This is a genomic window from Mycoplasmopsis cricetuli ATCC 35279, from assembly GCF_000526955.1.
Classification (GTDB): Bacteria; Bacillota_I; Bacilli_A; order Mycoplasmatales; family Metamycoplasmataceae; genus Mycoplasmopsis; species Mycoplasmopsis cricetuli.
This window is the reverse complement of record NZ_JAHB01000002.1, coordinates 1-57,671: the sequence shown is the minus strand read 5'-3', so window position 1 is coordinate 57,671 and position 57,671 is coordinate 1. Positions and strand designations below refer to the sequence as shown.

Annotated in this window: 36 protein-coding genes, 1 rRNA gene and 1 other RNA gene (1 of these 38 running past the window's edge); 10 read left to right on the top strand and 28 right to left on the bottom strand. The window is 24.8% G+C overall.

Annotation, left to right across the window (positions count from 1 at the left end; translation table 4 throughout):
- The 5 genes in view from U744_RS0101140 to U744_RS0101120 are tightly spaced (at most 12 nt apart) and all read right to left on the bottom strand, a layout consistent with a single transcriptional unit that may run on beyond the window.
- A protein-coding gene (locus U744_RS0101140) for an ABC transporter ATP-binding protein (RefSeq protein WP_025755281.1) crosses the window boundary here: on the bottom strand, nt 1-666 show its 5' portion. 582 nt of this gene lie to the left of the window's left edge; the window shows 666 of its 1,248 coding nt (coding positions 1-666); its start codon is at nt 664-666; its stop codon lies off the left edge, out of view.
- A gap of 9 nt (nt 667-675) precedes the next feature.
- Nucleotides 676-1,716, bottom strand: coding sequence for an ABC transporter permease (locus U744_RS0101135; RefSeq protein ID WP_025755280.1), 1,041 nt, complete (start codon nt 1,714-1,716; stop codon nt 676-678).
- Complete coding sequence (locus U744_RS0101130; protein ID WP_025755279.1) at nt 1,716-2,774, bottom strand: ABC transporter permease; 1,059 nt, start codon at nt 2,772-2,774, stop codon at nt 1,716-1,718. Before U744_RS0101130 ends, U744_RS0101135 begins: the two co-directional genes overlap by 1 nt.
- A 3-nt stretch (nt 2,775-2,777) precedes the next feature.
- Nucleotides 2,778-6,215, bottom strand: coding sequence for a periplasmic substrate-binding domain-containing protein (locus U744_RS0101125; protein WP_025755278.1), 3,438 nt, complete (start codon nt 6,213-6,215; stop codon nt 2,778-2,780).
- 12 nt (nt 6,216-6,227) lie between these two features.
- Nucleotides 6,228-11,663, bottom strand: coding sequence for a PDxFFG protein (locus U744_RS0101120; protein WP_025755277.1), 5,436 nt, complete (start codon nt 11,661-11,663; stop codon nt 6,228-6,230).
- Between the two features lie 169 nt (nt 11,664-11,832).
- Between U744_RS0101120 and U744_RS0101115 the strand changes: the two genes are divergently transcribed.
- On the top strand, nt 11,833-12,996 hold the full coding sequence (locus tag U744_RS0101115; protein ID WP_025755276.1) for a hypothetical protein: 1,164 nt from the start codon (nt 11,833-11,835) through the stop codon (nt 12,994-12,996).
- Nucleotides 12,997-13,296: 300 nt separating this feature from the next.
- Here U744_RS0101115 and tsf read toward each other — a convergent pair whose 3' ends face one another.
- From tsf to treB, 5 genes are all read right to left on the bottom strand, one after another.
- Entirely contained in the window at nt 13,297-14,181 is an 885-nt protein-coding gene (tsf, locus tag U744_RS0101105) for a translation elongation factor Ts (protein WP_025755275.1), read from the bottom strand.
- Nucleotides 14,182-14,211: 30 nt separating this feature from the next.
- On the bottom strand, nt 14,212-15,072 hold the full coding sequence (rpsB, locus tag U744_RS0101100) for a 30S ribosomal protein S2 (RefSeq protein WP_025755274.1): 861 nt from the start codon (nt 15,070-15,072) through the stop codon (nt 14,212-14,214).
- Between the two features lie 334 nt (nt 15,073-15,406).
- Entirely contained in the window at nt 15,407-15,631 is a 225-nt protein-coding gene (locus U744_RS0101095) for a hypothetical protein (protein ID WP_025755273.1), read from the bottom strand.
- Nucleotides 15,612-17,270: an alpha,alpha-phosphotrehalase gene (locus U744_RS0101090; RefSeq protein ID WP_025755272.1), complete on the bottom strand. Its 1,659-nt coding sequence runs from the start codon at nt 17,268-17,270 to the stop codon at nt 15,612-15,614. Before U744_RS0101090 ends, U744_RS0101095 begins: the two co-directional genes overlap by 20 nt.
- 2 nt (nt 17,271-17,272) lie before the next feature.
- On the bottom strand, nt 17,273-18,787 hold the full coding sequence (treB, locus tag U744_RS0101085) for a PTS trehalose transporter subunit IIBC (protein WP_025755271.1): 1,515 nt from the start codon (nt 18,785-18,787) through the stop codon (nt 17,273-17,275).
- A gap of 431 nt (nt 18,788-19,218) precedes the next feature.
- Between treB and metK the strand changes: the two genes are divergently transcribed.
- The gene (gene metK / locus U744_RS0101075; RefSeq protein ID WP_025755270.1) at nt 19,219-20,388 is read left to right on the top strand and encodes a methionine adenosyltransferase; all 1,170 of its coding nucleotides are present in this window, start codon (nt 19,219-19,221) and stop codon (nt 20,386-20,388) included.
- 45 nt (nt 20,389-20,433) lie between these two features.
- On the opposite strand, the gene U744_RS0101070 is transcribed toward metK, so the two are convergent.
- From U744_RS0101070 to U744_RS0101035, 8 genes are all read right to left on the bottom strand, one after another.
- Nucleotides 20,434-32,802: an SGNH/GDSL hydrolase family protein gene (locus tag U744_RS0101070; RefSeq protein WP_025755269.1), complete on the bottom strand. Its 12,369-nt coding sequence runs from the start codon at nt 32,800-32,802 to the stop codon at nt 20,434-20,436.
- A 261-nt stretch (nt 32,803-33,063) separates the two neighbouring features.
- Nucleotides 33,064-33,434: a transfer-messenger RNA gene (ssrA, locus tag U744_RS04575) on the bottom strand.
- 1 nt (nt 33,435) lies between these two features.
- Entirely contained in the window at nt 33,436-33,876 is a 441-nt protein-coding gene (gene smpB / locus U744_RS0101065; protein ID WP_025755268.1) for an SsrA-binding protein, read from the bottom strand.
- Between the two features lie 63 nt (nt 33,877-33,939).
- Nucleotides 33,940-34,908 carry a recombinase RecA gene (gene recA / locus U744_RS0101060; RefSeq protein WP_036431658.1) on the bottom strand — a complete coding sequence of 323 codons (969 nt, stop codon included), beginning with the start codon at nt 34,906-34,908 and terminating at the stop codon, nt 33,940-33,942.
- 165 nt (nt 34,909-35,073) lie between these two features.
- Nucleotides 35,074-35,340 (bottom strand): 30S ribosomal protein S15, encoded by a 267-nt coding sequence (gene rpsO, locus U744_RS0101050; RefSeq protein ID WP_025755266.1) that lies wholly within the window; start codon nt 35,338-35,340, stop codon nt 35,074-35,076.
- Between the two features lie 91 nt (nt 35,341-35,431).
- Nucleotides 35,432-36,268 (bottom strand): FAD synthase, encoded by an 837-nt coding sequence (locus U744_RS0101045; RefSeq protein WP_025755265.1) that lies wholly within the window; start codon nt 36,266-36,268, stop codon nt 35,432-35,434.
- A gap of 1 nt (nt 36,269) precedes the next feature.
- Nucleotides 36,270-37,082, bottom strand: coding sequence for a YcsE-related riboflavin metabolism phosphatase (locus U744_RS0101040; protein WP_025755264.1), 813 nt, complete (start codon nt 37,080-37,082; stop codon nt 36,270-36,272).
- Complete coding sequence (locus tag U744_RS0101035) at nt 37,057-37,917, bottom strand: hypothetical protein (RefSeq protein ID WP_025755263.1); 861 nt, start codon at nt 37,915-37,917, stop codon at nt 37,057-37,059. Before U744_RS0101035 ends, U744_RS0101040 begins: the two co-directional genes overlap by 26 nt.
- A 125-nt stretch (nt 37,918-38,042) precedes the next feature.
- Here U744_RS0101035 and gmk point away from each other — a divergent pair, with 125 nt between their 5' ends.
- The 5 genes from gmk to U744_RS0101010 are packed head-to-tail and all read left to right on the top strand — an operon-like array spanning nt 38,043 to nt 41,875.
- Nucleotides 38,043-38,651 carry a guanylate kinase gene (gene gmk / locus U744_RS0101030; RefSeq protein WP_036431654.1) on the top strand — a complete coding sequence of 203 codons (609 nt, stop codon included), beginning with the start codon at nt 38,043-38,045 and terminating at the stop codon, nt 38,649-38,651.
- Nucleotides 38,635-39,393: a PP2C family protein-serine/threonine phosphatase gene (locus tag U744_RS0101025; protein ID WP_051449487.1), complete on the top strand. Its 759-nt coding sequence runs from the start codon at nt 38,635-38,637 to the stop codon at nt 39,391-39,393. Before gmk ends, U744_RS0101025 begins: the two co-directional genes overlap by 17 nt.
- Nucleotides 39,386-40,369: a serine/threonine-protein kinase gene (locus tag U744_RS0101020; RefSeq protein ID WP_025755260.1), complete on the top strand. Its 984-nt coding sequence runs from the start codon at nt 39,386-39,388 to the stop codon at nt 40,367-40,369. Before U744_RS0101025 ends, U744_RS0101020 begins: the two co-directional genes overlap by 8 nt.
- A 4-nt stretch (nt 40,370-40,373) precedes the next feature.
- Entirely contained in the window at nt 40,374-41,210 is an 837-nt protein-coding gene (gene rsgA, locus U744_RS0101015) for a ribosome small subunit-dependent GTPase A (RefSeq protein ID WP_025755259.1), read from the top strand.
- 2 nt (nt 41,211-41,212) lie between these two features.
- On the top strand, nt 41,213-41,875 hold the full coding sequence (locus tag U744_RS0101010) for a ribulose-phosphate 3-epimerase (RefSeq protein ID WP_025755258.1): 663 nt from the start codon (nt 41,213-41,215) through the stop codon (nt 41,873-41,875).
- 33 nt (nt 41,876-41,908) lie between these two features.
- On the opposite strand, the gene U744_RS0101005 is transcribed toward U744_RS0101010, so the two are convergent.
- On the bottom strand, nt 41,909-44,026 hold the full coding sequence (locus tag U744_RS0101005) for an ATP-dependent Clp protease ATP-binding subunit (protein WP_025755257.1): 2,118 nt from the start codon (nt 44,024-44,026) through the stop codon (nt 41,909-41,911).
- Nucleotides 44,027-44,244: 218 nt separating this feature from the next.
- Here U744_RS0101005 and U744_RS0100995 point away from each other — a divergent pair, with 218 nt between their 5' ends.
- The 3 genes from U744_RS0100995 (at nt 44,245) to U744_RS0100985 (ending at nt 46,055) form a co-directional block, all read left to right on the top strand.
- A complete protein-coding gene (locus U744_RS0100995) occupies nt 44,245-44,532 on the top strand; it encodes a hypothetical protein (protein WP_025755255.1) in 288 nt (95 codons plus the stop codon).
- A gap of 48 nt (nt 44,533-44,580) precedes the next feature.
- Complete coding sequence (msrA, locus tag U744_RS04895; RefSeq protein WP_408634308.1) at nt 44,581-45,528, top strand: peptide-methionine (S)-S-oxide reductase MsrA; 948 nt, start codon at nt 44,581-44,583, stop codon at nt 45,526-45,528.
- 110 nt (nt 45,529-45,638) lie between these two features.
- Entirely contained in the window at nt 45,639-46,055 is a 417-nt protein-coding gene (locus tag U744_RS0100985) for a hypothetical protein (protein WP_025755253.1), read from the top strand.
- Nucleotides 46,056-46,073: 18 nt separating this feature from the next.
- Here the strand turns inward: U744_RS0100985 and U744_RS0100980 are convergent, their stop codons facing one another.
- From U744_RS0100980 to U744_RS0100940, 9 genes are all read right to left on the bottom strand, one after another.
- Entirely contained in the window at nt 46,074-47,084 is a 1,011-nt protein-coding gene (locus U744_RS0100980; protein WP_025755252.1) for a sugar ABC transporter substrate-binding protein, read from the bottom strand.
- 2 nt (nt 47,085-47,086) lie between these two features.
- Nucleotides 47,087-48,820, bottom strand: coding sequence for an ABC transporter permease subunit (locus U744_RS04485; RefSeq protein ID WP_025755251.1), 1,734 nt, complete (start codon nt 48,818-48,820; stop codon nt 47,087-47,089).
- A complete protein-coding gene (locus U744_RS0100970) occupies nt 48,813-50,321 on the bottom strand; it encodes a sugar ABC transporter ATP-binding protein (RefSeq protein WP_025755250.1) in 1,509 nt (502 codons plus the stop codon). The genes U744_RS04485 and U744_RS0100970 overlap by 8 nt, the downstream gene beginning before the upstream one ends.
- On the bottom strand, nt 50,321-50,722 hold the full coding sequence (rbsD, locus tag U744_RS0100965) for a D-ribose pyranase (RefSeq protein ID WP_025755249.1): 402 nt from the start codon (nt 50,720-50,722) through the stop codon (nt 50,321-50,323). The genes U744_RS0100970 and rbsD overlap by 1 nt, the downstream gene beginning before the upstream one ends.
- On the bottom strand, nt 50,709-51,632 hold the full coding sequence (locus U744_RS0100960) for a ribokinase (protein WP_025755248.1): 924 nt from the start codon (nt 51,630-51,632) through the stop codon (nt 50,709-50,711). The genes rbsD and U744_RS0100960 overlap by 14 nt, the downstream gene beginning before the upstream one ends.
- A 97-nt stretch (nt 51,633-51,729) precedes the next feature.
- Complete coding sequence (locus U744_RS0100955; RefSeq protein ID WP_025755247.1) at nt 51,730-52,536, bottom strand: MurR/RpiR family transcriptional regulator; 807 nt, start codon at nt 52,534-52,536, stop codon at nt 51,730-51,732.
- A 325-nt stretch (nt 52,537-52,861) separates the two neighbouring features.
- Complete coding sequence (locus tag U744_RS04855; RefSeq protein ID WP_025755246.1) at nt 52,862-53,998, bottom strand: beta-N-acetylglucosaminidase domain-containing protein; 1,137 nt, start codon at nt 53,996-53,998, stop codon at nt 52,862-52,864.
- Nucleotides 53,944-55,035: a beta-N-acetylglucosaminidase domain-containing protein gene (locus tag U744_RS04850; protein ID WP_025755245.1), complete on the bottom strand. Its 1,092-nt coding sequence runs from the start codon at nt 55,033-55,035 to the stop codon at nt 53,944-53,946. Before U744_RS04850 ends, U744_RS04855 begins: the two co-directional genes overlap by 55 nt.
- 251 nt (nt 55,036-55,286) lie before the next feature.
- Nucleotides 55,287-57,671: ribosomal RNA gene (locus tag U744_RS0100940) — 23S ribosomal RNA — on the bottom strand; the annotation flags it as partial.

Sequence of the window (57,671 nt, the reverse complement as noted above, 5' to 3'; positions counted from 1 at the left end):
TTTCATTACTGCTTCAGGATCTGAAATTTTAGTTTTTCTTAAAAAATTAACTGCACGTTCATAAGCTTCTTTTTTAGTTTTAACAATTTTATTAATTAACATCCCTTCCATAATCTGAGGTCCAACTTTCATAGTTGGATTTAAAGTGGACATTGGATTTTGAAACACAGCTGAAACAACTCTACCACGATAACGGGAATTTTCTCAATCTCGAAATGTAAAATTTTCAACATGATTGTTATATAACTTAATTTGTCCTGAATCAATGACGGCATTTTCTCCAGTAAGTCCATATAAAAGTGATGTAAGCACACTTTTACCTGAACCAGATTCACCAATTATTGAATGTACTTTTCCTTCATAAATTTCAATTGAAGGACCACGCAAAACTTTATTTTTTTCGCCAGGACGTGCTGGATTGGTAAAACTTAAATGAATATCATTAATTTCAGCTGAAATTCTTAATTTAGTGCCATCTGAAAATTCTTTGTATTTAACATTTTTATAAAAATTTTCTCAATCAAATTTAAAAAATTTATTTTGTTTAAAAGTTTTAAATGGATGAATAATTTTATTGAAATGTTTTTTAACTGAATTTAAACTAGAAGTTAAATGTTGATGGTATTTTGATTTATTAGTTTGAGAATCTTTTTTTTCAAATTTCATATCTAACTCCTATCTTTGTCTTCTTAATGAATCTTGAACACTAGCACCAATTAACTGAACACTAGTTGTAATTAAAATCAATGTAGATGAAGGAATAAACACATAACGCGCATAACTTGGGAATGATTTTTGTCCTTCAGAAATTAAATTTCCTAAAGTTGCAGTATTTTCAATGTTAAGTCCAATAAATGCAAGTGAAGTTTCAGCTAAAATAACACCTGGAATAGTAAACACTAATTGAGTGATTAAAATTGGTAAAATAACTGGAACATAATTTTTAAGAATTTTTATAGTTGGAGTTCCTAGAACTCTTGATGCATCAACTCATTCAAAATTTTTTGCTCTTTTTACTTGAGCTCTAATTTGATTGGCCATTCCTATTCATGAAGTAAATGATAATGAAAAAACAATAACTCAAAAACTCGGACTAACAACAATGGTCATTAAAATTAAAATTAAAATAGTTGGGATCACTGAAATAATTTTAATCAATCATGTCATTACTCTATCAAAACGTTCAAATTGACCCATCATAATTCCAATTGCAACTCCAATAAGAACCTCAATAAAAGTAGTGCAAACTGCAAGAGCAATTGAATAACGAAGTCCTCATCAAAGACGAGCTCATAAATCACGTCCTTGTTCATCAGTTCCAAAAAAATGATAAACTCCATTTGAATCAGTTTGATTTAATTGTAAATATTTGTTACTAATATTGATCTCGTTTGGATTTTGTGTAAAAAAAGGAATAAATAAAGCAAGTGCTATTAAAATTATTAAAATTCAAAATCCAAATACACCACCAGTGTTTTTCGCAAAACGATTAGCAAATTCTTTAAATGGCTTAATTTCGTTTCCTAAATGTTGAGTTGAAGCAAAATCAAATGTTTTTCCAATCATTTTTCAAGCTTGATAATTAAGAGGTTGTAAAATTGGATTTGGAGCTAAATCTTTTGTTTCATTATTGCTTGAACCAAGTTCTTGATTTTGACGTAATTTAGCAATTTTGGATGCAGTAGCCTTTTTTACTTTATCAAAAAATTTAGCCATTATTTACCTCTCCTTCTAATTCTTGGGTCAATTGCTTCATATAAAATATCACGAGTTGCATATGATAAAATAGTTAACATTGCAAAAATGATAATTAAAAATAAAATAACATTGTAATCTTTACTTTGAATTGCTTGTAGCAAAGTTGCTCCTGAACCAGAAATTAAGAAAATTTGTTCAATAAAAATGCTTCCTAAAAATGATCCAAAAATAACAGCGGGGAAAAAAGTTGCAATTGGAAATAAAGATGGTTTAAGTGCATGCTTTCAGACAAAACGATTTTTAGTTAGTCCTTTAAGATAAGCAAATTTAGCATGTACTGAATTTAATTCTCGATTCAATTCTGTTCGTATGTATTTGATATATACAATAATACTTCCAAGTGAAAGAGCAAATCCAGGTAAAATATAACTAACAATATTTTTTGAATCAAAAATATATGGAATTCCAATTGAGCGTCCAATAAACACAAGTAAAAGTGCAAAAATAATTGATGGCACTGATGAAAAAATTGATACTAAAACAGTTGAAACATTATCAATTAGTTTTCCTGGATTTTTTCCAACTCAAATTCCAAGTGGAATTCCAATTGAAATAGTTAGAAAAACACTAAAAATTCCAATAGTAAATGATTTTAAAAATCTCTGTCCAATTCAATCAGATATTGGAGTACCTGGAAAAAGTGATAAAGAAATTCCAAAATCTAGTCTAAACAATCCAGCCATATATTTTAAGTACCGTTGAAACAATGGTAAGTCAAGACCATATTTACTTTCAATTACTTTTCTTGCGGTCTCATCAAGTCCTGCTGTTAAAGAATTGGAGCCAGGAATGGCATTAATAAGTAAAAATGTTATGCTAGTAACAATAAAACCTATGATAAAAAATTCTACAACAATTCTAAGAATTCTAAAAATACCTTGTAAAAGAGGAGAATCAATTTTGGTTAATTTTTGAAATATAGTTAAATCAGTTAATCTTTTACTTGAAAAATTAACTTCATTTGAACTAACATGTAAAACTTTTTGTGTTTTTAAATCTTGTAGTTTCTCTTTCATAAACTATATTCCTCTCTGTCTTGGTAATCCTGGTTTAGGTGGATTAGTTACATCATAAGCATATTGCAATGAAAATCTAAATAAACTTGCTACTCCACCAATTTTAGTAATTTCTCAGTTGGTATCAACTTCCATAAGGGGAATAACTGGAGCTGCATCTCTTACAATTTTTTCATATAAAGTTATCAATAAATAGATTTTTTTAGTGTCATTTCATCCATTTGCAAATTCTTCATCGGTAAAATTACCTGAAAAAAATCTATCAAGCCTTTTTGAATAATCAGAAAGTGACTCTACATTTGTTTGATTAGTTTTTGAATTTACTTTATCATAAGTGATATAACTTAATTCAAAAAACTTTCTTCAATAATTTAACTCTCTTAAATGAAAATCAAATAAAATAGATTTTTCTTTGTTAGAATCTCCATTTTTGTGTAATGCACTTCATGCGATTTTTTTCATTTGATTAATATCTGAAAGATTTAATATGCTTTCAACTAATTGTTTTTTATAATCTTTTGATAAGTTATTCAAACTATTAATCACTAAATTAAAATAAGTTCTTGCTTCAACTTCAAAAGCAAATGGAGAAGTAATTACATCAAGTCTTAAAGCTGTATTTTTTGTTAAAAGAGCTAATTTATCAAATGTGTTTAATTGATATTCTTGACCAGTATATGGATTAAAAGGTTTAATGTGTTCATTTAAAACAATATCTTGAGTTTGAAGTTGTCCATTTGAGTCATTAAATTGAGTTTTAAAGGTAAAATTATTAATTAAATTATTACTTGTAGATTGTTTTAAGTAAAAATAAACATATTCATCAAATAAACGCTTAATTCTTGAAATTTTTAAATTAGTTTTTTCTTTTTTAATTAGAATGTACTCAAATAAATTGGCTAAAAAATTTTTGCTTTCAATTAACTCGGTAATTAAATTATTTGAATTTTGTTCTTTTAATGCATCATTAATTGCAGTTTCTAAATCTTTATATATCTTATTAAAAACAAATGGAATTTCTAAATCTTGTTTAATTTTTACAATCTCTTCCTTGATTAAATTATTTTGATTCATAATTTTATTTAAAAAATCAATGTAGTCTTTTAGAACTAGTTCACGGGTTATGTTAATTTCAGGATTACTTTTTTGCAATTGATTTAAAAATAAATCTGAAGCATAATTTGAATAAGTTCATGAACCAACTGGATTGTTTTTAAATCCAATTTGTTTTTTAACTAATGAATCAATTTCATCATTTTTGAAAAATGAAGCTATGTAATCATGAGCTGAATTTCCACCAATACGATCAAAATTTTGATAAATAATGTCATAGTTTCCTTCTTCTGCAAAAGCTGCAAAAGTATTTTCGGGTAAACTTTTAACTTCAATTTCAACAAAACCATTTGAACTTTTTTTAATAATTTCTTGTAAATAAAGTCCAGCTTTTCTTTGTTCATCAGAAGAGTTATTTAAAAATTTTAAACTAACTGATTTTAATTTTGGATGCTTTGCTTTAAATCGTTCTAAATAAAATTTGGCAGTATCTTTATCAAAAGCTAAATCACTACGATTGGTATTTTCAAATTTGTATGATTTTGATAAATGAACAGCAAAATTATAATTTTGTAAAGGAAATTGTTTATCATTTTCAGTTTTAGTTTTAGCACTATCAAAAAAGTTTTCTAAAGGAATTCCTTCTTCAGTTCGATATTGTCCAAATGAAGTTCAAGTATTAACTGGAAATGAAAAATCTCAGCCAACTACTTTTAACAAATCCTCTCGATTTATTGAATAATAAATAAAGTTTCTTAAATCCTGATCTTGAACATAGCTATTAGCTGCTTTTTCATTATCCAAGTTAAAAGCATAAGCAATGGTTCCATATCCAGAATTTTTATTTAATTGTTCTTTATAAACTGGGTCTGATCAGTAAGCGATAATTCTATTTGCTGGTATATATGTTTGTGAAATATACCCATCTTCATAAAAAGCAGAATTAATTGTTTTATCAGTTGAAAAATAAATTTTAATTTTTTCTGATATGGTATTTGAAGCATCATAATAATCTTTATTTTTGGTCAATAAAATAAATCCATTAGGTCCAAGTACAACATCTTCATTTGGATCGTTAATTTTAAAAGCTCCGGTAGTTAAAAATTCTGATGGTTTTGAACCATATTTATCAATTCCTCCAGCTTCAGTTTCAATATACCTTCTATTAACTGGATATAAACTATCAACAATTTGTGAGAGTAAAAAACCAAGACCAGGTGTTTTGTTTGAATCAAAAATTAGAGTAAAACCATATTTATCTTTTGAAATAGTGTTAATTTCAGGTTCTAATTTTTCAGTAAAACTTTGATATGGATTAGCATACTGGTTTTTTACTAATGTAATAGTTATTTCCTGATTTTGTTCATTTAAATATTTAAATTCTTGAGTTTCAGCATTAATATCAAAACTAGGATTTAAATTTAAATTATTTGCAATTAAGCTATTATCATAATCTAAAAAAAGTTGCCCAGTATAAAAACCTACTTTAAGTGCAGCTTGTTTAATTTTTTCAACTTCCAATTTATCAATTGGTTCTTTTTGTTTATTAAAAACCTCAGATTTTCATGGATTATCATTTGGATCTTGAATTCAATTATTTGTTTTTACATCTTTAATATATCTACGTCTACCTCATGGATTGCTATATTGTTTGTTAAATTTTTTACTGTACTCTTTTTGTGCATCCACAAATTCTTCAGCACCACGAATTCCTCATTTAATTATTTGATCTAATTTTTGAGATGCTGTATTAATATCAAGAATGTATTCAATATAATCACGTAAATCTTGAGCTGAAACAACATCACCATTTGATCAAAGATTATCTCCTTCATTTGTAAAACCAGTAACACTAAGATATTTATTTGGATTTTTTGGACTAGAAATAAAATACATTGATGAACTTTTTGTAACATCAGAGCCAGTTGGTTTTCCTAGTCCTCCTAAAGTCCCAAAATCACTAAGTGGATAAAAACTTCCATTTAAATTTCCATATCCATCATTTTGCTTAAAATTTTCAACATTTTCTTTAAAAATTTGATCAAAATTATCACTAGCGGATCTCCCTGAATCTACTTTAGCAAAATTAAAGCTATTAACTTTTATAACTGATTTTAAAGTGTCAGTTGGACCAGATTTAACAAAAGCTTCAACAAGTGAAGGTATAATACGATCCATTGATTTAAAACGAACATAATTTAAATTATTAATTGGTTCAGTTACTAGTCCAAAATCATATTTTTTTTGAATACTAGTGTTTGCTGGAATATTAGTGCTTGCGTTTGTTCTTGTTTTTGTCTCACAACTTGCACTAATTACACTAATAGGTAATAGTAAAACTGGACTTGAAAATAGTAATGTTTTTTTTATAAATAATTTTCTTTTCATAAATCCTCTTTTTTATCCTGTTACATTAAATTGGTAATCAATTAAAATCACAGGTTTGTCTTCATTAGTTTTTGAAGCATTTATTTTAATTGGAGACTGTTGTGGATCTTTTCCATTTTCAGCTAATTGTGGTTTATCACCAAGTGTAAACAATGTATGCCCATGTTTATCATTAATAGTTTTTCTGTTTTCATCAACAAATTCAATAGTATATTCATGAGTAGGCTTTAACAATGTATTTCTATATTTTGCCATTAATGCATAATCACTAATTCATGAAACAAATCCTTCTTGTTCTAATGTTATTTTAGAATTTGGATCAAGCTGATTTTTTAAATAGAAAATATTATTGGTTTTATTGATGTTAACTGGAAGGAATTTTTCTTCTTTTGTTTTTAAATCAATAAATTTAAGTTCTTTAATTTTATTTGCATATTCTTTTGGAACAAAACCATACATTGCAACTGCATCTAATTTTTCATTTCTATAAATTCCTGAAATAGTTCTACTTCCAACTCCATAATTATAAAGTTGTGAAACAAAATAAGCTCTTGGATGATTGGTAATTTTTTCTCCATTAAAATCAAGTAAACGAATTTTTTCATCAATTCGAGCTTCTCCAGTTATTGGATCATATAAATTCATACCAATATGTTCTTTTTGTCATCTATCTTTAAAGTATCCATTTGATTTGGTATTAAATACTCCAAGATATGATGAATTTAATGTATTAGTTGCAAAACTTGTTTGTTTTAAATCTAAGTTAAATTCTTTTAAAAGATCTATTAGTTTATTTTGTCTTTCATTTATTAATTCAATTTTTTTTGAATTTAAATCTGCTAATTTTTTAGCATACTCTTCCTGAGTTAAATTTAAATCTTCTAGTTTTTTAGCTTTAAATTCACTAACTTCATTATCTATTTTTTCAAGTTTTTCAAAATATTCACCACTAATTTCACTACGTTTTTGATAATATTTATCAGAATCCTTAGTCATAAATGATAAATAAAGTGTTGAATCATTAATACTTTTAAGATTGTTAATTTTATTTAATCAAATTCCAAGCTTTGTTGCATCAACAATATAATCAAGACCAGTATTTGCTTCATTTACATTATTTAAATATGATGGTAAATTTCCTAAATTTTTAGTTTCAGGAATATAAGTAGTTTGAACAAAATCTCTAGTTAAAGTTTCTGAGATATTAAAAATATAATCAGTGAATTTATCATTTAAAAGTGGTTCAGTTCTAGTAAGAAAATAAGATAAAGCATCAGAAGTAGGTTCTCCGTTTGTAAACTCACCTGTGTAAACTTGTGAATATGTCTCAATATTTGAACCATTAAAAACAAAGATCTTTCCAAAAAGTAATTGTAAATCATTAAATCTTAAATTTTTAAAAGCTTTATTTTTGTCATCTTCACTACCATTTTTAAAAGTTACAATTTTTTCAATTATTTCTTTAATGTTTACAATAATATCTTCAATGGTAAATTTTTCTTCAGAAGTTTTAAGCGAAATATCCTCAACATAGTTATCATAAAATGAATTATTTGCAAGATCAACACCATAGTCTTTAGAAAAAATAGCTGAGTTTTTTTCAAGATCATAAACTACATTAAAATCTTTGACCATTAAAAATAAATCAGATTTTAAAAATCTTTTAATAATTTCATTTGCAAGATTTTGTTCACTTGCAATAATATTTGCAAGTTCTTTATTATCCTTTTCTTCTTTTAAAAGTACCTCTTTAAATTTTTCTAAACTAAATTTGGTCTTAACATAATCTAAATCTCAATTATAAAAAACATTTGTACCATTTAATATTTTTGTTGCTTTAGAATAATCAATTGAACCAAATTCAATCATTTTTTCAAGATTATCAAAAACAGGTGATATTTTACTTGAATTATTAAATTTAACTTCAACTGCTACATTATCAGAAAAAGCCTGATTTAATTTTGTTTGATTTAATGTTAAATATGATGTTGAAAATAAATTATATCCAACTTTATAATTCGGAAATTCTTTTGGAGATTCTAGATTTTTAAAAAAATCTGGAATTTCAACTACTTTATTATTTTCATCAATTACAAAAAAGTAAACTCCTGAATCATTAATTTTTGAATTTTTAAATGGATTAAAAGTAAAACCAAAACCATTTCTTAAAGGTACAACAGGTGAATTTTGGAATTTAGCTTCAACTGGTTTTGAAGATTCTGAATTAAAAAATGAAGAAACTTGATCATTAAATTGTGATTGTCATGCATCAGCTTTAAAACCTCTTCTGCTTTTTGTAAATGGAATAACATAAGAACTTGTGATTTTATTTTCAGTTGTAAATGCTAAAGTTTTTCCATAGTATCTAGTTTCAGAACGTATTCCAAAGTATGAGGGGTTTTGAACAGAACCTAAAGAACCAAATTGAGTTGAATTGAAAAATAATAAATTATTAAAATTCTTCAAATCATTTGATACCACATAATAGTAGTTTGATTTTCTTAGGGCATTAGGATTTCTAGAAAAATATTCATTAAATGGCACTCCATTTAAATTAGAAGCTCCTAACATAAATTCATTTTCATCTTCACGATAAATTAATGACTCATATAAATCAACAAATGGTAAAGTAGCATTATTAAGAGTTTTTCAATTAAATTTTCTTTTTCCATCAACCGAACTTGATTGATTGTTTCAACCTGATTCTGTAAAGCTAAATTTATATAAACTAAGAATGCTATTTGAAATATTTTCGGCTTTTTTATTTACATAAGCTAATTCTTGAGCTGTAAGAGGAGTATTTAATTCAACATTAATAACAGGTGAACCATCTTTATTGAAAATATTAATTTTTGTAATAACAATTTGACCATTTTCATTTTGCGCTGTTTCAAATACTGAAACTTTAGGTGTGCTAGATTTTGGATCAAGTTTAATTGGGTTACCCATACCATCTTTTAGTTGTTCTAATAATTCATTTAAAGTAACTGTTTTAAATTCTTTATTTTCATTATTTTTAAAAATAACTTTTCCAGTTCCATTTATAAATGGATTTAAAGTTCCTGAAGCATAATCAAAAGAATTGGCAATGTATAAATCTCCAACATCCACTTTTCTTAATTTGGCTGCTTCTTTTAACCCTTCATCAGTTTGAATGAATCTTCTTCTTTCATTTTTAACAGTGTTAAGAACATTTTTTGAATGTGATCCTCAAATATCTTCGTATGATTCTCATTCAACACCTGAACCATCATTTTTATTATAACCAAACTGAGTAAAAGTACCAACATCAGTTAAATTTCCTAAAGCATCAGTTCTTCTTACTTCAAGTCCAGTACGAGCCTTTAAGTAATTAACAAGAGCTGTATATGAATAAAAAGAACTATCAGTAGCTCCAGCTCTAACATTTAATCCACCAACTAAAACAGCATTATTTGGTGAGTCAAGAGCTTGAGATTTTTCTAAAGTATAATGATGTCCATATTCATGAGCTCCAACATATTTTAGAAAATCAGTTGAAATTCCTTCATAATTTTCTATACTTGAAGAAAGTAATAATGGCAATCCAATTCGATCATCTGGAGTTAAACCATAATATTCTCCATCAGCAATTTTGTATTGATAAACTCCATTTTCATCAATAGTTTTTTCAATGTGTGGTCCAATTTGTTTTTTAATTAAGTATGGATACTTGTCAGTTACTGTTTCAATTAAACCATCATAAGCATCAATAAAAATTTGATATTTTCTAGTATCAAGACCTGTTAATTTATTTCCTTTTTCATCTTTAGCAGTAAGTGATTCTGGAGTTGCTGAAAGAGTTGTTGGAACACCTGCGCCTAAATAACCTAATGCATGTTTAAATGATCTAAAACGTTTTCCAAATTCAACTTTTTTTGCAATATTTTCATTAAGATCTTTAATATCAAATGTAAAAGTAATTTTATCATCTAAATTAATATCTTTTTTAGCTGTAACAAATAAAGTTTTGTCCTTTACTTGAAATTTATCAATTGTATATTTAATTAAATTTTTTGAATCAAAATTTTTAATACTATCTTGAGCTTCAATTTTATTTTGATAAAATGTTTGTATTTTATCTTCACTGTATAAATAAATATCACGATTTAAATATTCATTAATATCATAAAAATCAAGGAAATTTAAAATACTTTCTTTAACTAACTTTTCTAAAAACAATTCAGAATAACGTTGTCCAGCATTAGAAGTAGAATCATAAAGATTGATTCTATATGAATTGTTTTCACCTTTGAGCATTAAAAGTAAATTTGTTGCTTTTTTGTTTTGTTCACCTAAAGTAGTAACATCAGAAATAGTAAAAGTTTGTAAATCACTATATTTATAATCTTTAAAAGAATTTCCAAATGATTTAATTAATTTTTTAAATTCTTCTTCTTTTATATTTTCAGGGAAAATTAAATTTTTTGCTAATGAAGTATTATTAATTACTTGATCTGTACCTGGTGTTATATGTGTTTGAGTCATTAAAAGTTTTTCATGCAATGCCATTGAATCAATAGTATATTTTTCAATTTCAGGTTTATATTTTGGATCGATAATTGCTTTAACTTTTTTTCCTTGGAGTTTAATTGGAAAAGCGATATTTTTAAATGGTCTTAATTGTCCATAGTGATATTTTTTTTCTCCAGGCACCTTTGCGTGATCAAATGAACTTAGATTTTTTAAAATACTAATTTGATCAATATTATTTAAAAAATAATCAGCTTTATCCTTTGAAACATTTTGTTGAAAAAGTTTATAAGTTAATGAATCTGGAGCGTTTCCTTCTCCTCTAATAGAACTAAAAATTGGCATTGAACCAAAAAAGGCGTCAGGAAAAAATTTAATTTCACTAGATTCTTTATGCAATGTTGAATGACTACCTAAAGTAATAGCATTACCATTTCTTTCAACTCCAGGAACAATTCTAAAACTACTTAAAGTTAAAAGATCTGGTCCTCATGCCACATTGCTAATAAATCATTTAGTAAATTCAAGAAAATGTTCAGGTTTAACAGCTAAAACATACTCATTATAAAAACTAAATGAACCATAAGTAATTTCTTGAATAAAACTTTCTGAATAGCGATCATAATATGCCTTAAAAAAATCATCAAATGACATCTTATTTTCAGGTTCATTAACAAATCAATATTCAGATGCATCATCACTCATTTGAGCAACAGTTTGTTTTTTTAAAGGATCAACAATTTTAATAATTGGCTTGAGTTTTCCTTCAACTGTAAAAATTGCACTAAAATCATTCTTAAGTTCTTCTGGTTTAACGCTAGAATGAATTCCTAATACCTCATCTGAATTATTAGCATATGCTATCATACTTCCAATGGTAATACCTGAACCAATTAATATTGTTCCTATTGCTAAAGCAGATTTTTGTAATAGTGATAATTTTAATTTCTTTTTCATGTTAAATAATCACCTTTCTTTTGTGTTTTTAGCGGTCAATTAAAATATTTATTTTAATTGTACCATTTTTATGTTTTAAAATAATTAAAGATAATCTATCTTTATAATTATTTTTTACTTAAAAAATTTTTTTTAAGTAATTTTTATATTTTTTTATTACTTTGTTGTTATGAAAAAATTACATTGAAATTTGAAAAAAAATCTATTTTATGGATTTATTTTTATATGTCTAACAAGTGCAGTTGGTTCTGTTGTTTTTTTATATTTTAATAAAAAATCTAATATGACACTAAAACCTAATTTACCTGAAAAACCTGAATTTTCTCCTAAATTCAAAAATGATTCAAATGAATTTTTTCAATTAAAAAATCAAATAATAGTTTTTGAAAAATTTGTAAAAAATGAATTAAAAAATGTGCAAGAAATTCAAATTTATTATGACAAAAATAACATTCAAACAGTTGTATCAAATTTATTTTATAATAATGAAATTTTTAAAACAATTGGAAGTAATAAATTACTAAATTATTACTTTTGAGAGAAAGTTTTAAATTATAATTTTAATATCTTAAGTAGTTTTAATGATCAAGAAATTGAACAAGCAAAAATTATTATAAAATCTTATCAAATTCAATTTAACTATTTTTTAAATTGATATTCTAAAAAATTAATTTTTTTTAATAAATATTTTAAAAATCTTCATTTTCAAAATTTAATTGATAAATTTAATGAAATTAACAAAATTTTTCAAATAAATGATTTTAATTTTTGAAAATCATTAAACTTACAGCAAAATGAGCAATGATATTTAAATTTTTGAGAAACACTGTTAAAAATAAAATATTTGGATATTTTTGAAATACACACTCATAAAAGTTTTTTAAATTTTATTAATTTTAAAAAAGATAATTTATTAACAATGAATAATTTTATTAAAAAAAATAATCTAGAACTTATAAAAATTAATTTTGATAATTTATCTAATGAAAATTTAATATATTTAAAAAATACCTTAACTAAAATTGATAATTTAAAAGCAAATTTTGAAAAAAATATAAAAAATTTTTTACAAAATCAAATTAGTTATATGCAATTAATTTTTCAAATTGATACTTTTAATTCACAAATTAACTTTTTAGATAAAATTCAAAAAGATGAATTTAATTTTTTAAAAAATCTTGGCATTTCAAATCAAAAACAAGAAAAAATTACTATTTTAATTAATGATTTAAAAAATGAAATTATTAATAATAAAAATATTTTTTTAAATAAAAACAAATATTTATTTAAAAAATATGAGCAACATTTACAAAAATATAAATTTTCATGGTAGTTTTTTGCATTTTTATAATCTATAAATTAAATGTTTTTAATTTGTTTTTCAATATTTAAAATATTTTCTCTTTATTTAATCTATTGTATTTAACAACTGCTAAATTTTAATATTTAGGACCATCCTTGTTATTTAACTTTTGACATAAAACACTTAATAATACACCTATATTAAAAACTAAAATGGATAAAATGGTTACTTTTTTAATCATTATTTTCCTTTTTAAAAATTTTTAAATAAAAAACACACAAACAAAACTCTTTTTAAAAGAATTGTTTATGTGCTTCAAACTTATTTTTACTATCCTAGCTTTGCAGCTGCTGCAACTTCTTCGGCAAAATTGGAAGTGGCTTTTTCTATCCCTTCTCCTACTTCAAATCTAATTGCCTTAACAAGAGTTAACTTATTGTTTGCAAGATATTTTTCTACTGATACTCCATCATCCATTACAAAAGGCTGGTATGATAGAACAAATTCAGACAGTTGTTTATTGAATCAACCTTCCTGAATTTTTTCTTGAATATTTAAAGGTTTTGAATCAAAACCTGCAGGTTTTTCAAAATTATTTTTAATTTCCTGAACTCTTTCAGATGGAATATCTGAAAGAAGAGTATATTCTGGATTCATAGCTGAAACATGCATTGCCACATTTCTAGCTACATCAGCATTTTCACCATTTACAACTACAATAGCTGCAACTTGGTTGTTTGTGTGTACATAAACTCCTAGAGTTTCATTATTTTTAGCCTCAATTGAAACAAAACGTCTTAAAGAAATTTTTTCTCCAATAACTGCTGTTGCTTCAGTTAAAGCTTCTTCAATTGTTTGTCCATTATTTAGCCTATAAGATAATGCTTCATCTAAATTTTTAATATTGCTATTAAAAATAGTTGGTGTAATTTCATTAATTAATTTAATAAATTTATCATTTTTAACTACAAAATCAGTTTCTGAGTTAATTTCAACTAAAATGGCCTTCTTGCCATTTGACATTGCAGTAACAACACCTTCAGCTGCAATGCGGCCAGCTTTTTTAGCTGCCTTCACAATTCCATTTTCTTTTAACCAATCAATAGCTGCATTAATATCGTAATTTGTAGCTTCTAAAGCTTTCTTAACATCAACTAAAGCAGAATTAGTTCTTGCTCTTAATTCTTTAATTTTTTCTAATTTTGAATCAGCCATAATTTGTTTTCCTTTGTTTAATTAAATATTTTAATTATTGTTGTTGTTAGTTTGAATTGTGGTTTGGTTTTGAACAATTTCTGTTCTTTTTGATTGAAATTCTGGTAAAATAATCTTTTCATCTGGTTGATATGCAAATAATTGCTCTTTACCTTGAGCTTTTGCAATAGCATCAGCTAAAATTGTAATTAAAAGTGTAATTGATTTTGCTGAATCATCATTAGCTGGGATTCCAAAATCCACACTTTCTGGATCAGCATTCGAATCAAGAAGTGAAATAACCTTAATTTTTTTGCTTCTTGCTTCTTTTACAGCAATTGCATCATCAATTGGATCTGCAACAATCATAATCTCAGGAAGTCTTTTCATATTCTTAATTCCATCAAGATTTTTATGTAATTTTTCAAGTTCTTTTTCAAAAACCAATGCTTCTTTTTTGGTATATCCTTTAAATCCATTAGCTTTCTTTTCTTCTAATTCATTCATTCTTCTTACACGCGACATGATTGTACGATTGTTGGTTAATGTTCCACCAAGTCATCTTTCTGATACATAATGTGCCCCAACTCTTAATGCAGCTTCTTTAATTACATTTTTTGCTTGTTTTTTTGTTCCAACAAAAATAAATGTAGCATTTTTTGTAACTGCTTTATTAATAAGTGAATATGCAAATTCCAAATATTTTTGAGTTTTGGTTAAATCAATAATATGAGATCCTTTATTTTTCTTATTAGGAACAAGAAAATCTTTCATTTTTGGATTTCAATCTTTTGCTTTGTGGCCAAAATAAGCACCAGCTTCTAGTAATTTATCTTTTGAAACAATTGGAGTTATTGATTTGAGTGGTTTTTCAACTACTTTTTTAGTTTTTACTTCTTTATTACTTTCCATTTTTTCCTTTAGTTTGTTTTGCGATTAATAACTTTTTCTAACACCTAGCACTCAAATTATCAGAGCACACCCAAGTGAATCCAAAGTTACCCAAATAAAATTAAATTTTAATGTTTTAATGTTATATTAAATATAAAACCTAATATTTATTTTAACACAAAAAAACAAAAAAATTTTTTTTATCTTAATATTTTAAATAATTTTTTAATACTTATATATTAAAATATCTAATATATCTAAATTAAAATATCTAATATATCTAAATTAAAATATCTAATATATCTAAAAAATAAAAATTCCTATACATTAAAAAGTTAAGATAATTGAAAATTAACTATTTGTTTATTTTTTTAAATCCCATACGTAATAAATTATATGTAATAGCAAGATATATTAAATACAAAATAATAAGTGAACTAAAAAATAAAGCTACATTAGTTAAAGCAGAGTATTTTCTAAATTCTGTAAGTGATAAAATTAAACTTGGTATAAAACTAAAAATAAATGCAAAAATAAAGTGAACTTTAGGGTATTTATTTTTAAAAAATCTTCTTTTCATAACTTAATACAACAAAATTTAATGGTTCTAAAATTTTAAAATCAAATTTTTTGTTTTGATAATTGCTAAATTTAATTTTATAGTTAAAATTCAAATTTAAAAAGCTGCTTATTTTTTGGTTTTGTTGAGATAAATTAAATAAAAATAATAATTTGTTTTGCTTAAATTTACGAGTAAAAACAAATAAATTATTTGAAGATTGTATAAATTTAATATCACCATTAGTTAATACTGAATTGTTTTTTCTTAATAAAATTATTTTTTGATAAAAACTAAATACAGAATTAGGATCATTTATTTGAGATTCCAAATTTATTTTAGAATAATTTTTATTCACTTTAATTCAAGGAATATGTTTAGAAAAACCTGCGTAAACTTGATTGTTTCATTGAAAAGGAGTTCGAGAATTATCTCTGCTTATTTTTGATAGTATTTTTAAAACTGTTTTTTCTGACTGTTTTTTAATTTGAAAATGATAAAAATTAGTAGATTCAACATCTTGATATTTTTTAATATTTTGAAAATCTCCATTGGTCATTCCAATTTCTTCTCCTTGAAAAACATAAGGAACACCAACTAATGAAAATATTAAACCTGCAAATAATGTTGATGATTGATATCAATATTTTTTAACATTTCCAAAACGCGAATTAATTCTTGGTTGATCATGATTGTTTAAAAACAATGCCATGGTACTATTATTTGCCAAAAAATGTTCTTGTCAATTAATTAAAATATTTTTAAATTCTTTTTTACTTCATCTTTTAAGATTTCATTTTTGTTCATTTTTGTAATCAACTTTTAAATGATGAAAATTAAAAACCATTGATAGTTCATCTAAATTTGAATTAGAATATTGCAAAGCATTTTTAATACTAGTTGATGAAAGTTCACCCACAGTAATTGAATTTGATAATTTTCCAAATGTATTTTGATTTAATTGCTTAATAAAATTGTGCACTTCAGGTCCATCAGTATAGAATTCTCTTCCATCACTTTGTTCTAAATTGCAATCAATAAATTGTTTTGGTTTTGAAATTAAATTAATAACATCAAAACGAAAACATTCAATTCCTAAATTGATTCAATAATTAACAATTTTAAAAATTTCACTTTTTACTTTAGGGTTGTTTCAATTTAAATCAGCCTGAGTTTTATCAAATAAAGCCAAATTTCATTTGTCAATTTCAGGATTATATTTTCATGCTGGGCCTCCAAATTTAGATTTTCAATTTGTTGGAGGATTATTGTTTATATTGTCTTTGAAAAAATAAAATTCTTGGTATTTTTTATTACCTTTTAAGGCTTTTTGAAATCACTTGTGATAAATTGAACTATGATTTAACACCATATCTAACATAATTTGAATATTGTGCTGTTTAGCTATTGCAATTAATTCTTTAAGATCATCTAAAGTGCCAAAAAGTGGATCAATTTCATAATAATCACTAATATCATAAAAATTATCATAACGAGGTGATTTAAAAATTGGTGTTATTCATAATACATCAACACCAAGTTTTACAAAATAATCAATTTTTGAAATAATTCCTTTTAAATCTCCAAAACCGTCATTGTTACTATCTTTGAATGATTGCGGATAAATTTGATAAATTATTTTATTTTTTAAATTTAACATAATTAAATTGGTTTTTTAGTAATTTCTTTGTTAAATAATTTAATTTTTGACAAAAAATAAGTAAATAGACCTGCAAGAACAATTGTAGCAATTGCAGCAACTGCAAATCATAAAAATCCAGTTCCAGGAAGAGTATAAACTCCACTAACTTTTGATTGTGTTTGAATTGATAAAATTCCAAACACTCCTCCTGAGCCAATTCCATTTGAGGTTACTCCAAAAATAGTTAAAAGCAAAGCTCCAACACTAGAAGCTAAAATAGCTCCGATAAATGGAAATATTTTTTTTAAGTTAATTCCATACATTGCTGGTTCTGTTACTCCAAGTCAACATGAAATAAAAGCTGGAAGCCCAAGCTCTTTTGTTTTTTTATCTTTATTGTTCATAATCACAAAAGCAAGTACTGCTGCTCCTTGAGAAATATTTGAAATAGCTAAAATAGGAAATACAAAACTTCCATTTAGTTGTGCTGTATTTTGAATCATTAAAGCATTAAGTCCATGATGTAACCCCGTTACTACAAGTGGAGCATAAATTAATCCAAATATTGGAGCGAAAATATATTTAGCAATTGAATTGGTGAGTCCTCATTTAACTGCTTCACTAATTCCATATCCAATAATATAACCAAATGGTCCAATAATTAGCATTGCAAGTGAATAACTAATCAAAATAGTTACAAGTGGAACTAGAATTTGTTTTATAAGATTTGGTGTAAATTTATTTAAATAACGCTCAATAAGAGCACCAACAAAAGCAACCCCCAATGCTGGAATCACTTGAGCTGTGTATCCAATTTTAAATGGATAAATTCAATTTCCAAATTTGAAAGTATCATTTTTAGTAATTCAGTTAAAAATTCACAAACTATTTTCAGCTGAGTTACCACTTAAAAGATACAGATTTGGTAATTCAACAAGCAAAGTTAGTCCAACAATAATTCCTAAAATTGGTGAGGATCCCATTTTTTTAAAAACAGAATAACAAATTCCAACTGGTAAATATCAAAAGATAGCTGCAGCTGGAATTCATAAAAATGAGTTTAATCCATTAAAAAAAGAAATATTATTAGCAATAACATATCCATTTCAGTTGGTTTCTAAAATATTTCTAAATCCTAAAATTAAACCTCCAGCAACAAGAGCTGGAATAATTGGAATAAAAATTTCTGAAAAATGAGTAAATATCTTTTCATATCATTTTAGATTTTGCATTGAGTTTTTTTTCAATTGCATTTTATCTTTAACTTGAATTGATTCGAAACTAGGATGTTGCTTTAAAATATTAAAATATTCAGCTACATCAGTTCCAATAATAATATGGAATTGACCTTGAGTGAAAAAAGTGCCTTTAACTTTAGATAATGATTCCAAATTGGGGATATTAACAAGTTTGTTATCTTTAAGAACCAAACGAAATCTACTAATGCAATGTGTTGCAGATTTAATATTTTCAAATCCACCAATGTTTTCTATAATAACATCAACAATTTCTTTGTTAGTTAATTTTTTTTCCATTGTTTTCCTTTCATTTTATAAAAAATGCAATTTTTCAAAAAGTTAAATTGCCCCTGAATTATAAAAAAAAAAAAAAAAAAAAAAAAAAAAAAAAAAAAAAAAAAAAAAAAAAAAAAAAAAAAAAAAAAAAAAAAAGCAAGTTTGTGGAATAAACTTTCATACTTCATAGTAATTTACTAATTTAAGAACACAACAAGTAATTTAATTGAAATTTTTTTGTACTAATTATTTTATTTTATACTTCATTTATGCTATAATAATTTTCGAAAATTAGCATACAGAAAATGGTAGCTTGACGGCTGTGACCATTGCCAACCTACTTAAATTAGGTGGATAGTTAGGGAAATAATCCAACATGCTTATTCTTATTATATTTCCTAATATCTTAGCTAATTTTAATAATAAAAATAATTAGAAAGCGAGATATTCATATGAAAAAATTATTTACAAGTGAATCAGTAGGTCGAGGTCATCCAGATAAGATTTGCGATCAAATTTCTGATGCAATTTTAGATTCATATTTAACATTTGATCCAAATGCTAAAGTAGCAATTGAAACATTGGCTTCTGGAAATATGATTGTCATTGCTGGTGAAGTAAAAACTCAAAATGATTCAATTCATTTAGATACAATTGATATTGCTAAAAATATTTTAAGTGAGCTTGGTTATTATTCTTATAAAACCAGTATTGTTGTTGATATTAAAGAACAGTCAAATGATATCAGTCAAGGAGTTGAACTTGGTAAAACAAATGGGGAAAAACTAGGAGCTGGTGATCAAGGAATTATGTTTGGTTATGCTACCAATGAAACTCCCCAATTTATGCCACTTGCTATTGTATTAGCTCATGAAATTGTTAAAACTGCTGATAAATTAAGAGAAACTGGTGAATTTAAATATGCTAAAGCTGACATGAAATCACAAGTAACTTTAGATTACACTAATCCTGAAAATATTTTTATTGATACAATTTTATTTAGCATTCAACATTCACCTGAATATAAAAAAGATATTTTTGAACAATTTATCAAAGATAAAATAATTCAAACTGTTGTAAATAAATATAATTTATCCTTTCCTCAAAAATTACTAATCAACCCAACTGGTAATTTTGTTATTGGAGGCCCAGCTAGTGATACAGGATTAACTGGAAGAAAAATAATTGTAGACACTTATGGAGGAGCATCAAGACATGGTGGTGGAGCTTTTTCGGGAAAAGATCCAACTAAAGTAGATCGCTCTGCAGCTTATGCAGCTCGATGAATTGCAAAAAATATTGTAGCAGCTAAATTAGCTGATAAAATAGAAATTCAAATTGCTTATTCTATTGGAATTGCTGAACCTGTTTCAATAATGGTTGAAACATTTAATACAAATAAAATTCCAAATGCATTAATTGAAGAAATTATTGAAAATATTTTTGATTTAACTCCCAAAGGAATTATTGATGCTCTAGAATTAAGAAGACCAATTTATTCTAAAACTTCATATTATGGTCATTTTGGACGAACTGATTTTGAATTTAGCTGAGAAAAACTCAGCAAAGTTAATGAGATTTTAGATTATGTAAAGAAACACAACATAAAAATAAAATTTTAAAATAAAAACTTCAAACTAATTAACATTTGAAGTTTTTTTATTTTTTTATTTAATTCTATCTGAAGCCCCTAAATATCCTTTTTGAAGACTTTCTAAAAGAACTCTTGTTTTAGTTTTTGCTGAATGTCTATCTTTAGGAGCACTTGTTCTATAATAAATATAAGCTAAAACTTGATCATCATAATAATTATAATTATAAGTATTTGAACTTTGATTACCTGTTACAAAGGTATCCAAACTTGAATAGCCCTTTCAACTAGAATATGTACCTATAACTGTCATGTTTCTAGAATATTTATTAACTAAAAAAGGTTTAAAAATTTTAGAATTAAAATACTGTTTTCATGATTCATTTAATCCTCTTTGCACATAAGCTTGAACTGAATCATATGTAGCATTTCAATAAACATTAATTGGGAAATCTTTAACTCCACTTAAATCATATAAAATTCATAGAATAAGAGTGTTTAAACGATATAAGGCCTTATAAGCAGGATTTGATTTAAAGTGTGTTGTGTTTCAATTTCCTTTTACTGCTTGTTTAAACATTTGTGAATAAATAGGTGAAATTATACTTTTGATTAATTCTGTAATTTCATCTTTTAAACCAAATATACTTGAATCAAATTTAACAGTTGGATTAAGTTTTTGATTTCAATAATAATCTGCTGGATTTTGTCCACCATTAGGACTAACTTGTTTTCCGGTTAAATTTAATGATAACATTTCATCTAGCAATTTATAAATTCCAGTAACCTTATTTAAAGATGAACTTTCAAATAATTGATTAATAAATTTTACATAATTATCTGAACCAATTTGAGCTGAAATTGAGCTAAAAAATCCTTTGCTTTGAAAAATTTTAGAAGTTAAAATATTTACTCGATCATCACTTAATAAAGGAGATAAAGCTGCTGCAAAAATTGCTTTATTAAGCGCTTTTTCCGGATGAGTTACTCTAGTAAAGTCAATTTCCTTGATATTTTTAAATAAGTTATTTAAAATAGTGTCAAATTCATTATTTTTGGAAAGTACAATACCTTTTAAAGCGCCTTGAGCTACTCTATACATCAATTCTAAATCTGATTTAGTATTTAATTCAAAACCACTATTTATTAAGGTTTGATGTAAAATAGCCCCAACTCCTTTTCCTAATGAAGGTTTATTCATAGCAGCATCTTTAAATCAAATTGATAATTTTGACTTAATTTCATGTTCATTTGTATTTTTAAAAAGATAATTAATTGCAGCTGATCAACTATTAAGTTTTTTGTACTCATTACCATTATCAATGAAATTGTTAACAACAATTTTTATAATATCTTTAATTTCACTTGCACTAACAATATCAACAATCATTTCTTCAATAGTTGCACCATCATATTCAACAATTGTTTTTCCAATGCCCAGTTTTTGTAAAATGATTTTAAGTTTTTCTTTGTTGTTTGTAAATGCATTCAAAATAGAAGAGATACTATCTTTAAACACTTGTTTGTTATTTGCAATTAATTCATCAGAAATAATTTTTTTTGCAAACAGATATTCAGTAGGTGATATTTTTTCAAAAAGCATTGGCATTATTTTTTGAGCAATATTTCAAATATTAACATTTGGATCTTTAAATAAATCAACAATTACATCAAGCACTTGATCTAAAACACCAATTCGATCAGTAAAGTTAAATAAGTCACTTGAAAGTAATTCAATTAGTTTATTAATATTTGAATCATTTGAAATTCCAAGATATTCAAAGAATTTAGTTAATGCTTTTTTGATTGCAGTTTGTGATTCAGTTGATGAGAAAATTTCTTTTAATAATTCTTTTAATTCATTTTTAAAAGTTTGAGCATTAGCTTCAACATTAAAATATGCTCTAAACAATCCTAAAACTTCAGTTGAATTTTGTAAGATATTTGGATTATCAATTATATAATCTATAAAATTTTTAGTGATATTAATGGTATGTTCAGAATTAATTGCTTTATTTGCAACATCAATTAAAACACTTTTACTAAATAAATTATTTTCAATTCAAGCTTGTGAATCTGGACTGATTTTGTTTCAAATCACTTCGCCTAAATTTATTTTAGTTTTAACAGTTTTTAAAACATTTAAAATAAATTGTTTTAAATCTTTTTTATTATTATTAATCAATTCTGAATTTCCTAAAATTTTAAAGATTTTTAAAATATTAGTTTCTAAATTAGTTTCATTAAAAATGCTGCTAAATTGTTTTGTAATTGTATCAAATAGTAAATTAAAGTTACCTTTATAGCCTTCTTTGCTCAAAATATCAATTATTTGATCAAGAAGCGCTTCTTTAAAATTAAATTCTTGTTCAAATTTATCAATTATAACTAAAAGTTGTTCAAAAAGTTGAGTTGGATTATCAATATTTTCTAAAATAGATTTTCATGAACTCTTTTGAATAGCATTAGTTGCAATTTTGGCTGCAAAAGTTTTCAGAGTATTATTTTTTAATACATCAGATGCAGTTGTGATTATGTTAGTTTTTAATTGATTTGTAAAAGTGCTATTGCTAAAAATATTTTTTACAAAATCATTGTAATCTGCTGAATTATTTGCAATTGTTTTGGCATTATCTAAAATACCTTCAATAGATTGATTTACTGTTGTTGCAAATGAATTAATTCCAAATAATGTTGAGATAGCTTGTGCTGTTTCATTTGCACTAACACCTAACTGAGTTAATTTGGATTCTAATTTTAAATCTGTAATTATTTTTTCAACTTTATCAGAACGATTTCCAAAAGTAAAAACAAGTGCTTTAACAAATTCTTTATAGTTTTGTTTTTCTTTTGTTAAATAATCAGACTCAAGTAATGATTTAATTAATTCAAAATGATTGTTTTTAATAATTTCAAGAATTTTATTTGGAACTAAACTAATAAACTCATCAATTGAATCACTAGTTTTTAAAACTTCAAAAATTTTGTTGTAAATAGATTCATAAATATTTGCTTTTTTAAGCAGCGGTATTAAATTCTTTAAAGTTGTACTCATAAACATTTTTTTATCAACATTATTTAAAATAACATTGTATTCTAATAATTTTTCATTAAAAATTTTAGTTATTGAATTAACAATTGCCTCCTCATTGATTAACTTTTCAATCAATGAAGAGAAATTTGTTTTTAAAACATCTAAATTATTTTCAGTTTTTAAAACAGATCAAATTAATTTTTTAACATCATTAACATCAATTAATCAATTTGTGTTATTGATTAAATTTGGAATTAATTGAGAAAAAATATTATTAATTTCTTGATATTTAAAAACATTTGTGATTAATTGAGTCAAATCCTGTTTTGCAATATATTTAAAAAGATTATTTTGTAAGTCTATTTTATCAATTTCATGATTGATAAAATTTGCTATAACTCCTTGTTTATTTAATCCATTAACTAATTGAACTAAAGTTTTAATTAATCCATTTTTGTTTGTATTAACAAAATCCAAAGCAAGTATTTTATCAGCAAATTCTTTTGGATTATTTGTAATTTTATCTTTTAGTAGTTCTTTTAATTTTTCTCCAATTTGTTTTAAATTTTCAATTGGATTTTGTTTAAATTCTTCTTTTTTAAGAACATCAAAAATAAGATCAATTGCTGGATTTAATATATCTATGGTATTGATAAAATCATTGATATTGTTTGCAAAAGTGGTAATAAATAAATTAATTTCAGTATCTTCTACATCTACTTCATAATTTTTTAAAGTTGTTTTAATAAAACTTAATAAGATATCCTTAACTTCTTGAGTGTTAAGTAATTGTTTTATCAATTCTTGAATATTTGTCTTTAAAGTATCTAAATCAATTACTTCAAGAACTTTTTGAGCAATATCCTTGTAGGATGTTACTGCATTAAATTTAGTAATATTTTCAACAATAGTTTTAAATGATTTACTTAAAATTTCCTTAAAGTTTTGATTTGAATGAACAAACTTAATCAAATTTGTAAATGAATCAATTGGAATATATTTTTCTAATTGATTGGTATTTTCAGTGCCAATTAAATTAATGACTAAATTAGCAAATTCATCAGATGGAATGTTACTAATTACATTATTGATAATTGTTAAAATATCATCTTTATTTTTAGTAAACAAATTAGAAGTTGAAAGATTTCTCACAAGTGTTGCAATTTTTGTTTCTGTATCATTTGATAGTTCATCTTTAATTGCACTAAAAATCGAACTTACAAGTGAAGAAATACCATTAAAATTAACACCATTTTCTTTTAGATAATTAACAAAAGCACTAAAAACAATATTGTTGATGCCAAGCTCTGAATCAAAAATATCATAAACACTTAAAATTCCATCAACTAAACTATTTTTATCAGTAACACCAGTAAAAATTTTCTCTAAATCAGGTTCATTTAAAAAATTAGTAATAATATTTGATAATGTTTGTCTAGTTATTGAATCTTTTAAAATAAGATTTAAAATTGCAATAGCATCAGGTTTAATTGAAGAAATAAAATTAGAGTTTGAAACAATAATTTTTATTAAATCATCATATGAATTTGCTGCTTTAAATTCATCAATATTATCAATTAAAAACTCAATTATATTCTTAGATAGTTTTTTTATTTCATCAGATTTTAAAACTTTTAAAATTAGTGTATTAACATTTTCTTCTGTTGTTTTAATTGAATTTGCAATTTTTTCTAATGGAATTAACTTAACAATTTTTTCAACATTTTCATCAATATAATATTTATCAAATAAAAACTTAATAATTGATTTTAATTCATTTTTATTTGATGTACTTCAAAGTTCTGAATTAAGTATAGCCTTAATTGATTTAAAATCACTTAAATTTAATTTATTAATAAAATCTTTTGTTAAAGATTTAAATAAATCAGTGAAATTATCATATTTTTTAATTTCTACAGCTAAAGTATCAATTAACAATGAAAAAACACTTTGAGATGGATCTTTATCATTAAAATTAATAATTAAATTTTGCAATCCTAATGCTAAATTATCACTAACATCAGTTGTGTATCCTTGATCTTTCAATCATTTATCTAACCCTTTTTGAATTAACTTAAAAGTTGAATTGTGATTTATTATTTTAATAAATAAATTGTTTAATTCATTTTTATTAATAGTTAAAATATCTGAATTTTTAAGAATGTGATATAGTAATGCTTCTTTGTCATTAATTTTATCTTTTAATTGAGAAGCATTTTCAACAAGATAATCAATTAATGTATTTGTAATTGGTTCTAAGTTATCAATAGTTAAAAGTGATTTAGTTACATCTTTTAATCCTTGTTTATCAAAATACTCAAGCACATTTGTATTTAAATTATCAATAGCACTTTCTATTAATTTATATCCTGAGCCATTTTCAATTAATTTTCTTAAAGCGAATTTAGTTATGATTTTAATAAAATTTTTATTATTAACTCATATTTTTGATGTAATTATTTTGTCAATAAATTCAATATTATTTTCTTTAAATTTAGTCTTGATTGATTCTAAAATTGGATCTAAAATTTTTTCAAATTCATTTAAAGGATTATCTGAAGTGCCAATTTTTGAAAGTGATAAAGTAAAATTATCAATAATTGAATCGTAAACACCTAAATCTTTAACTAATTGAATAATATTATCAACTACATCTGAAATAAATTGTTCTCTACCTTCATTTGAAAGTTCAGGATATTCCAACTGAACAATTTTTTCAATAAGTGCTTTAATGATGATTTTAATTCTATCATCTGAATTAATTAAATCAATCAATGATTTAATTGCTTTTTTTCCTTTGGTTGAAAAATCAAATTGTTTGACAATTGCTTTAATTAAATCATTGTAATTATTAATCTTTTCAAATTCATGTGTGCTGTTCATAAAATTATTTATTCCATCAAGAATAAATTCTTTTAAATCTTGATTTTTTAAAATTTCATAAATTAAATATTTTTGATCATCAATTGAAATATATTCATTAATTTTATCTTGAATATTTTTAGGAATAAAGTTTCAAATTTTATCAATAACACTGCTATCAGTTGATAGTTTATTGTAAATATTTTCAATGATTTTATTAAGTTTATCACTATTATCTTTAATTAAATGAGTGTTAATTAATTTAATTAATTTAATAATATTATTTTCAGCATTTTCGCCTTTAAATAAAGAGGAAATTCTATCTAAAATTTTTGGAGTTAAATCTGATAACCTCACAGCTAAATCATCATTAGCAAAATCTAATATACCTTCAAATACTTTATTAATAAGATTAAAATTATCATTTAGTTCATTAGTTAACTTGAAAAATTTAGTAAATAATTGCTCAGATTGATTTACATTTTCTAAAATTCAAGAAAAATCACTATCTTTAATTGCTTTATTTGTAATATGACCAAGTAATTTTTGAATAGTTTCATTTGCTAAAAATGATTTTAATAAAGTAGTGATTTCATTTTTAATTGAACTAATAAAATTGCTATTTTTTAAAATTTTATATGCAAATTCTTCATATGAATTAGCTTGTGATAAATTAGTGGCATTTTGAATAATAAATGAAGTTATTTTTTTTATTAAATTTATAGCATTATCTGTTTTTAATGTATTTTTAAATAAAGCATTTAAATTATCTATATCTGTTGTTTCTAAATTATAAATTTTCAAAATTTCACTTAAATTAAATTGATCAATTAATTTATCAAGTAGATCTTTTTTAGCTAATTGTTCAACAAAACTAGTTAAAATTTTCTCAAAAATCTCACTATCTTGATTAAATAATTCACTAGTTAAAAGATATTTTAAAATATTAAAATCATTAAAATCAAATGAATTTGTAAGAACTTCAGGAAGTTTTTTAATAAATTTATCTAAATCTTTTTCGCTAATAATTAAAGAAATTACATTGTCAATAATTTTATCTGTTAAATTTAAATTTTCTAAATAAGGTACAAGTGAATTAATTAAATGTGATCCGACTGTTTTTATATCTTGTTCTTCAAATGTAAATCCTTGATCTTGTGTAAATTTATAAAGAGCTTTCCCTGCTGTATTGTACAATTTGTCATTTTCAAATAATTTATAAAAAATTTCTTTTAATGGTTCTTTTAATTTTTCAATATATGAATTAAAATTATCAAGATTTAAAATTGAATTAACAAAATCCTTAGCACTATTTAAATGATTAATTCAATCTTGATTATCAATTAGTAAGTCAAAAGTATCAAATAAAATTGCTTTAAAATTTTCATTATCAGTTAATTCAATTAATAAATCAGTAATTTCATTGGCATCAACATAATTTGATGTTGGCTCTTCTAATAAAATTGTTGAAATATTAGAATTAATAATATTTGCCAAAATTCCAGATTTTTGTAATACATTATAAACAACTTTTATCAAATCTTTTAATGCTTGTTTATTATCTTTAATTCAAGATAAATTAAAAATCTTCTCTAAAAAATCCTTTGGATTATTTTTGATTTTATCAGTTAATGTTTTAAATAATTGGTCAGGAATTGTTTGCAAAACAGAGAAAGGATCAACACTAGTTGAAGCTTCATTTAACTTAACAAACAAAGCATCAACAATAGGGCCAAACAAATCTAAAGTGTCAATAGTTTCCTTTATGTTATTTGAAATATCTTCGATAAATTTTTGGTTATGATTAAGTGTTGGATCTAATTCAAGTTTTTTATATAAATTAATAAAAATATTTTTAATTAATATTTTAAATTCATCAAGTTCTAAAAGTGAATTGATCAATTCTTTTGTTGGATTTTTAATTTGATCAAAATTAATTGCATTAATTAATTTTCCTAAAAGATCATTAAATGATTTTGCATTTTTTAGTTGATCAACATTATCAACAACATCATAAAAAATTGATTTTAAAATAGTTTTGGTATTATCTAATTTAACTATTAAATTAACAAAATTTTCAAATTGATTAGTATCAAATGATAAATCAATAATTTCTTTAGTTTCTCCTGATAAAAATTTATACAATAATTTTCCAATATTTAATGTTTCTAATTTATCAACAATATTGCTAAATAAATTTTTAAAGTAATCTTTATTATCATTTATTAAATTTGAATTGGTAAATTCATTAATTAATTCAATTATTTTTTGATCACCTAAGTGTGAAAAATCAAAGGTTAATTCAATAGAATTTTGAAATGCTTTAAATATTGAATCAAATAAATTATCTAGTCCTTTAACATAAATATTATCTAAAAAACTATTACTAAAATTTTCTATAAATTGATTGATTAATTCATTTGAACTAAATAAAGTAAACAATTGTGAAACAACTTTATTTGTTTGATCTTCAGTTAAATTTTTATCCAATTTAGCTTTAACTAAATATTTGTGTAATGAAGTACTAGAAACTTGAATAACAACTTTGTTATTCATAATTGACTTAATTAAACCAATAAAATTTGGTTTTAATTGTTGAATGTAATCTTTTTCAATAATTGCTTTATTTAACAGATCCGCATAACTAGTTGAATTTGATAATTCATCAGTCTGATCAATTAAACTAACTAAAATTGTTTTAATTATATTAATAAAATCATCATTACTAATAATTTCCTTAATAAATTCTTTTGCTTCTTGGTCTTCAATTTTTAAAGGTTTAAGTAAATTAATAAGTTTTAAATCATCAATTAAAAGGTCCTTTTGTTTGCTTTGTTGAATTTGATTAATTAAACTTAAAAGGATTTCTTTTAAATTTTCTCTATCATTTGTAAATAAATTTGTTTTTAAAAGTAAATTTACAACTTCTGAACTCTCTTTGATGTTTAAATTATCAACTAATTGTTTTTCAAAAGTTTTTATAAAATCACTAAAAGTATTTATATTTTCTAGAGTTCCAAATAATGATTTTAAAATATTTTCTTTAATAATTGGATTTTTTCACAATTCTTTCAATGAAATTTGAATTGATGGAATAATGGCTTTAAGTTTATCATTATCAAGTGTAATTTCATATTTTTGTAAAATATAATTAATTGATTTAAGTGTAGTTTTTTCTAAATTGATATTATTTAAAATTTCAATAATTAAATTGTCAATTAATGGTTTAAAGGTAGTTTTAAATTCTGGATCATTAACAAGATAAATTCCAAGTTGATCAAAATTATTTATAGATGAATCTCATTTTGTTTTAGTGATAGCAAAAATTAAAACATGTTCAATTAAATTGCTAGTTGAATCTAAATTTAAGAAAACTTTAATATTATTTTTAATTTCAGTTAAATCCAAATAATTTTCAATTAATTCTGGTGCTAAAAATTGTTTGATTAATTTTGAAATTAAATCATCTGCCAAATCCTGTTTAATTAAATGTCTATAAAGTCTATGAATTAACTTTGCAAAAACTTCTTTATTTTCACTATTTTTTAAAAATTGAAGATCAAAAATACCTTTAATAAAATTAAATGGATCATTGGTTGCTTTTTTAATGATTGTATCAATTAAAATGATTGGTACTTCTTTTAATTTTTCAAAAGAGTTTTCACTTTGTTGAGCTTCTTTTAATTTACTAAAAACAGCATCTATTAATTGATCATTAATTCCTATGTAATTGACTAAATCTTTAAAACTAGATGCAAAATCATTAATAAACATTGCATTTTTACTATCAAGTGGATCTAAAGTAACATTTTTAAATAGTTCGCTAAGAGCATCAACTAAAATTGGTTGAATTTCGGTTGAATTTACAATTGAATTTAAAATATCTTGAACTTTTGTTTTAATTGAATCTAAATCGATTGAATTTAGAACTTTTTTAATTAAATCTTCTCAAGTATTGAAACTAGAATAATCTTTAGAATTATTAACAATATTTTCAATTACTTCAATAATTGTTTCTTTTGTTTTATCAAGTTTTAAAACAAAATCAAGAAGTTTTTCAAAATTATTAATACCAATAGTTAAATTAATTTGATTTGTAGTTGTACTATTTAAAGTATTAACAATTAAATTTGAAATTTTGATATTGTCTGAATTTAAAATATTTTTAATTAATTGTAAAATAAAATTTTTATTTTTTTGCAAAACATTTGAATCGAAAATTAATTTAGCAATATCAATTAATTTTTCATTACTATTGTCAAAATTTAAAAAATCATAAAAAGAATTTTGAAATGATTTAAAAAATGAATCCTTAATATTTTCATTTGAATTAATAGATAAATTATTAAAAATTCCAGTAATAAAATGTCTTAAAATACCTTTTTCAATTAATGACTTCTTAGTTAAATCTATAACATCATTAGTGAAATTATTGGTTGATTCAAAAGTAATGTTAGTATCTAATTTATTTTCTTTTAAAATTTCATAAAGAATATTTGAAACAATATTTTTAATTTCAGGATTTTCCAATAAATTAGCAATAATATTTGAAATGCTATTTGATACTTTATTGAAATCTGAAGCATTCTTCATGAATGCAACAATAATATCTGAATAGTTTTCAACATTTTCGAAATTTTCTGAATGATCTACAAAAATATTAGCAAGTAAATCTAAAATGTTTTTAAAATCTTCCATTTCAAATAATTTATTTAAAATATCACTTATTGATTTTTTATTTGAAGATAAATTAGCAAATTTAACTATTTCGTTTGTTAATAAATTAACAAAATAATTCTTATACTTTACCAAACCTCTTCTTAAAAGTGAAGATAAAAATTGTTTTAACTCATCTTTATTATTTTTAAGGAATTTAGATTTTGCAATAACACCAATAAATTTCGAAATATTTTTTTCAGTTAAAAATGTTTCTGAAATAATTGAAGGTAAATTGCTTAATTGAAACTGATTATTTTCAATTAATTTTTTAACTTTAATTTGCAAATGAAGCAATGAATCTTGAACAATCTGAGAATTTTCAAATTTAGCATTAAAATCATCAAAATTTTCCTTTGATTTTGAACTAAATAACATTTTCTTTAAAACACTATCTGGATCAAGTTCTTTATAAAATTCTTGTTGTAATAAAACTGAAATTCCAGATTGAAAAATTTCATCAAAAAAGTTTGTTAGCTCAAATAATCTTGTACCAAAATTGTTTAGATCTCTTAACTTATCTAAGTTTATTTCAATGCTAGACTTATTATTAATATATTCATCAGTATTTTGACCTAAAACAATAGTTGAAGTATTTACAGGTTCAATTTGATATGTTAGTGTATCAGCATCACTGGAGATATATTTTTCATTAAAATCAAACTTATCTGCATCTTCAAAATTAAATTTTTCATTAGTTAACTTCAAATATAAATCCATTGCCATTTTTTTATATCCAAGAGTATTTGGATGAATATCAAAAAGTAATGTTGAAAATTTAGTTATATTCTTATTTCAGTAATCATTGTTGAATAAATTAATGTAATTAATTCCAGTAATTTTAGCAACACTTTGAAGTCCCTTATTAAGAAAATCAACTAAATAATCTAAAGGTTTAATTTCAACTGATAAATCTGCAAGTATTTTTTTAAATGCAGCATCAATAAACTCTTTAATAGTTAAAAATGGAACAGGATATCCTATTAAATTAATATTTGCATTTGGTGCTAAAACTTTAATATTTGCAACTAAAGTATTAATTCTTTTATTTATTTCACTAAGAGATTTTCCTAGTACTTCATTAACAAATTTTAAAATTTTTCCATATTCAGGTTCATCTTTAGTTAATGAATTATAAATATCAATTAGATCAAATTGTTTAATATTTTCAATAACTAATTGAAAAAAATCATTAGCGCCAATATTGAAGGTTACTAAATTTGCATTTTTTAAATTATTTTTAAATTCGGCAAGAACCTTGCTAGAATTTTTTCCATAAATTTTTGGTAATTTAGTTGGTTTAATTTGACCATCAAAATCATTCTCTAAAAAGTTAAGTCAATCTAGAGCAGTTGATCCTGAAATAGCATAATTTTTAAAAAATTCCACGCGATTATTTTCATTTAACATTCTAGCTAAAAAAGCAGGGTATGAAATTCCATCAATGGTGTTATTGTTTTTTAATTCTCCAGGATAATCTTTTGGTAATGTTCCATCAAGACCGGCTGAAATTGAATCACCAAAAGCAACATATCTAATTTTTTCATTTGCTTCAATGAAAAATGGTGATTTATTTTTCAATAAATTTGGGCTAGCCAAACTAGAAAATATTGACAAATTCGAACTAGTGGAAATAAATTGATTCTCATTATGTTTTAAAACATTTGGTTTTTCTGCATTAGGATCAAATTTACTTCCTTCTTCTTTAAGCTCAATTAAAGGATCTTGTTTTTGAATTGGATTTGAAGAACCAGGGGCTGAACATGATGCTAAAAAAGATACTGATGCTGAAAGTAAAAGTATTCCAAAAAGTGATTTTTTATTTTTTATCATAATAATCTCCTTTAAAAAATATATTTTTTAAAACTTAAATTGATATTTAATATTATACAATATTAAAAATATTTGAAATTTTTTTTCAAAATAGTAATAAGCATGAAAAATTATTAAATTTCTAACAAAAAACAATTTATTTTTTAATTAAAATTTTTTTAAATTATTTTTTAAAAGGGGTATTTTTTGTTTAATATCAACTGAAATTACACAAAAAAAATTGCAATTTTTATTGCAATTTTATGGGACACAAAGTGTATTTGGTGGAGATGACGGGAGTTGAACCCGTGTCCACATATAAATAAAATTTAGCTTCTACAGTTTAGTTTATTTTTAATTAGTTAATTAATGTTTAAAACAAACAAAAATCATTAATAACTTTGATTGATTTTCACCAGTGAAATATCACCTTCACTAATTATCCTTTTAACCCATACAACTAATAAAGGAGTTTTAGTTGATGACCTTACTGTTAATTAAAATGCAAAAGCAAGGGTTTGATTTTGAGACACCATAAGAGGTGAAACTTTTTGTTTTTCAGATTTTCCGTTTATTAAAACCTAGAGTTTTTAAGGCAAACAACACCACTGCAACTAAAAAATACTCATACATGTCGAAACCATTACACCCCCATTATAAAAAATTTTTCAATTGCTTTTGAAGTTTTTTTTGAGTTTCTTCCTTTATTATTTTTTGACGCTTATCATATTTTTTTAAGCCTCTAGCTAAAGCAACTTCAACCTTAATTTTATCATTTTTTGCAAAATATAATTTAAGAGGAACTAAAGTTAACTGTTTAGATTCTAAATTAAACTTTATTTTTTTAATTTCATGTTTGTGCATTAAAAGTTTTCGATCTTGAGTTTCATCAACCTTTAAAAGCATATATTTTTTAAAATGGGCTTCTTTTAAAAAAAGTTCATCTTTATAAATTGAACAAAATGAATTTTTTAAATCAACTGCATTTGCTCTACAAGATTTAACTTCTCAACCTTGAAGTGATATTCCAGCTTCAAATTTTTCTAAAATTTCGTAATCTCTAAAAACTTTTTTGTTATTTGTAATAATTTTCATAGTATAAAAATAATTTTAGCACAATCACTTTTTTGTTTAAAAATAAGAAATTAACTTTTTTAATTAACTTAATTTTTCAATTAATTTTTGATTTAATTCAGGATTTTTAATTAAAAATTCCTTCATAGCTTTTTTACCCTGGGCAAGATTTTTATTATCAATAGAATATCAAGAACCTTTTTTAACTAAAGATCCATTTTCAACACTTAAATCAATAATTTCTCCTAGTCTATCAATTCCTCTTGAAAACATAATTTCACTTAATCCTGATTTATAAGGAGCAGATAATTTATTTTTAACAATTTTAAATTTAATTTCATTACCAATTGTATCTTTGCCTTCAGTTATCACACCTCCTTTTCGTACTTCTATTCTAATTGATGAATAAAATTTAAGTGCTCTTCCACCAGTTGTAGTTTCTGGATTACCAAAAATAACTCCAACTTTTTCTCGGATTTGATTAATAAAAATAACAGTTGTTTTATTTTTGCTTAAATTAGCAGTTAGTTTTCTTAAAGCTTTTGACATAAGGCGAGCTTGCAATCCAATTTGTTGCTCTCTCATATCACCATTTAGTTCTGCCTCTGGAACTAATGCTGCAACAGAATCAATTACAATTAAGTCAACATGACCACTTTTAGCTAAAATATCAACAATTTCTAGTGCTTGCTCTCCTGAATCTGGTTGAGAAAGTAGTAAATTATTGATATTTACTCCAATATTTTGAGCATAAACAGGATCAATTGAATGTTCTGCATCAATAAAAGCAGCAATCCCGCCTTTTTTTTGCACTTCTGCAATTGCATGAAGTGAAATAGTTGTTTTTCCACAACTTTCTGGTCCATAAATTTCAATAATTCTTCCTTTGGGAAAACCATTAATTCCTAACAATTTATCTAAAATAAAACTACCACTTGAAACAACTTCAACTTCAACATTTGGAATTTCACCTAAAATCATGATTGATTCACTTCCGAATCTTTTTTCTATTTCTTTTAATGTTTCATCAATTATTTTTTTATTTTCATTCATATGATTATTTTCCTTTCATATTTATAATTACAATAAAAAAAATCTTTGATTATTCAAAAAATAAATTAAACATTTTTTTATTTTTAACTTAATTATTATATGTATTTTGAAAAAAAGCACCACAATTAAATTGGGTGCTTATAATAAATTTGAATTTTAAAATAATTATTTACGAATATTAAGTTCTTTAAGACATCTTAAATATTCAGCTGGATTTGTTTTTTTAAGGTGTTGAAGTAAAACTTTACGTTGTGAAATTTTTGCTAAAAAACCTCTTTTTGAATGATTATCTTTTGGATTTTTTTGAAAGTGAGGTTTTAAAAGTTCAATATCCTCAGTCAAAATAGCAATTTGAACAAAACTATTTCCTGTATCTTTAGCATTTTTTCCATATTTTGCAATTAATTCAGCTTTTTTTTCTTTTGAAACCATAATTGTCTCCTTTAATTATGTTTTAAACATAGCAATAATTTTTAACATTAATACCAAGCTTAAAATTTATGTTTTTTTAATTGTTGTTTAATTATAGCAAGTTTTTATTATTTAAAAAATAACTTTTTGCTACCTTCAAATCCTCTTCAGTAATAACATCATTAATTGATTGTGTAATAAGTCTAATTTTAGTTAACACCTCAATTAAAATTCTTTGTTTAAGTTTTAAATTTATTTGTGAATCAATTAATTTGAAAGTTATTTTTTTATTAAAAGCAACCTTTAAAACTGCATAATAAACTATTATTTCAGTTCTTAAAAAAATAACATAAACACCTGGATGTAAAATTGTTAAATTTTCAATAACCTTAATTTCATCATCAAAATCTAAAATTCCAGAAAAACAATAATTATAAGGAAGCAATAAATTTAAAAACTCAACTTCTCCAAATTCAAGTTGATCTTTTAAATCTTTAGTTGAAATTTTAACATTTTTAAATTTGTACAATTCTACCAATTTAACTTTTGCATTAGGTAAAATATTAGCAATATCTTTTGCCTGATATTTAGCATTTTTTCCAAATCTAAAATCCTTTCCTACAACAATAAAAACTTTTTTATTTTTTGTTAATTCAAGCAAGAAATCAATTCCATTCATCAATGAAATTTCATTAAAATTTAATTCTACTGTACAATCAAAATTCAAATCAGCAAAAATTGTATATTTAGAGAAATTATCAGTAAAAATTTTAGTGTTAAATTTTGGCATTAATTTTTCATTATTAAAAGTTACAATTATTTTCCTTCCAGGCTGATTTTGAATTTGTTTATATAATTGAAAATGACCCAAATGAAATGCTTCAAAAGATCCTAAAATAAAATTATCTCCATCCTCAGGGTTAAAATTTTTTAAATTATAAATTTTCATGTTAAATTAAATTTAACTCTTTTAATTTTAAATAAACCCCTTGATGCTCACAATCAAGTGCAATATCTTGTGCTACATTTTTTAATTCTTGATTTGCTTGTTCCATTGCCACTCCATAACCAGCTTGTTCAATCATTTCAAAATCATTAGATCCATCTCCAAAAGCAATTAAATTTTCCATTTTCAAATTTAATTTTTTACATAAAACTTTTAAAGTTGATGCTTTGTTAATTTCTTTTGGCGACAAAAATAGCCCTTTAGTTCAAATTGAATTAACTTCCATTTCAAAATTTTTTTTATTAATATATTCTTGAATTTGTTTAATTAATTCTTGGGGTTGTTCTTTGTTAATTGTAATTAAATATAAATTATCAATACTTAAAAGTTCTTCATCAAAACTATAATAATTTTGTACATTTGGCTTAACAAATCAAGTATTTAAATTAAGATTTGGAGAGTAAAATACCTTATCAAAATCTGAAATAGCAAACCCTTTAATTTGATCTTGAAAATGATGATAAACATCAATAACCTGTTCTTTAATTAAAGTTTTTTTATATATAAATTTTTTTAATTTCACATCTCAAATAAATGAACCGTTTGCTCCTATAAAATAATCTGGTTGTAATTGTTCTAAAAAATCTCCAATAGTTGCAAAATCTCTAGCTGTTGCAAGAACTGTTTTAATATTTTTATTTTTAAGTATTTCAAACATTTCTTTTGTTTCTTTTTCGAAAATTAATTTTGTGTTTGGTAAAAGTGTACCATCAACATCAAATGCAGCTATTTTAATTTGTTCTTGTATTTTTTTCATTATATAACCTTTCAACAAATACCTTTTTTGGGTAATATTTATTATCTTTAACTTCTCCAACAGAAACAATTTTGTTTTCTCAAATAGCAAGGTAAGTACCATCATATTTTTGACAGTCAAAAAATGCTCCATTTTTTAGTTTTTTAATATGTTCTAGTTTCAAACTTATTTCTGGTAAATCAATTAAATGATTATAAGAAATTTCTTCATACTTATCTAATTCTAAATTTTCTAATTTAACTAAACCAATTCTAGTTCTAATTAAAGAAGTCATAACACAAGAAGTTTTTAAAATTTTTGCAATATCTCTAAGCACTGAACGAACATATCCCCCTGAACTAATTTTTAGTTCTATTTTCATTTTATAGTTTTCTCAATCAAAATCTAATAAATGAATATAATAGATTAAAATTCTTTGAGGTTTTAATTCAAATTCTTGATTTTGAGAAAATAAATGATAAGCTTTTTTTCCATTAATTTTTTTTGCACTAATTTTAGGAGGTATTTGTTCTCTTTGATTTGAGACAATTGAAATTGCTCTATGTAATTCTTTTTTGTTAAAAAAAACTTTAGGTTCTTTTTTTATGTTAGATGAAGAAATATCAAGAGAATCACTTGAATAAAAAAAATCACACTCAGCTACATAAGTTTTTGTATTATCATCAAAATATTCAAACAACTTTGTGTCTTCTTCAGTTGCTAAGATCATCAATCCTTGAGCTAGAGGATCTAAAATTCCATTATGACCAATTTTTTTAGTTTTTAATTTTTTTCCAATTTCTCTAACTTTTTTGCTAGCAAATACATTTGTGGGTTTGTTATATCTTAAAAACATTTTATTTCCATTACATTATTTAATTAATGTCTAAATTCTACTAAATCTTTAAAAGTTACAAAACATTAAGGGTCTCTAAAATCACAAAACAAAAAATAACAAAAGTGTTATAATAAATACTAATTATGATAGAAAAGGGAAAAAAACCAATAATTATATTCACTGGTCCAAGCGGAGTTGGAAAAGGCACTGTTGAAAGACTATTATTTGATTTTGATGAGTTAAACTTGTCTTTGTCTTGTTCTGCAACTACAAGATCGCCAAGAGAAGGTGAATTAAATGGAATTCACTATCATTTTATTACAGTAGATGAGTTTAGACACAAAATAAAGTCTCGAAAATTTATTGAATTTTCTTATCATTTTAGTAACTATTATGGAACACTATATTCTGAATTAAATAAAATACATGCAAAAGGTAAAACACCCATGCTAGAAATTGAAACAAAAGGTGCCATTCAAATTATTGATAAGGTTAAAAAACAAAATTCTAATTATAACTTAATTACTATTTTTTTAGCTCCCCCTTCAATTAATGAGTTAAAAAATCGAATTACAAAACGTGGTACTGAAACTCGAGACATTATTAAAGCAAGATTAAGAAAAGCAGAAGAAGAACTTAAGGAATCAAATATTTTTAAATATAAAATCATTAATGATGTTCCTGAAAGAGCGGCAGAAGAAATTCGAACTATATTACATAAAGAACTAGGTATTAATGAAAATTGCAAGTAATTCAGTAAAAGGTAATTATCGTTCTAAAAATGATGATAGAGTTGGTATATTTCAAAACAACCATAAAGTTACATTAGCACTTTTATGTGATGGCATTGGTGGTTATGATGGAGGAGATATTGCTGCTAATGTAGTTATCTCAGAATTTGGACTTAAATTTCAAAAAGAATTTAACTTTATAGAATTTAATCAAATTGAAAATTGAATTGATCAAACAGTAAGTTATTGCAAAAACCAAATAAAAAAAATTGCACTGTCAAATAAAATTAAGCCAAATATGGGAACAACTCTATCAGGAATTATTATTTTAGAAAATCAAAAAAAAGCTCTTTTGTTTAATAGTGGAGATTCTAGAATTTATTTGGTATTGAAAAATAAACAATTAATTCAAGCAACTAAAGATCATAATGTTGAAAATAAACTAATTCAAGAAGGCACACCAATTGAAATTGCCAAAAAAAATCCCTTAGCATCATATTTAACTTCAGCAGTGGGATTAAATATTAAAACAATTATTGAATTTGAAGAAATAGAATCTGATATTTATCAAAAAATTAACAAATTTTTATTAACAAGTGATGGAATTCATGGTTTTTTGTATGCAGATGAAATTAATAGCATTGTTATAAAAAATATTGAACCTGAAAAAATTATTGAAAAATTAATTGAACAAGCAATTTTTGCTGAATCAACTGATAACATGAGTGCTATTGTAATTGATTTGGAGTCTGAAAATGAATAATAAATACATTTTAAATAGTTCAAATGTTCATAAAAATTATCAAATTATTTCATTAATTGGGTCAGGTGGCATGGGTTCAGTTTATCTAGTTAGAAGTATTCATAATCCAGCTAATATTTATGCTTTAAAATATTACAATGGGGCAATGAATTCAACCAATGCTATGCGTTTTCGTTCTGAAACTAATTTACTTAAAAAAGTAAAATCAAAATATTTACCAACTTTTTATGAGTTTTATGAAGATAAAATGGAAATGTTTTATGTAATGGAATACATTGAAGGAGAAACACTAAGCAACTTAATTGATAAAAAAGGAAGGCTTGAATCACGTAGAGCAATTAATTATATGCTTCAAATTAATGAAGGTATTGGTGAATTGCATACACTAAATGTTATTCATCGTGATATTAAGTCTCAAAATATTATTTTAAGAAACAATCAAGAAATTAAAATTGTCGATCTTGGAATTTCAATTGCTCCTGAATCACAAAGATTAACTAAAACAAATGCTATTGTTTGTTCTCCTTATTATGCTGCACCTGAAATTAATCACAAAATTTCAAAACAAACTGATATTTATGCTCTTGGAATTTTATTTTATAAAATGCTAACTGGAAATTACCCATTTAAAGGAAAAGATGAATATGAAACCATAAAAATGCACAAAGAAAGAGATTTTCCAAATATTCGAGACTCAATTGATGTTCCATGATCTATTTATAACATTCTTGCAAAAGCAACTCATAAAGATTATCAAAAAAGATATCAAACAGTCTGAGATTTTAATAAAGATTTACGTGAATGTTTAAAACCTGAGCATAAATTAGATTTACCAATTAACATTAAAACATTGCAAAAAATGAAACCAAAAAGTAATTTTTTTGCTTCAAACAAAATTTGAATTACTTTTGTTTTCATTTTAATTGTAATTTTAATTTTTTTAGTTGTTTTTATTTTATATTTGAAGGTATATTAAAATAATGCAGGCAAAAATTTTTAGTATTATTGGTGGAATTTATACTGTTGTTAATAAAAATGGTGAAGAATTTAAAATTACTGGGGCAGGAAAATTACGATATCTAAATCAAACCCCTGTTGTTGGTGATAATGTTATTGTCAAAAAAAATCAGATAGTTAAAATTTTGGAAAGAAAAAACTTTTTTATTCGTCCAAAAGTTGCAAATATTGATCAAATAATTTTACTTATGAGTTTTAAACAACCAGAATTTAATTCTTTTTTACTTGATAAATATTTATCAATAGTTGAAAACAAAAAAATTACTCCTATTTTATTTTTTACTAAATTTGATTTAGATCAATGTAATTTAATTTACAAAGAATACAATCAAATGGGGTATCAAACTTATTTAATTGACAATCAAAATTCTAACTACATTAAAATTGTAAAACCTATTTTTAAAAACAAATATTCAGTGTTTATGGGTCAAACAGGAGTTGGTAAAACTACCACTATTAATAAATTAACCAATAATAACTATCAAACTCAAGAAATTTCAAAAGCATTGGGTAGAGGAAAACACACAACTAGAGCAATTCATATTACAAAATTTAATGAAGGATACTTAATTGATACTCCAGGATTTTCATCTCTTAATTTAGATATGAATAAATATCAACTAGCTCGCAGTTTTGCTAGTTTTGACAAATTAGCACAAACATGTAAATTTCGTTCTTGTTTGCACATAAATGAAGATACTAAAATGTGTGCTGTAAAACAAAATATAAACACTAAAACTATTCCTAAGTTTCGATATGAAAATTATGTAAAATTGCAATCTCAATTAAATAAAGGATAATTATGAAAAAATACATAACACCAAGTTTACTTAATGTATCCTCTGAACAAAGACCTCAATTAGTTAATGATTTAATTAAAAAAGGAATTAGCTGATTTCATTATGATATTATGGATGGTGAATTTGTATCAAATTTAGCAATTGAACCATCAGAAATTAAAAACATTGATCAAAACTGTAAAAAACATTTTAAAGATGCTCATCTAATGGTTAAAGATCCTTACTTATATACAACCATTATAAGTGATTATGTTGATATTGTAACTTTTCACTATGAGGCAATTGAAAATGATTTAGAAAAATTTTTTAATTTTTTAATTGATAGTCAAGATAATTTAAAAATTGGGTTGGCAATTCGGCCTGAAACTTCAGTTAAATCAATTGAACATTTTCTTCAATATTTATCACTTGTATTAGTTATGTCTGTTAATCCAGGTCATGGAGGGCAAAAATTTATACCAACTGCAATTGAAAAATTAACTTATTTAAAAAATCTTCGAACAAAAAATGGTTATCAATATTTAATTCAAGTTGATGGAGGAATTAATAACATTACAGGACCACAAGCTTTCAAAGCTGGAGCAGATGCCTGTGTGGTAGGAACTTACTTAGTTTTTGAACCAACTCAAGAAAAAATCAACTCAATTTTAGGTAAAAAAAAATAAAAAGATTTGCTAATACAAATCTTTTTATTTTTTTTAATTTGTTATAAGTTTAAATTTATTATCAATAACATCAATTGTTATTGTATGAATTTTAGAGTGCTTCATAATAGCTAGTGCAACTAAACTTTCAATTTGTTTTTGAATATATCTTTTAATTGGACGAGCTCCAAAATTTAAATCATAACTTTCATCTAAAATTTTATTAATAACTTGATCTGAAAAATTTAAAACTAAATTACTTGAATTTTTTACTCGCTTTATTAATTTATTTAATTCATTTTGAATAATAATTTCTACTGCTTTTAAACTTAAACTATTAAAAGTTATAATTTCATCAATACGATTAATAAATTCAGGTTTAAAATGTTTAAGTAAAATTGTTTTTATTTGATTTTCAGAAAGCTTAGTTTGATTTTCTAAAATTATTTGTGCCCCTAAATTTGAAGTCATAATCACAATTAAATTTCTGCAATTAATATGCTTTCCTTTTGAATCAGTAATTGTTCCATTATCAAGCAGTTGTAAAAAAATATTCACTACATCTGAATGAGCTTTTTCAATTTCATCAAGCAATAAAATTGAATATGGATTTTTTCTAATTTGTTCACTTACTGTATTGCTATCATTAAAACCAATATAACCTGGAGGAGCTCCAATAATTTTGGAAACAGAATGTTTTTCCATATATTCAGACATATCAAGTCGAATCATTTGTTTTTCATCATCAAATAAATTAAGTGCTAATTTACGTGCTAACTCAGTTTTCCCAACTCCAGTTGGTCCTAAAAACATAAAACTAGCAAGTGGTTTATTTGGATCATTAATATTTGCTTTTGAACGCAGTATGGCTTGATAAACAAGTTCTATTGCTTGTTCTTGCCCAATTACTTGAGTTTGAAGTTTTTTGTTTAGTAAAACTAATTTATCTTTATCATTTTGTAATAATTTATGAACTGGAATTTTAGATCATTTTGAAACAATTTTTGCAATTTCTTCTTTTGTTACAGTATTTTTGATCAATGAATCTTCAGAATTAACTTCTTGTTCTAATTTAATAATTTCTTTTTGATAATTTGGAATATCATTGTATTTTATTTTTGAAGCTAGTTCATAATTACTTTCATTTTGAGCTTTATTAAATTGAAATTGTAAATTAGAAATTTTTTCTTGTAAAATGGCAATTTTTTCAAATCTATCTTTTTCAAAAATTCATTGTTTTTCTAATTTTTCAATTTCTGTGCTTAATTCAATTATTTTTTCATTTAAAATTTCAACTTTTTCATTATTTTCCTGATTTTGCTTTAAAGCAGCTAATTCGGTAGATAAACTCATTTTTAATTGTTTTGCTTGTTCTAATTTTTCTGGTTGATAATTCATTTCTACTTTAATTGTTGAAGCTGCTTCATCAATTAAATCAATTGCTTTATCAGGTAAAAAACGATCTGAAATATAACGATTAGAAAGTTCAGTAGCAGCAATTAAAGCTTGATCTGAAATCTTTACTTTATGAAAAGTTTCTAAACTTTCTTTAATACCTCTTAAAATAGTTAAAGTGTCCTGAGTTGAGGGTTCTAAAACATCAATTTTTTGCATTCTTCGTTCAAGGGCTGCATCAGATTCAATATATTTTCGATATTCATCATAAGTAGTTGCCCCAATTAAATGCACTTGACCTCTTGCCATTGCTGGTTTAATAATATTTGCAGCATCCATTCCTGAATTTGAACCAGTTTTACCTGTTCCGATAAGCATATGAATTTCATCAATAAATAAAATAATTTCTTTTTTTGAAACTTCAATTTCTTTAATAACTGATTTTAATCTTTTTTCAAATTCTCCTTGATATGAAGCCCCTGCAATTAATAATGCTAAGTCAAGTTCAATAACTTGTGCATCAATTAAATTATCAGGAACTTGTTTTTGAACAATTTTTAAAGCAAGACCTTCAACAATTGCAGTTTTTCCAACTCCAGGCTCACCTACTAGCACTGGATTATTTTTAGTTTTGCGACTTAGAATTCTAACCATTCTTCTAATTTCTTCATCACGACCTATAATTGGATCTATTTTGTTATTTTTAGCAAAATTTGTTAAATTTCTTCCATATTTTTCTAAAGCACTTTGATTTTGTGTTGTATTTTTATTTTCCATATTTACTTCCTTTTTTAAATTATATCAAAATTTAGCAGTCTATTTATCTATTTGCTAAAATATTTTATTTTTTTCTTCAAGCTTCGAAAAATTAAATTACAAAAAATTATTAAAATAGTAAAAAAGTATATTTTTTATGCATTTTTTAGTTTTTTTATATTTTTTAATAAAAAGTTTTATAATTTTTTTGTAATCAAACAAAAAATAGGAGACCCAATATGAATAAAAAAAATTGTTTAATGAAACTCTTTTTTTGAAAGAAAAAAGATTGTAAATTAAAAGAATCAAATACAAATACTAAGGATTATGAAATGAATACTAAAAATTGTTCAACAAATTGTTCTAATGAAAAAAAATCTTGTGAAATGGATGATCGTTTAGCAAATTGTTGTGATGAAAAAAAATCTTGTGAAATGGATATGAAAAATTGTTTAACAAATTGTTGTGATGAAAAAGAATCTTGTGAAATGAATATGAAAAATTGTTCAACAAGTTGTTGTGATTAAAATAGAAAACTCAATAAATAAAATAAAAAATATTTTTGTAGATTTAATTTAAAGGATAAACAAAAAATAAAAAATAATAAACTAAGCAAACTTGCTATTGAAGTTTTATACAACAATGAAACTGAGCCTCCATTTTTAAATGAATATTGAAATCATTTTGAATTTGGTCTTTATGTGGATCCTACAAATGATGAAGTTTTATTTTCTTCATTTGATAAATTTAGTTCATCATGTGGTTGACCTAGTTTTTACAAACCACATAATGAAAATTCAATTACATACAAAAAAGATTATAAACACAATATGGTTCGTACAGAAGTTAGAACTTCGGCTTCAGATTTACACTTAGGACATGTATTTAAAGATCTTGATTCTGAAGCTATTAAAAATGGTTATCTACGTTTTTGCATTAATTCTGCTGCATTAAAATTTGTTAGTTCAAAACAAATTACATCTTCAAAAAATCAAAAATGAGTCAATGCTTGAAATAATGCATACAAAGAACATTTTCAACAAATTGGAAAATTAACTTTAGCTGGTGGTTGTTTTTGAGGAGTTCAACACTTATTAAGGAATATTTTTGGAGTATATAAAACTGTTGTTGGTTATGCCAATTATGTAACTAACTTTCCTCCAAGTTATAAACAAGTGTGCCAAACAAATACTGGAGCAGTTGAAGCGGTACAAGTTATTTATAATAAAAAATTACTTCCAACTGAAAAAATGCTTGATATATTTTTTAGTCACATTGATCCAACACTTTTAAATAAACAAGGTAATGATGTTGGTAACCAATATCGAAGTGGAATTTATTATGAAAATGCCAAAGATTTATCAGAGCTTAAAAACTATTTTAAAGTTCTTGAGAATCAGTATGGACCAAATAAAAAAATATACACTGAACTTTTACCATTAAAAAATTTTGCACTTGCTGAAGAAGAACATCAAGATTACTTAATTAAAAATCCAAATGGATATTGTCACATTAAATTTTAAATAAAAATCAGCAATTTATTTATGCTGATTTTTTTGTTTTTTATTCAATTATACTAATTTTAGTTTTTATACTAATTTTAGTTTTTTAAATGATATATAATAAAAATGATATGAATATTTTAAAAAACAAAAATGATGAAATTTTAACTTTACTTAAAAACAAAACAGAAACGCAAATAAAAGAATTTACTAAAAAATTAGAAAATTTAATTCAAAAAATAATCAAACATAAATTTAATAAAGATGTAAAAATACAAATTGATTTTGATTTAAATCAAGGAAAAATAACTATAGTAAATTTAAATGGAATTGTTGTAAGTGATGATTTATTTGATAAATATATCAAAGAAAATATTGATTATAAAATTCTTTTTTTACCCTTTACAAATGATAGAAATTTTTATTTAAATACTTTAGTTGAGGGCAGTCAAATAGATATCAGTGTTACTCTTGATGAAATTTCTGAGTCATTTTTTTATGATATTCAAGTTGGAATTTTTAATTTTTTAACTGAAAATAATAATTAAAATAACTTTATAATTTTTTTATTTGCTTAAATAATTATTTACATTTGTTTTTGAAACAACCAATGTTGCTGCATCTTTAGTTTTTTCAACTTGTTTACCTTTTAAAATATCTAATATAGCTTCAACTGCTAATTCACCCATTAATTTAGGTTGTTGAATCACTGTTGCAGTTAATGTTCCATTTGCAACTAAATTAAGTGCATCCTTAGTTCCATCAAAACCAAGCACGTAATATTTACCATTTGTAACATCAAAAGGTTTAGTTGAAATTGCTTGATAATTTTGTTTTTTAATTGCTTCAATTGCACCAAGAGCCATTTCATCATTATCAGCAAAAATAATTTTAAATTCATTACCTCTTGATTGTAAAACAATATTGGTTTTTTCAAGAGCTTTTTCACGGTTAAAATCTGCAATTTCACTAGTTAAATAATCTTTTTCAAATCCTTGTTTAAATCCTTTGGCTCGGTCAAGAGCAGCTTGAGCTCCTGCAACACCCCCTAAATGAAAAACATTAAAATTAAATGCATTTGGATATTCACTTTTAAATCACTTGGCAATATCTTTAGCTCCTGCAATATTATTTGAAGCAATTGTTTGAGTAATTCCATTTTCTTGTGAAGTGATTATTGAACGATCAATTGCAATAACTGGAATTTGTTTTGTATATACATTTTTAATACCCCCTTCTCAAGCAGTTGATGAGTTTACTGCATTAATTAAAATTGCTTTTGAGTCAAGTGAAATAGCATTAGAAATATTTTGAGATTGTTTGCTATCATCATTTTCTGAATCTAAAACAATTAAATTATAGTTACTATCTTTTAATTTATTTTTGACTGCATTTTCAATTTCTATAAAAAATGGATTGCTTCGAGTTGATAAAATTAATGTAATATTTTCTTTGCTTGAACTTCTATTATTAATTGCAATTACTGCTCCAATAGCTGTAAAACAACCAATTGCACTAAAAAGAGCGATTCCACTTTTGCTAATTTTTTTTGTTTTATAATATATTTTAGAAAACATATTTAGTATCCTCTTATTCTAGTTAAAAAATTTAAGTAAAGATTTTTAAAATTAAATTGTTTGTCAAATAACACTGCTAACAAAATAATTACTCCTCTAAAAACAAGTTGCAAATTAGCATCAACTCTTAAAAAAACTAAAGCATTATTTAAAATACTAATAAGCAATCATCCAATAATAGTTTTACCAATACTTCCTTTCCCTCCATTAAGTGAAGTTCCTCCAAGTACAACCGCAGCAATAGCTGATAGTTCAAATCCATTAGCACTTTGTGGTTCAATTGATTTAACATTACCTATATATGAAAGTGATGCTAAAAAAATCATCATTCCCAAAATAACAAACACAGTGGTTGTAACTATTTTGGTTTGAATTCCTGAAACTTTTGCTGCAATTTTATTTGATCCAGTGGCATAAATATAACGACCTAATTTAGTAAATTTTAAAATAAACATTAAAAATACAGTTACAACAGTAAAAACTACTACAGTACTTGGAATATACAAAATTTTTCCATTGCCTAAAAAATTAATAAATGAATTATCAATTACAGTTACTGGTGAACCTTTTAAAATAATATTCAAAAGTCCTCTAAAAACAATAAGTCCAACTAAAGTTACAATAAAAGATTGTAATTTTCCATAAGAACTTAAAAATCCGATTACAAAACTAATTGTAAGTGCAATAATCAAACCAATTACAACTGAAACTGCTAAACTATAACTATAAACTTTATGCAAATAAAGTGTAATCCCTCCAATAAGAGCCATTGAACTGCCAACTGATAGATCAATACTTCCTGTAATAATAACAAAAGTCATTCCAATTGCTAAAAATCCTATTACAATATTTTGTTGTAAAATATTATTCAATCAATTTTCATAATAAAAAAACTTTGGATAAATTGATCCTACAATTAAAGCGAAAATAGCTATCATAAAAATTAGTTTATTTTTAATAATTCATTCATAAAATTTGCTATCTAATTTTTGATAAAATGATCAATTGTTTAATTTTTTTAATGAATTTAAAAAACGAATTTTGTTAAAAATTTTACTTTCTTTGCCTTGAAATTTTTTTTCAACTTTTTCGATTTTTTTTAAATATTCATTTTCAAGAATTTGTTTTTGTTTTTGTGAAATAATTTCATAATTTTCATTAATATTTGATAAAGATTTTTCATATTCTTGTAAAGCAATTGCTAGCTGATTTTCTTTTTTAAAAACAAGATTTTCAAGTTCTTTTTGATAAATATCAAATTTTTTCTTTTGATTTTGAATTAGAGTTTTATTTTTTTGAACAATTTTGTCTTCAAGAATTTTTTCATGCTTTGAAGCTAATTCTTTGTGTTTTGTTATTTTTTGCTTTATTTTAATAGAATAATTTTGTAACTTTAAATCTAAATTTTGTTTTAGTTTTTTATGTTTTAATTTGAGTTTAATAATCTTTTTTTCATGATTGTTTTTTAATTTTTTCAATTTTTGTTCTAATAATTCAGAATCTTGAATGTTTAAATGCAATCATGCTAAATTTTGATCAAACAATTCATTTAAATGATTAATTTGATGTACAATAGAATCTAAACGATCCTTTTGTTGAATTGATTTTTTATAAATTTTATCAAGCAAATTAATTTCAAATTGTTGATTTTCAAATTTAACTTGTTTTAAATAATTTTCATTAATTGCAACAACTTCATTTTTTAGCTGTTCAAAAATTTGAAATGTTTTATTCATGATTATTTCCTTTTATGTTTAATGCATAACTCATAATCTCATTTTGAGATAATTTTTGATAAGTATCAATTTGAATTTTTCCATTGTTCATTATAATTAGGCGATCTGATATGTTTATAATTTCTGGTAAATCAGATGAAATAACAACAATGGCCTTTCCTTGTTTTTTTAACTGATACATAATCTCATAAATTTCTTTTCGAGCTCCAACATCAACTCCTCTAGTTGGCTCATCAAAAATTATTACTTCTGGATTGGTTGCAAGCGCTTTTGCAATAGCGATTTTTTGTTGATTACCTCCTGAAAGATTATTAACCAAAGTTTTAGATGAAAATGTTTTAATTTTTAATAATGAAATAAAAAAATTACTTTGATTATTTTCTTTGTTTTGTTTTATCATTATTCCATTAAAATAACTAACTAGATCAATTGATGAAATTGAAATATTAAAGCTAACATCTTTATCTAAAAAAAGTCCTTCATTTTTTCTATCTTCAGATAAATAATAAATTTTATTTTTAATTGCCTTTTGTGGTGAGGAAAAATTTTTAGTTTTATTTTTTAAAAATATAAAACCTGAATTTTTTTTATATATTCCAATAATTGTTTTAAAAAGCTCACTTCTTTTAGAACCAACTAGACCATAAAAACCTAAAATTTCTCCTTTATTAATTTTAAAATTAATATTATGAAGAATTGAATTATTTAAATTTTCAATTTCAAGTAATTTTATAGGCTTAACATCTATTTTTTCAGGAAATTCTTCAGTTACTTTTCGTCCAACCATAAATTCTATAATTTGTTTTTTATTTACATTTTCAATTAATTGCTCAGTAATAAAATTTCCATCACGAAAAATAGTTACATAATCTCCAATTTCATTTATTTCTTCCATTCGATGTGTAATATAAATAATTGCAATATTTTCTTGCTTCAATTGATTGATAACTTCAAATAATTTTTTAGTTTCTTTTAAGCCAATTGCTGAAGTTGGTTCATCAAAAATTAAAACTTTTGATTGTTGAGATAATCCTTTTGCAATTTCAACAATTTGTTTTTGAGCTATTGTTAATTTACTTACCTTTGTTTTTGGATTAATATCACTATTTAATTGAGTTAAAAATTTTTGAGCTAAAATATTCATTTTTGAATAATCAATAGTTTTAAAAGCAGTTACAATCTCACTTCCAAGAAAAATGTTTTCAGCTACTGTTAAATCATCAACTAATTTTATTTCTTGATGAATTACACTAATTCCTATTTTTTTAAAATATTTAACTTCATTTTTGGTAATTTTTTGATTATTAAAATAAATAGTTCCTGAAGTAGGTTTTAAATTTCCAGAAATGATATTGATCATAGTAGATTTTCCTGCTCCATTTTCTCCCATTAAAATATTCACTTTTCCTGGATAAGCCTTAATTGAAGCTTTATGTAACACAGTTTGATTTTCAAATGTTTTAACAATATCAATTGCTTCTAAAATAGGTTTAGCAAACATTAAAAATTAACTCCACAAATAATAATTGCATTTGCATATGGTGTTGTTTCTCCTGTGCGAATAAATGCTTTTGCTTTAACTGTTTGCTTTTTAAAATCACTGTGTGAAATATACTTTATATTTGAAAATTTACTTGTTATTTGATGATAAACATCTTGATTGTAAGTTTTAATTTCTGAAGCTAAAACTATTGATTCAAAAGCTAGATTTTGAGTGATAACATTAAACACTTGCATAAAATTAGGAATTCCTAAAACCAAAGACAAATCTATAATTTTACTTTGATTTTCATTTGGAAATGGCAATCCTGCATCACAAATAACAATTTCATCAAAGTGTCCTAATTTAGCAATTAAACTCACAAGCTCAGGATTTAAAATCATATTTTTATTTTGAAACATTATTAATAACCTCAGTGTATGTTGGAATAGAACTTGAAGCGCCTTTTTTGGTGATAGTAATTGAAGCTGTTTTAATTCCAAATTCAATTGCTTGATGTAATGGTGTTCCAATTGAAATTTGTGATAGAAATCCTCCTATAAAACTATCTCCAGCTCCTGTTGTATCAATTACTTTTATTTCTTTAGGTGTTGGAACATTTACTAAATGTTTATTTTTATCAATAAAATACACTCCTTTAGGTCCAAAAGTTAGTAGTATTTTTAAATTTGGAAATTTTTGCTCAACTTCTTGCAAAATAATATTTATTTCATTTTCATTGGCGATTGGATCTTTATTGAAAATAGTTGCTAGTTCTGTTTCATTTGGAATTAAATAATCACAATTGCTTAAAATCTGATTTGATAAAATTTTTGCTGGAGCTGGATTTAAAATTACAATTTTATTCAAATGTTTTGCAATTTTAATTATTTTTTCTACAAAATCATTTGTTATTTCTAGCTGAACAAGCAAGTAATCAAATTTTTTGATTATATTTTTTCATTTTTGTTCATTTTCTTTTTGATATCAATTGTTTGCTCCTGGAAATAAAACAATAGTATTTTCACCATTTTCAGACACATAAATTGATGCAATTCCAGTGCTTGTTTTTTCAATTACAATGTTATCGGTGCTTAATCCTAATTTTGATATTTCATTTAAAGCATACCTTCCTTCCTCATCATTTCCTACTTTTCCAATAAAAGTAACATCACTATTCATTTTTGATAAAGTAATTGCTTGGTTAACCCCCTTTCCTCCTAAAAAAGTTTCTTTTGATTTTGAATAAATGGTTTCACCAACTTTTGGAAATTTTAAAATATTAAATACTTGATCAACATTAACTGATCCTACAACTAAAATTTTTTTCATGATAACCTCCTATAGTCGTATATAAAAAAATCATATACCAAGAAAATAGCATATGATTAAAATAGAAAATAAGTTCTGTAAAAAAGAAATTTTTCAGTTACTTTTTTACTTTTTTATTTCATTTTTCAACTCAAAAATCTTGACTTAAAACTTTACTTCTGTATTTTATGTACTCAAGAATTAAATTTGCAATAAAATGTTGTGAAATAGATGAAGTAAGCAAGTTTTGATTGTATATATCTTGTTTGGAATAATTAATAAGATATGGATGAAACTTATCATCATTTGTTAATGAAGTTACCAATAAATATTCAATTTTTTGTTGTTTTAAACAATGAGTTAGAAAAGTTACTTCTTTACTAGTTCCTGAGTATGAAAAAATAATAAAAAATTCTTTAGAAGAAAAGTAATTTAATTTTTGTAACAAAGTATGAAAATCTTTTTCAAAATAAGCATTTATACCAATTTTTTGTAGACCTGTAGTTAAATTATCACATGCAAAATAAGAAATGCTATTTCCATATAATCTAACTGATTTAGAATTTGAAATTTTTTGTATTATTATTTCAAAATCATTGTTATTTAAATTTTCAATGATTTTGTAAATTGAATAAGTGTATGATTGGCTTAGCATTTGAGCAAAATTTTTAATGTTTTTTTTCTCTAAATTTTCATCAATATAATGCATCACTAAAATTCTATGATGAACATAAAATTGCAAATCTCTAAGAGAGTTAAATCCAAGTTTTTTATACAATCTTGAAATAACGCCAACTGAAACATTTGAATTTTGAGCTATTTGATTAATTGAAATGTGAACAAATTCACTTGGATTTGAATTTAAATATTTAATAACATCTTTTTCATAATCAGTTAATTGATGAAATTCTTTCTCAAAAAGCATATAAATTCCTTTTAATTTGAGCATAAAAAAAATTAAAATTTATCTTAATAATAATAGCAGGTTTTGATAGCTTTTAGATGAATAAAAAACAATTTGAAAAAATACAATAAAATTTATTGTTACAATTAAAATAATTTAAGTTTAAATAAATTATTTAACAAAAAAATATTGCTAATCTAAGTAGATTTATCAAATAAAAAACATTATTTTTTAAATTATGTTAATTTAAAATAAATATTTTTTTTAATTGTTTTAAATATAAAAATAACTCAATATTTTGGTAAAAATATGAGTTAAATTATTGATATTTAAAATATAAATTTTGTTATTCTTGTTTGGAAATAATTTCATTTTCTTTTAACAAATCATTAATTTTTTTAATTAATTTCTCAACATGACTTCGAATAACTGTATAACCAGCCTCAGGATATAATTGTTTATTATCACTTATAATAATTGTTTTGTTTTCTTTTATCAAATCTAAAACCTGAACCCATAACTTACTTTTATTTTTAAGTTTAGTGTTTTTTGAAATAATTTTAAAATTATTTTCACCTAAATCTGCAATATAAGTGTCTAATGCTTGCAATAAATTAATTGCAACTTGAGAACGAATTAAAAGTGGATAGGTATATTTTAAAATTTCTTCTTTTAATTTTTTTTGCTTTGATTTTTCTTCAAAAGCATAAATACTATAAATAATTTTGGTGTAATGTTTTTGTAATATTTTTGATTGTTCTAACAATATTTTAATATCATTTTCAAGTGTTAAAGCTTTTGTTTTAGTGGAATCCAAATATTTTTGATACAACTTATCATATTTATCAATTTTTACTTTTAAATCTGTTGACTCAGATAGTTTAATTCCTCAAAAACGCTTTGAATTTCATGGAGTTGGACCTTTTTGATTTACCATATGTGAAGCAATTTCTCTTAGTTCATCATAAGCATCTGGCTCAAAGTATTTAAATCCATCTATTCAGCTTTGATTTGCATCAAATTTTTGAGTGTTTCAACTGTAATCTAAAATAGCAAAAATTGCATTTTTTGATGCATATGCTTCTTCCATTGGATTGGTAATAATACCTTTTAAATTAGTAATATTTTTTTCAAGCATTTCACCTTTACCTAAAAAAATTCTTCTATAGGTTTTACGATCAATATCATTTACTGGTCAATTTAACCAAAATAGTGGATCTCTTCTTCCTCCCTTTGCTTTTTTAGATTCAGAAGCAAATCTTTTTTTAAATCCTCATTCATCACTAATAGAAAATTTTGAAACAGGAGCTAAAGTTTCAGAACCAGTGATAACAATTTGAGTTTCCGGAGCAAAATTATCATCAAACATATCTCATTCAATTGCTTTTTCCTTTCCTCCATTAACTTCATAAAATTTGGGTACTACAATTAAAGGATTATTTTTAATATTTTTAAATTCTTTTCACTTTTCAATTCTTTTCACTTTTCAATTATTTTCACAATTTTAGTTACAGCTTCAAAGTCTAATTCACCAGTATCATCAGCTAAAAGAGCAAAGTATCTTACTCCAGCGTTGTAAACTTGATTTAATTTGTTTAATAAATCTTGAATACTTTGATTTTGATTTGAATAATTATTAAAATCAAATGTATTTATATCAATTGTTTTAATTATTTTTGCATCTTCATTTGAAATTTTATCTTTTCCTAAAAAAGGGTGAATTGCTCAGTAAAAATGATTTTTTGTTTTTTCACCAAGAATTGCTAATTCTTCAATTCCTTCAATATTATAATTTAAATTTTGTTCATCTTTTTTTGGATATAAACTTCTTCATTTTTCACGATGATATGGATCATCTTTAGGGGCGAAAATAAAAGCATTAGATTTAAAATTAGCTCCAAAATTAATTAATTCAGCTCGATTTTCATTCCCTCAAGGAATTCCATAAAATCCTTCAATTGTCCCTCGTATTGATAGATCTGCATAATCATTAATTTGTAAATGTCTTATATAACTATTTTGATCTTTTGCTTTTAAAATATCTTTTAAACTTACAAAAGCATAAAACACTGCATTGGTATCTTTCCCCATTACAACAATTTTATTGTTATCAATTATAATTTGATGAGCATCTGTTTTGGAATCATCAAATAAATCATAAAATTCTTTGTAATTATTTTTTAAATATTTTTCTGCTTCTGAATCATTTTTATAAATACCTACAACAAGTTGATATTGTGCTGATTTATCAACAATTGTATTTGTTTGTGCTAAAACTTCATTAAGTTTATCTTGAGTTGCTTGGTCTAACCCCTTACCAATTACTGTTTTAATTTTTGTAACTTTTACAAGTTCATTATTATACTTTACATTGTGTGGAAGTGGATAAATTTGATAATTAATTTTTTGAATTTCATTAGGTTTTTTTGTTATTTCTTGTTGATTATTTGTGCAAGCAGCTGAAATTAAACTTGTTGAAAAAATTGAACTAATTAATAAATATTTTTTTATTTTATTCATAAATACTCCTATTTTAATATTAAAAAATTATATTATTTGCTTAATATAAAAGTGAATAAATGAATTAAAATTAATAAAAAACTAAACATAAAAAATTTAAAAGAAATTTAAAAGAATAATTAATTCATGCAGCTTTATATATATATATATATATAAAAAAAAAAAAAAAAAAAGCACCATGTGGTGCTATGTGCTTTGAAAACTGAATAGTAAACTAATAATTTATTAAAATGTCTGTTGAATTCATCTTAACTTTTAAACCTATCAATTTATTAGTAATGGTCAGCTGAATGTATTACTACACTTACACTTCCATCCTATCAACCTCGTAGTCTACAAGGAATTTCAAGGGAATACTTATCTTTGAGGAGGCTTCCCACTTAGATGCTTTCAGCGGTTATCCTTTCCGTACTTAGCTACCCAGCTATGCTCCTGGCGGAACAACTGGAACACCAGTGGTACGTCCACTCCGGTCCTCTCGTACTAAGAGCAGCTCTCATCAATATTCCAACGCCCACATCAGATAGGGACCGAACTGTCTCACGACGTTCTGAACCCAGCTCGCGTACCGCTTTAATTGGCGAACAGCCAAACCCTTGGAACCGACTCCAGCTCCAGGATGCGATGAGCCGACATCGAGGTGCCAAACCTTGCCGTCGATGTGATCTCTTGGGCAAGATAAGCCTGTTATCCCCAGGGTAACTTTTATCCGTTGAGCGACTGCCGTTCCATGACGTACAGCCGGATCACTAAGTCCTGCTTTCGCACCTGCTCGACTTGTAGGTCTCGCAGTCAAGCACACTTCTACCTTTGCGCTCTACATATGGTTTCTGACCATATTGAGTGTACCTTTGAACGCCTCCGTTACCTTTTAGGAGGCGACCGCCCCAGTCAAACTACCCACCACGCACTGTCCCCCTACCGGATAACGGTAGCAGGTTAGAAACTCAACATACCAAGGGTGGTATTTCAAGGTTGACTCCATCAAGACTAGCGTCTTGACTTCAAAGTCTCCCACCTATCCTACACATGTTAGGCCAAGTTCCAATACGAAGTTGTAGTAAAGCTCCATGGGGTCTTTTCGTCTTGATGCGGGTACCCAGCGTTTTCACTGGGACCATAATTTCACCGAGTCTAGTGTTGAGACAGTTGAGAGATCATTGCGCCTTTCGTGCAGGTCAGTATTTAGCCGACAAGGAATTTCGCTACCTTAGGACCGTTATAGTTACGGCCGCCGTTCACCCGGGCTTCACTTCAACGCTTTGCATAAAGCTAACGCATTCGCTTAACCTTCGGGCACTGGGCAGGCTTCACCCCCTATACATCACCTTGCGGTTTAGCAGAGAGCTGTGTTTTTGATAAACAGTTGCCCCTCACAATTTACTGTGGCCTATTAAAAATAGGCACCCCTTCTTGCGAACTTACGGGGTTATTTTGCAGAGTTCCTTAACACTAGTTTTCTCGCTCGCCTTAGAATACTCATCTTGGGAACGTGTGTCCGTTCTCGGTACAGGTATCTATAACTTTAAACGTTTAGAAGCTTTTCTTGGAAGCATGAAATCACACAATTTGGCATAAGCCTATGCATCACTTCTCCCGGTTATGAAACACGCATTTAACTATGTTTCCCAGTTAAAGTTTACCCCTAAATCCAATAATAGGTAGTGTTATCCTTCTCCGTCACTCCATCACTAGTTATCGATAGTACAGGAATATTAACCTGTTGTCCATCGGATACGCTTTTCAGCCTCTCCTTAGGTCCTGACTAACCCTGGGTGGACGAACCTTGCCCAGGAAACCTTTCCCAATAGGCGTTGTAGATTCTCACTACAAATCGTTACTCATACCGGCATTCTCACTTCTAAACGCTCCACCAGTCCTCACGGTCTGACTTCATCGCAATTAGAACGCTCCTCTAACGTACTTTCGTACCCGTGGCTTCGGTATTGTGTTTACTCCCGTTACATTATTGGCGCAGGGTCTCTTGACTAGTGAGCTATTACGCACTCTTTAAAGGATGGCTGCTTCTAAGCCAACCTCCTAGTTGTTTATGAAACCCCACAACCTTTCTGACTTAACACAATTTTGGGACCTTAGCCGACGATCTGGGTTGTTGCCCTCGCGAGCCGGGACGTTAGCACCCCGGTTCCGACTGCATGACAATACACAATGGTATTCGGAGTTTGATTATAGTCAGTACCGCTAGGCGCGGCCATTCCATATTCAGTGCTCTACCACCAAAGTTTAACATCACACGCTAGCCCTAAAGCTATTTCGAGGAGAACCAGCTATCTCCAAGTTCGATTGGAATTTCTCCGCTATTCACAAGTCATCCGGGCACTTTTCAGCGTACTACGGTTCGACCCTCCACTTGGGGTTAACCAAGCTTCAGTCTGCTCATGAATAGATCACATGGTTTCGGGTATATGTCAACATACTAAATACGCCCTATTCAGACTCGATTTCTCTACGGCTCCGCTTTTCTCCACTTAACCTCGCATGTTAACATAACTCGCCGGTCCATACTGCAAGATGTACGCCATCACCCTTTAACGGGCTCTGACTACTTGTAAGTAAGTGGTTTCAGAATCTATTTCACTCCCCTCCCGGGGTTCTTTTCACCTTTCCCTCACGGT